The organism is Mycolicibacterium sp. CBM1 (assembly GCF_054073305.1).
The window spans coordinates 56,019-112,632 of record NZ_JBSXPP010000018.1; the positions used below are offsets into that span (position 1 = coordinate 56,019).

The window sequence follows — 56,614 nt, forward strand, 5'->3', positions numbered from 1 at the left end:
ACCAGATAGGCGCCGATGAAGCTCCCGAGGCCGATGCCCGTGGGCAGGTGGAAATCTGCGTGTCCACCAGTCTGGCTGAGCATGTTGACAGCGACCAGCAGTCGTGGGCCTGCGCTCGGCCCGTCGGCGACGGCTTCGCGCACACCGGTGTCGATCCCCATCAGGTCGCGGGCGGCGGTGACCCCGTTCTCCCGGCGGAGCCGGGCAGCCCGAAGTGGACGTGGCAGTCGAAGAAGCCGGGGCAAAGCGCGTGTCCGTCGAGGTCGACGCGCACCGCGCCGGGTGTCGGCGGGGCGCCCGCCGCAGGACCGGCCCACGAGATCCGATCGCGCTCGATCACGACGCCGGCGTCGTCGACCGGTGCGGCGCCGGTCGACGTCAAGCAACGTGGTGTCGTGCAGGACCTGCGTGATCATGGTGCTGCCCACTTCGCCAAATTCCCCACGCCAGGCACAATCGCCCGAGCTGCTGCGACTCCCGCACAACCGCACATCGCGCCCCGCTAGGCTTGCCGATATGCAGAGGATCATCGGGACCGAGGTCGAGTACGGCATCTCCTCGCCGTCCGACCCGACCGCCAATCCGATCCTCACTTCGACCCAAGCCGTGCTGGCCTACGCGGCGGCGGCAGGTATCCAGCGCGCCAAGCGCACCCGTTGGGATTACGAGGTGGAATCCCCGCTGCGCGACGCCCGCGGCTTCGACCTGAGCCGCGCGTCGGGACCGCCGCCGATCGTCGACGCCGATGAGGTCGGCGCCGCGAACATGATTCTCACCAACGGCGCTCGGCTCTACGTCGACCATGCGCACCCGGAGTACTCGGCCCCTGAGGTCACCGACCCGCTCGACGCGGTGATCTGGGACAAAGCCGGTGAGCGGGTGATGGAGGCCGCCGCACGGCACGTGGCCAGTGTTCCAGGCGCGGCGAAGCTGCAGCTGTACAAGAACAACGTCGACGGCAAGGGCGCCTCGTACGGCTCGCACGAGAACTATCTGATGAGCCGGCACACGCCGTTCTCCGCGGTAATCGCCGGCCTGACGCCGTTCATGGTGTCCCGGCAGGTCGTCACCGGCTCCGGACGCGTCGGCATCGGCCCGTCCGGGGACGAACCCGGTTTCCAGCTGTCGCAGCGCGCCGACTACATCGAGGTCGAGGTCGGTCTGGAGACCACCCTCAAGCGCGGCATCATCAACACCCGGGACGAACCCCACGCCGACGCCGACAAGTACCGCCGACTGCACTGCATCATCGGTGACGCCAATCTCGCCGAAACCTCGACCTACCTCAAGGTGGGCACGACCTCACTGGTGCTCGACCTCATCGAGGAAGGACCCCAGCACGGGCTGGACCTGTCCGACCTGGCGCTGGCCCGCCCGGTGCACGCCGTGCACGTGATCAGCCGTGACCCGTCGCTGCGGGCCGCGGTCGCACTCGCCGACGGTCGGGAGCTCACCGCGCTGGCCCTGCAGCGGATCTATCTGGACCGGGTGGCCAAGCTGGTCGACGCCCGCGATCCCGATCCGCGCGCCTCGCACGTCTTAGAGACCTGGGCCGACATCCTCGACCTGCTCGAACGCGATCCGATGGAGTGCGCCGAGCTGCTCGACTGGCCGGCCAAGCTCCGCCTTCTCGAGGGCTTCCGGCAGCGGGAGAACCTCGGCTGGTCGGCGCCGCGGCTGCATCTGGTCGACCTGCAGTACTCCGACGTGCGACTGGACAAGGGTCTCTACAACCGGCTGGTGGCCCGCGGGTCGATGAAGCGGCTGGTGACCGAGCAACAGGTGCTCGAAGCGGTGGACAACCCGCCGACGGACACCAGGGCCTACTTCCGCGGCGAGTGTCTGCGCCGGTTCGGCGCCGACATCGCGGCGGCGAGCTGGGATTCGGTGATCTTCGATCTGGGCGGCGATTCGCTGGTCCGGATTCCGACGCTGGAGCCGCTGCGCGGCAGTAAAGCCCACGTCGGGGCGTTGCTCGATTCGGTCGACAGCGCAGCAGAACTCGTGGAACAACTGACGACCTGAGGTTCGTTAGAGCAAGCAATACCGGCCCCGACCGGTAGGGTGGAAGAACCGGCGGCCCGTACCGGATGGCACGACTCGGTCGCCGATGACGAGCAGGAGGCAGCGATGGCTCAAGAGCAGACCAAGCGTGGCGGCGGTGGCGGCGAGGACGACGACCTCGGCGCTAACGGTGCCGGCGGCCAGGAGCGTCGTGACAAGCTCGCCGAGGAGACCGATGATCTGCTCGATGAGATCGATGACGTCCTCGAGGAGAACGCTGAGGACTTCGTGCGCGCATACGTTCAAAAGGGCGGACAGTGACCTGGCCTTTCCCCGATCGCCTGGCCAGTAGTTCCCCGACAACCGATTTGTCTTCGTTCTCCGAGTTCCTGCGGCGGCAGGCCCCGCAACTGTTACCGACTGCCACCGGAGTGAGCGCCGGCTTCGATCCGTCGCTGCCCGGCTCGGCACTTCCGCACGGCACCACGATCGTTGCGCTGCGTTACCCGGGCGGGGTTCTGATAGCCGGTGACCGCCGGTCGACGCAGGGCCACATGATCGCCGGTCGCGATGTCCAGAAGGTGTACATCACCGACGACTACACGGCCACCGGTATCGCGGGCACCGCGGCGATCGCCGTCGAGTTCGCTCGCCTTTACGCCGTCGAACTCGAGCATTACGAGAAGGTCGAGGGCGTGCCGTTGACCTTCCGCGGCAAGGTAAACCGGCTCTCGACAATGGTGCGCGGCAATCTCGGTGCGGCCCTGCAGGGCTTCGTCGCGCTGCCCCTGCTGGTGGGCTACGACCTTGACGATCCGGACCCGCAGGCTGCGGGTCGCATCGTCTCGTTTGACGCCGCCGGCGGGTGGAACATCGAAGAAGAGGGCTATCAGTCGGTAGGTTCGGGTTCGCTGTTCGCCAAGTCGTCGATCAAGAAGCTGTATTCCGCTGTCATGGATGCCGATTCGGCCCTGCGAGCTGCCGTCGAGGCGCTCTACGACGCCGCCGACGACGATTCCGCCACCGGTGGTCCCGACCTGGTCCGTGGGATCTTCCCGACCGCGGTGACCATCGAGGCCGACGGCGCGCTCGAGGTTGCCGAGGAGCGGATTTCCCGGCTGGCTCGTGAGGTGATCGAGAGCCGTTCGCACATCAACACATTCGGCCCCGGCAAGGGTCCGAGCAACGAAGCACCCCGGGTGGACTGAGTGAGCTTCCCTTATTTCATCTCGCCTGAGCAGGCGATGCGTGAGCGTTCGGAGCTCGCGCGCAAAGGTATTGCCCGCGGGCGCAGTGTCGTCGTGCTCGCCTACGACTCCGGCGTGCTGTTCGTCGCCGAGAACCCGTCGCGGTCTCTGCAGAAGGTCAGCGAGCTCTACGACCGGGTGGGCTTCGCCGCCGTCGGCCGGTTCAACGAGTTCGACAACCTGCGCCGCGGCGGTATCCAGTTCGCCGACACCCGCGGGTACGCCTACGACCGGCGCGACGTGACCGGGCGCCAGCTCGCCAACGTCTACGCGCAGACCCTCGGCACGATCTTCACCGAGCAGGCCAAGCCCTACGAGGTGGAGTTGTGCGTGGCCGAGGTGGCACACCACGGTGAGACCAAACCGCCTGAGCTGTACCGGATCACCTATGACGGCTCGATCGCCGACGAACCCCACTTCGTGGTGATGGGCGGCACTACCGAACCGATCATCACCGCCCTCAAAGAGACCTACTCCGAGAACGCCGAACTGTCCGAGGCGGTGCGGATCGCCGTGGAGGCGCTGCGCGCCGGTATCACCAGCAGCGCGGGCAACGCCACTCCGGCGGCCGAGCCGCGGGTGCTGGGTCCGGCGACGCTGGAAGTGGCCGTGCTCGACGTCGGCCGGCCCCGGCGTGCGTTCCGGCGAATCACCGGTGCGGCCCTGGAATCCCTTCTGCCCAAGGCGGTTGCGGTCGAACCTGCCGAAGACCCCGGCGAGGGCTGACGCTGCCGCGCCCACGTGCGGACCTCGGCGACCTCATTTGAGCCGGATGTGCTCGCGGTCGCCGGTGATCACGGCCAGGATGTTGTGCCAGGCGTCGGAGGGTTCGTTGATGACGTCGCTGTGTGCCGACAGTCCGGCCATCGGTTCACCCGTCAACCGCCGCCCCGCGGCAAGCTGCACGACCCCCGGCATCCGGTCGGGGTCGGCGCCGTGTGAGCCGAACAGGACGCCCTGGACCAGTCCGATCGGGTCGGCGGGGGCGGTCAGGGAGAAACGCAGCACCGCGGGATTGCGGTTGTGCCAGTCACCGGGATTGCGGACGCCTACCCCGGCGCCGGCCGCCTCGACGTAGATCACCCGGTCCGCGGTCAGCCCGAAGCGCTCGGCAGTGCCGACGATCGACCCGCCGTAGGAGTGGCCGATGTAGGTGACGGGGACCGATCCGGCGCGGCGCTCGACATCCTCGCTGAAGGCGACCAAGCGCGGCGCCATGTCCAGGGCGTAGCGGGCATCGGCCGCGTCGGCCACCCCTGCTGCCAGTGCTCCCGTCGGAAACGGACCGCCCAGGTAGCTGATCATCGCGACGTCACCCTCCGACCCGGCGACGAACCGTCGTGCGGTGGCCAGGTCGTCGGCCGAGTCGTCGAACCTCGTGTTCAGCCCCGGCACCAGCACGGCGATCGAGCGGGCCCGGTCCAGATCGCCGGAGACCTCGATCAGCGACTGCCGGTCCGGGTCGAACGCCAGGATCTGCCGCGGCACCCACCGGTCGCGGTTGCAGGGGTCGGGGACGTCGGCGAGCAGGCTTTCGTAGTAGTCGATACGACGACGCGCATCCCCGTCATGGGCGGCGATTGCCGCGGCGTGCATCGCCGGGTCCGCGTGCAGCGCCGCCCACAGTCGTTCGGCCGACGCCGGATCGAGCGCCGGGGAGACCGCTGCGCGAAGTTTCTCCTCCTCGGGGCGGTCTATCGTTCGGCGCTGGTCGAGGATCGCGTTGGCGAGGTTGATCCGGTTGGCCGCCATCCGCATCTCCCACGGGACGCCGTCGGTGTTGCCGACCTGGTGCGGCGCGCGGGCGATCAGTCGCCGGCGGTCCTCCGGCGACATCGCGCCGATCTGCGCGGCGATGCGGTCCTGGCCCATCTGTGGCCACTGCGTTACCGGGTCGGTGGCCACTGCGGCCGGCCGGACCGCCGCTGCGGCTGGTGAAGCGGCTCCCATGGCCGTGCGCATGGCGGTGTCGATCGCCCGGGCGGCCTCGGTATCGGTAGTCGAGAGCGCGTCCAGGGCGGCTTTGAGGGCGCGGCTCAGCTCCTGGGCGCGCACCTCGAGCATGGCCTTGGCCGCCGATTCCGACCCGCCACTGCAGGCGACGAGCAAAGCCGACGGGCTGGGCGGCGGTCCCACGGTGCCGACGTCGCCGACCAGGTAGCCTTCGTCGGCGGCATCGACCACGACGGCCAGCACCCGCTCGCGGGCGGCGCCGACGGCGACCGAGGCGTCGCGGGCCTCGGCAGCGGCCAGGACCAGGGCTCGGCACAGCTGACGCAACTCGGCTGTGGCGGGGCCGATGGCCGCACGCGCGGTATCTGCGCCCGCGCCCTGCAGGACGGCTGCACTTCCGGCGACGTCGTGGTCGATGGTGTCGGCACGGGCCTGCAACCTGCCGGCCGCCTCGTCCCACTGTTGGGCCAGGGCGACCAGCCCATCCGGGCGCCAGGCCCGCACCTGGGCGATGGTCAGCCCGCTCACGGCGACCGGAACCGGGTCGCGTTGGCGTTCTCGGTCCTGATCAGCGCATCGGCGCCGTGCCGGATCACCCGCACCCATTCGTGCACGGCCGCACCCAGGCGCGCCACCTCGGCGCCGAGGTGGCGCGGACAGTCGAGGGCGGCGAGCGCGGATCCGGGCAGCCCGTCGACGCCGGGAATCAGGGTGGTGGCGAGCTCATCGGCGGCATACGTCAACCGTTGTGCGAGGGCCCGCACGCCCCCGATATCCACGGTCACCGGCTCGGGCACGACTCATGCTGGCATCCGTCCGGCCGGGGCGTCTTCGGCAATCCACAGCGACCCGAGCACGTTTCGGTGTCGGCTTGAGACCCGCTACCGCACAGCAACAAGTAGGCTCGGTGTCGTGCAGCGACGAATCATGGGCATCGAAACAGAGTTCGGTGTCACCTGCACGTTCCACGGCCATCGCCGGCTCAGTCCCGACGAGGTAGCCCGGTATCTGTTCCGCCGGGTCGTGTCGTGGGGCCGCAGCTCGAACGTGTTCTTGCGCAACGGCGCGCGCCTGTACCTCGATGTGGGGAGCCACCCGGAGTACGCCACCGCCGAATGCGACAACCTGGTGCAACTGGTCACCCACGACCGCGCTGGTGAGCGGGTGCTCGAAGACCTGCTCATCGACGCCGAGCAGCGGCTGGCCGACGAGGGCATCGGCGGGGACATCTACCTGTTCAAGAACAACACCGATTCGGCGGGCAACTCCTACGGCTGCCACGAGAACTATCTGATAGTCCGCGCCGGTGAATTCTCTCGGATATCGGATGTGTTGCTGCCGTTTCTGGTGACGCGGCAGCTGATCTGCGGTGCCGGCAAGGTGTTGCAGACGCCCAAGGCGGCGACGTTCTGCCTCTCGCAGCGTGCCGAACACATCTGGGAGGGCGTGTCCAGCGCCACCACGCGGTCGCGGCCGATCATCAACACGCGCGACGAACCGCACGCCGACGCCGAGAAGTACCGCCGGCTGCATGTCATCGTCGGCGACTCCAACATGTGCGAGGCCACGACCATGCTCAAGGTCGGCACCGCGTCGCTGGTGCTGGAGATGATCGAGGCCGGTGTCGCATTCCGGGATTTCTCGCTGGACAACCCGATCCGCGCCATCCGCGAGGTCAGCCACGATCTGACCGGCCGCCGGCCGGTCCGGCTCGCCGGCGGCCGGCAGGCCAGTGCCCTGGACATCCAGCGGGAGTACTACGCCCGCGCCGTCGAATACCTGCAGACCCGCGAACCCAATACCCAGATCGACCAGGTGGTCGACCTATGGGGTCGCCAACTCGACGCCGTGGAGAGCCAGGACTTCGCCAAGGTGGACACCGAGATCGACTGGGTGATCAAGCGCAAGCTGTTCCAGCGTTATCAGGACCGCTACAACATGGAGCTGTCCGACCCGAAGATCAGCCAACTCGACCTCGCCTATCACGACATCAAACGTGGCCGCGGGGTGTTCGACCTGCTCCAGCGCAAAGGTCTGGCGACCAGGATCACCACGGACGAGGAGATCGAGGCCGCCGTCGACACCCCGCCGCAGACCACCCGCGCCAAGTTGCGCGGCGAGTTCATCAGCGCGGCGCAGGAGGCCGGACGCGACTTCACCGTCGACTGGGTGCATCTCAAGCTCAACGACCAGGCGCAGCGCACGGTGCTGTGCAAGGACCCGTTCCGTTCGGTCGACGAACGCGTCAAGCGGCTCATCGCCAGCATGTGACCTGCGCGCCGCACGAGCGGAGCGCCCATCCCGGCTAAGGTCTATCCAGTGGCGACATCCAAGGTCGAGCGGTTGATGAACCTCGTCATTGCGCTGCTGTCCACCCATGGCTACATCACCGCCGAACGCATCCGTACCAGCGTGGCGGGCTACGCCGACAGCCCCAGCGACGAGGCATTCTCACGGATGTTCGAGCGCGACAAGAACGAACTGCGCGACCTGGGCATCCCGCTGGAAACCGGCCGCGTCTCGTCTTTCGACCCGTCCGAGGGATACCGGATCAATCGGGACGCCTACGCGCTGCCCGACATCGAGCTGACCCCGGAAGAGGCGGCCGCGGTCGCGGTGGCCACCCAGCTGTGGGAGTCACCCGAGCTGATCACCGCCACCCAGGGTGCTCTGCTGAAACTGCGCGCGGCCGGTGTTGACGTCGACCCGGACGCGGCGGTTGCCATCACCACCGCCTCCGGTCCGCCCGGACTGCGCGGCTCCGAGGATGTACTCGGAAACCTGTTGTCCGCCATCGATACCGGCCAGCCGGTGCAGTTCCGGCACCGATCGTTGCCCACCGACCCCTACACCGTGCGGACCGTCGAACCCTGGGGTGTGGTCACCGCGCGCGGACGTTGGTATCTGGTCGGCCACGACCGGAATCGCAACGCCACCAGGACCTTCCGGATCTCGCGCATCGGCGCCGACGTCACGACCGTCGGCCCGCCCGGATCGGTGCGCCGGCCGGAGGGAATCGACCTGCGGGCGATCGTGGACCGCGCTATCGGCGAGGCACCCAGCGGTGTGAAGGCGGCCGTCTGGGTCGCCGAGGGCCGCGCGATGTCGTTGCGTCGCATCGGAACCGTCACGCAGGCGCGCACCGTGGGTGGCCGGGCCGGTGATGTCATCGAGGTCGACGTCGGCACCCGCGACCGGCTGGCCCGCGAGATCGCCGGGCACGCCGCCGACGCGCTGGTGCTGGAGCCGGCGTCGTTGCGCGACGACGTGATCGCTCGGTTGACCGCGCAGGCGGGGGAGCCGGCATGAGCCCTGTGTCCACCCGGCTGATCCGGCTGCTCAACATGGTCCCGTACCTGAAGGCCAACCCGAGCATCACCTATGACGAGGCCGCCGCCGATCTCGGCGTCAGCCGCAAGCAGCTCCAGCAGGATCTCGACCAGCTGTGGATGTGCGGTCTGCCCGGCTATGGCCCGGGCGACTTGATCGACTTCGAGTTCTCCGGCGACACCATCAAGGTGACGTTCTCGGCGGGTATCGACGAGCCGTTGCGGTTGACCTCGCCGGAGGCGACCGGATTGTTGGTGGCACTGCGAGCGCTGGTCGACATCCCCGGGGTCGTCGACCCACAGGCGGCGCTCGGGGCGATCGCCAAGATCGAGTCGGCGGCGGGCACGGTGGGCCACGACCACACCGGCGCGGCCGCCGCTGTCGAGGAGCCGGCGCCGATCGAAAGTGAGGCCGCCGCCGCGGTGCGTGCCGCGGTCCGGGGTGGCCGAGCGGTGTGCATCGAGTACTACTCGGCGTCGCGGGACATCCTGTCCAGCCGTGTGGTCGACCCGATCAGGGTGGTCCTGGTGGGCGACCACAGTTACCTGGAAGCCTGGTCGCGCGAGGCCGAGGGGGTCCGGTTGTTCCGTTTCGACCGGATCGTCGAGGCGACCGTCCTCGACGAGGCGGCGGCCGCCCCGGCGCCGGCCGTGCAGGCCGGCCCGGACACCTCGCTGTTCGATGCCGACCCGGCTTTACCCGCCGCGACGCTGGTGGTGGCGCCCACGGCGTCGTGGATGCTCGAGTACTACCCGATGCGGATCCTCGAGGAGTTGCCCGGCGGCTACCGCAAGGCCGCGATGACCTACGCCTCGGAGGAGTGGATGACCCGGGCGCTGCTGGGCTTCGGCCCCGACGTGCGGGTGCTCGGTCCCGACTCGCTGGTGGCCCGGGTGCGCCAGGGCGCCGCCGCGGCCCTGGCGGCCTACGCCGCGCTCGACGGCTGACCTGCATCCAGGCTCGTCACCGGGGTGGTGGGGTAGCATCGAGACAACTTCTGGAGGTGACCAAATTGGGTGCTCTACAACCGTGGCACTGGCTGATTCTCATCGCCGTGGTCGTGCTGCTCTTCGGGTCGAAGAGGTTGCCTGACGCTGCGCGTTCGCTGGGTAAGTCGATGCGGATCTTCAAGTCCGAGGTCAAGGAACTGCAGAACGACAACAAGGCGGAGACCCCGGTCGCGCCCGTGCAGCCGCCCACCCAGGTGCAGTCCGAGCGTGTCGAAGCCCCGGTGACCCCGCCGTCGGCGCAGAACCACTCCGACGCCAAACCGGCCTGAACCCGACGACGTTCCCGGCGCGCAGGCGCCGGTAGACACACGCTGCCGTGCGCACCCCTAAATTCTTGTCGCGGCTGGACCCCCGGAGCCGCCGCAGCCGCACCAACCCGGACGGGACGATGTCCCTCGTCGACCACCTCCGGGAACTGCGCTTCCGACTGCTGATCTCGTTGGGCGCCGTGGCGCTGACGACCATCGTCGGCTTCCTCTGGTACGGCCACAGCTTCCTGGGCGTGGAAAGTCTCGGCGAATGGCTTCGTGAGCCGTACTGCTCGCTGCCGCCGTCGGCGCGCGCCGACATCAGTGCCGACGGCGGTTGTCGCTTGCTCGCCACCGCACCGTTCGACCAGTTCATGTTGCGCCTGAAAGTCGGGATGACCGCCGGCATCGTGCTGGCCTGCCCGGTGTGGCTCTACCAGCTGTGGGCCTTCATCACGCCCGGGCTCTACCGCAACGAGCGGCGCTTCGCGATGGCGTTCGTGACGTGCGCGGCGATTCTGTTCGTCGCCGGCGCCGTGCTGGCCTACATCGTGTTGTCGAAGGCCTTGCACTTCCTGCTGACCGTGGGCAACGACGTCCAGGTGACAGCGCTCTCCGGCGACAAGTACTTCGGCTTCCTGATCAATCTGCTGCTCGTGTTCGGGGTCAGCTTCGAATTCCCGCTGCTGATCATCATGCTCAACATGATCGGCGTGCTGCACTACGAGAAGCTCAAGTCCTGGCGGCGGGGGCTGATCTTCGGGGTGTTCGTGTTCGCGGCCTTCGCCACACCAGGCTCGGACCCATTCTCGATGCTGGCGCTGGGGCTGGCACTGTCGTTGCTGATGGAACTCGCCATCCAGGTCACCCACCTGCACGACGCGCGCAAGGCCCGCCGCGAGGCGCGTGAGGCGCAGGCGCAGATCCCCGACGACCAGGCAGCGCCGATCGAGCCGCCGACCCCGGTGGCCACCCCCGCGCAGTATGCGGCACAGCATGACGACATCACCTGAGGACGGCGGTGACACGCACCGTGATTCGGGCCCGCAGCTCGCGCAGTTCGCCGAACTGCTGACCTTCCGGCTCGACCCGTTCCAAATTCAGGCGTGCGAGGCGCTCGAACGGGGCCACGGTGTCCTGGTGTGCGCACCGACCGGCGCCGGCAAGACGGTGGTCGGTGAGTTCGCCGTGCACCTCGCGCTGGCCGCCGGGCGGAAGTGCTTCTACACCACGCCGATCAAGGCGTTGAGCAACCAGAAACACAACGATCTGGTGCGCCGCTACGGCGCCGAACGCATCGGGCTGCTGACCGGTGACCAGTCGATCAACGGCGACGCGCCGGTGGTGGTGATGACCACCGAGGTGCTGCGCAACATGCTCTACGCCGGTTCAGATGCGCTGCAGGGACTTTCGCATGTGGTGATGGACGAGGTGCACTTCCTGGCCGACCGGATGCGCGGCGCGGTGTGGGAAGAGGTCATCCTGCACCTGCCCGAGGAGGTCCGGCTGGTCAGCCTGTCCGCCACGGTGAGCAACGCCGAGGAGTTCGGCGGCTGGATCCAGACCGTCCGCGGCGACACCACCGTCGTCGTCGACGAACACCGACCGGTTCCCCTGTGGCAGCACGTGCTGGTCGGCAAGCGGATGTTCGACCTGTTCGACTACTCGGCCGCCGCGGGCGCCTCGGGCAAGCAACACCTGGTCGACCCCGAGCTGATTCGCCACATCGCCCACCGCCGGGAGGCCGAGCGGCTGACCGACTGGCAGCCCCGCCGGCGCGGGCCAGGCCGGTCCGGCGGCGGTGGCGGTGGCGGCGGGTTCTACCGGCCGCCGGCGCGCCCCGACGTGATCGCCGCACTCGACCGCGAAGGGCTGCTGCCGGCGATCACGTTCATCTTCTCCCGCGCCGGCTGTGACGCCGCGGTCAAACAGTGCCTGCGCAGCTCGCTGCGGCTGACGACCGAGGCCGACCGCGGGCGGATCGCCGAGGTGATCGACCGCCGTTGCGGCGATCTCGCCGACGCCGACCTGGTGGTGCTGGACTACTACGAGTGGCGCGAAGGCCTGCTGCGGGGTCTGGCCGCGCACCACGCCGGCATGCTGCCCGTCTTCCGGCACACCGTCGAGGAGTTGTTCACCGCGGGTCTGGTCAAGGCCGTCTTCGCCACCGAAACGCTGGCACTGGGTATCAACATGCCGGCCCGCACCGTCGTCCTGGAGAAGTTGGTCAAGTTCAACGGCGAGCAGCACATGCCGCTGACGCCGGGGGAGTACACCCAGCTCACCGGGCGGGCCGGGCGCCGGGGAATCGACGTCGAAGGTCACGCCGTGGTGATCTGGAATCCCAACGACGACACCGCCGAGCCCACCGAGATCGCCGGTCTGGCTTCGACGCGCACCTTCCCGCTCAAGAGTTCCTTCGCGCCGTCGTACAACATGACCATCAACCTGGTCAATCAGATGGGACCCGAGCAGGCGCACCGGCTGTTGGAGCGTTCGTTCGCCCAGTATCAGGCGGATCGCTCGGTGGTGGGGCTGGTCCGCGGGGTGGAACGCGGTGAGAAGATGCTCGACGACATCGCCGCCGAACTCGGCTGGAACCGGCGCGCCCAGCCCGACCGCGAGCCGGCGATCCTGGACTACGTGCGGCTGCGGGCCAAGATCAGCGAGCGCGAGCGGGCACAGTCCCGGGCATCGCGGCTGCAGCGCAGGCAGGCCACCAACGACGCGCTGACCTCGCTGCGGCGCGGCGACATCATCAACATCACCCAGGGCCGGCGCGGCGGACTGGCCGTGGTGCTGGAAGCAGCCGGTGACGACGACGATCCGCGGCCGCTGGTGCTCAGTGAACACCGTTGGGCCGGAAGGATTTCCTCCGCCGACTACGCAGGGGCGGGCGGCCCGATCGGGTCGATGAATCTGCCCAAGCGGGTCGAGCACCGCCAACCCCGGGTGCGTCGCGATCTAGCCTCCGCGCTGCGCTCGGCGGCAGCTGGCTTGGCGGTGCCCGCGACCCGCAGGGGCCGCGGCGCCGGCGAGGACACGCCCGACGCGGACCCTGAGTTGGCGTCGCTGCGCGATGCGATGCGCAAGCACTCCGTGCACCGGATCGCCGACCGGGAGGCCAAAGTGCGCGTCGGCGAACGCTATCTGCGGGTGGAGCGCGACAACGAGGCGATCCGCAAGAAGGTCAGCGCGGCAACCAATTCGCTGGCACGCACGTTCGACCGGATCCTGGGACTGCTCACCGAACGCGGCTTCGTGGACTTCGGTGGCGGGCAGGCCGGCGAGCCGCGGGTCACCGCCGACGGGCGCCTGCTGGCACGGATCTACAGCGAGAGTGACCTCCTGGTCGCCGAATGCCTGCGCACCGGCATCTGGAAGGGGCTCGCGCCCGCCGAGCTGGCGGCCGTGCTGTCGGCGATGGTCTTCGAGACCCGTGGCAGTGACGGCCCCACCCCGGTGCACGCGATCGAAATGCCCACCGCGAACGTGCGGCGGGCGCTGGTCGAGACGCGCCGGCTGTCGGCCCAGCTGCGCGCCGACGAGAACCGCCACCGCATCACCCCGACTCGCGACCCTGACGAAGGCTTCGTCGTCGCCGTCTACCGCTGGGCGACCACCGGCGACCTCGCGGCTGCACTGGCCGCCTCCGATGTCACCGGAGCAGGTACCCCGCTGTCCGCGGGCGACTTCGTCCGGTGGTGCAGGCAGGTGCTCGACCTCCTCGACCAGGTTCGCAACGCGGGTCCGGAGGCCGGCCTGCGGGCCGTCGCGAAACGCGCCATCGACGACATCCGGCGCGGCGTCGTCGCTGTTGATGGCGGGTAGGGTGATGCAAACGCTACGGTGGGGAGCGGCGAATCGCTACCAGATCAAGGAGAGACGATGAGCGGACCGCAGGGATCTGACCCCAATCCCTGGCAGGCTCAGCAGCCCGCCCAGGGTCAGGATCAGCCTGCCCCCGGCACCGAGCCCACGACCGCGGCGCCGTCCTGGCAGCAACCCGAACATCCCGCGGGCGACACTCCCGCCTGGCAGCCCAGCGGCGGTGAGACCTGGCAGCAGCCGTCCACCGAGCCGCCGGCCTGGCAGCCCCCCGCCTACACCCAGCAGTACCCCCAGTACGGTCAGCAGCCGGCGCAGGGCTACCCGCAGCAGGGCTACCAGCCCGCCGAATACAACCCCGCCGCCTATGGCCAGCCGGGTCAGTACGGCCAGCCGCCCTACCCGCAGCCCGGACCGTACGGCCAGCCTTACGGGCAATACCCGCCGCAGGGTCAGCCGGGTCAGTACGCGCCGTACCCTCAACCCGGCGGCGAGGAAATGGCCAAGCGGTCGACGGCGGTGATCGGCACCGTCGCCGGCGTGCTCGCGGCGATCGTCATCGCCGTCGTCCTGGTTCTCGGTTTCTGGAAGCCCGGCTTCTTCGTGACCACCAAGCTGGACATCACCAAGGCGCAGCAAGGCGTGCAGCAAATCCTCACCGATGAGACCAACGGCTACGGTGCCAAGAACGTCAAGGACGTCAAGTGCAACAACGGCCAGAACCCGACGGTGAAGAAGGGCGACACCTTCAACTGCGAGGTCAGCATCGACGGCACCAAGCGTCAGGTGACGGTCACGTTCCAGGACAACAACGGCACTTATGAGGTCGGCCGCCCCAAGTAGGTCTCACGCTGGCGCGAGTGTGCATCAAATGCGCACTCGCGCGGCGTGTCACGGTACCGACTCGCACGCTCGCCGGCCGGGCTCAACCCGGCAGCGTGTCCAGGGCTTTCTGTAGCCGCGCGATCGAGGAGCCGACCCCGTACCGGGCCGCCAATTCCGCAACCCGCGCCGGGTTTTCGGCCGCCAACGGCAATCGGTCGTCGGTGGTGGATAGTTCCACGGGCGCATCCCGGGCCACCTGCACCACCGGGCCGGCTGCCGCGATGTAGTCGCCAGCGGCCAGCAGCTTTGTGCGAGAAGCCTTGGGCAGCTTGGATTTCGGGTCCGCTGCGGCGGCCAGGATCTCGTCGAGCGAGCCGTAGCGGGCCAGCAATGTCGCCGCGGTCTTCTCGCCGACGCCGGGAACCCCGGGTAGCCCGTCGGACGGATCGCCGCGCAGCAGAGCCAGTTCGGCGTAGGCAGGCCCGGCCCGATGCGCGGGTACGCCGTACTTCTCGGCGACCTCGGTCGGCCCGAACATCGTCGCGTTGGACAGCCCGCGTCCCAGATACAGCACCCGGATGGCGACGGGGTCGTCGGCCACCAGCTGCAACAGGTCGCGATCTCCGCTGACCACGACCACCGGATCACGCCGTTCGGCGACGGCCAGCGTCCCCAGCACGTCGTCGGCTTCGAAGCCCGCGGCTCCCGCGGTGGCGATGCCGAACGCGTCGAGCAACTCCATGATCATGTCGACCTGCGGGCTGAGCTCGTCGGGGACCTCTTCGACGTCCGGCTCGCCGCTGGGGTTCTGCTCGGCGACCCGGTGGGCCTTGTAGGACGGGATGGCGTCCACGCGGAACTGCGGGCGCCAATCCAAGTCGAGGCACACCGCCAGCCGAGCCGGGCGTTCCCGGGTGATCAACGTGGCCACGCTGTCGAGAAAGCCGCGCACCGCGTTGACCGGCCGCCCGTCGGGCGCGGTGATCGACGACGGCACCCCGAAGAAGGACCGGAACCACATGCTGGCGCCGTCGAGCAGCAACACCGGGGCGGACATGCCGTTCATCCTGCCAGGAGCGCTCCGCGCGGTCGCGCACCGTCGCGTCAGCGGATGACGGCGGCTAGCCTGGCTGGCATGAGCGCCAGCCGTTTCAGCAGCGATGTGTACTCCCGCCGGCTCGCCGCGGCGGCCGCCGCGACCGCCGGTGCCGGGCTGGCCGGCCTGGTCATCACGCCCGGCTACGACCTGCGCTACCTCGTCGGCTCGGCCGCCCAGACCTTCGAGCGGCTGACGGCCCTGGTGGTGCCGGCCACCGGCCGGCCGACGGTGGTCGTGCCGCGGTTGGAGTTGGCGTCGCTCAAGGAATCCGCGGTGCTTGACCTGGGACTGACCGTCAGCGACTGGGTGGACGGCGAGAATCCTTACGACGTGGTCGCCGACGCCCTCGGCGGGCACGCCCGGGTTGCGGTGACCGATTCGATGCCCGCACTGCATCTGCTTCCACTGGCGCAACGCCTCGGCGCGGTCCCGGTGTTGGCCACCGATGTGCTGCGCCAGTTGCGCATGGTCAAGGATCCGGCCGAGATCGACGCCCTACGCAAGGCCGGTGCGGCGATCGACCGGGTGCACGCCCGCGTTCCCGAGTTCCTGGTGCCTGGGCGCACCGAGGCCGACGTGGCCGCTGACATCGCGGAGGCCATTGTCGCCGAAGGGCATTCGGCGGTGGCGTTCATCATCGTCGGCTCCGGTCCGCACGGCGCCGACCCGCACCACGAGTGTTCGGACCGGGTGCTGCAGGCCGGCGACATCGTCGTCGTCGACATCGGCGGCCCTTACGATCCGGGCTACAACTCGGACTGCACCCGCACCTACAGTCTGGGGGAGCCGACCCCCGAGATCGCCGAACAGTATGCGGTGCTGCAGCGCGCGCAGGCGGCCGCCGTCGCCGCGGTGCGGCCCGGGGTCACCGCCGAACAGGTCGACGCCGCCGCCCGCGATGTGCTGGCCGACGCCGGGCTCGGCGACTGCTTCGTGCACCGCACCGGGCACGGGATTGGCCTGTCGGTGCACGAGGAGCCCTACATCGTCGCGGGCAACAGCCTGCCGCTGACCGAGGGTATGGCGTTCTCGGTAGAGCCGGGCATCTACTTCCCCGGCCGCTGGGGCGCTCGCATCGAGGACATCGTCATCGTCACCGCTGACGGTGCTCTGGCGGTCAACAACGGACCGCACGAGCTGACCGTGGTGCCGGTCTAGCCGGGATCAGACCGGGTCAGTCTTTGCGGTCCAGCAGCCCTGAGGAGCCCAGCACCCGCTCCACGTGGACCTCGATCACGACGCGCCGCGGGTTGACCCGGGGAGTGCGATACCGCTGGGCGTAGCGCAACTCCGCGTCGCGGATCGCTGCGGGATCCCGGTTCACACTGGCGCGGCCCTCGAGCGACAGCCAGCGGGCCCCGTCCACCTGGGACAGCACCCCGACCTCGGACCGTTCGGCGTTGACCGCCTTCTGCGAGCCGTCACTGGTGATGACTCGGGCGATGTGGGTCTTCGGGTCGAACGTGAAGCCGACCGCCACCACATGTGGTGAGTTGTCCGCGCGCAGCGTTGTCAGCATGGCGAGGTGGCGTTCGGTGAGGAATGCCAACGCATCGCCGGTCAGCCGGGTGGTTGAGTTCGCCATCGGGGTCCACGCTAGCGCAGTGAATAATCTCCAGCGTGAGTGACACGGGCCCTGGGCCGTTGGTGATCTTTGGCGGTCGCAGCGAAATCGGGACAGAACTGGCGGTGCGGCTGGCGCGCGGGGCCACCGTGGTGCTCGCCGCCCGGGGCGCCGACCGCCTCGACCAGCAGGTCGCCGCGGTGCGCGCAGCGGGTGCGACTGCCGTGCACACCGTCGAATTCGACGCCGACGACCTGGCCTCGCACGAGCCGCTTGTCGCACGTCTGGTCGCCGACTTCGGCCCGATCGGCACCGCGGTACTCGCGTTCGGCATCCTCGGTGACCAGGCCCGCGCCGAGACCGACGCCGCGCACGCGGTTGCGGTCGTACACACCGACTACGTCGCGCAGATCAGCCTTCTCACCCACCTGTCCTCGGCGATGCGATCGGCCGGCACCGGGACGCTGGTGGTGTTCTCGTCGGTGGCAGGAGTGCGGGTGCGGCGCGCCAACTACGTCTACGGTTCCGCCAAGGCCGGACTGGACGGCTTCGCTTCGGGGCTGGCCGACGCGCTGCACGGCAGCGGAGTTCGACTGCTGATCGTGCGGCCCGGTTTCGTCATCGGGCGTATGACGGAGGGCATGGCGCCCGCACCGATGTCGAGCACGCCCGCACAGGTCGCCGAGGCGACCGCGCGGGCACTGGCCAAGCGGCGGCGCGCGGTATGGGTGCCGTGGGCGCTGCAACCGGTGTTCTTCGGGATGAAACTGCTGCCGCAGTCGGTGTGGCGGAGGATGCCCCGATGACGATCGTGGTCGTGGGTATCGGCGCTGACGGGATGGCCGGGCTCGCCGAGGAGTCGAGACGCGAAATCCGCAGCGCCACCGTCGTCTACGGCTCGCCGCGCCAGCTCGATCTGCTCGACGACACCGTCGCCGCCCCCCGGCACTGCTGGCCCTCTCCGATGCTGCCGGCTCTGCAGACTCTGCTCGACGACAACCCGACCGGCGACATCCACGTGGTGGCCAGCGGTGACCCGTTGCTGCACGGTATCGGCGGCACCCTGATCCGGCTGCACGGCGCCGATCGAGTTCGGGTGCTGCCACATGTCTCTTCGGTGACCTTGGCGTGCGCGCGGATGGGCTGGGCGGTGCAGGACACCGAGGTCATCAGCCTGGTGACCGCACCGGTGCACACCGCGGTGCGACGCGGAGGCCAGGCCGTGGTGCTCTCCCGGGACAGCTCGAGCCCGGCCGAACTGGCCCGTCTGCTGACCGAAACCGGGCGGGGCGCATCCACATTCACGGTTCTCGAACACCTCGGTGGCGCACACGAGCGGGTGCGCGGCCGAGCAGCGGACGCGTGGGCCGCCGCCCCGCCCGGCGACGTCGACGATCTCAACGTCGTCGCGATCCGCTATCTGCCCGACGAACGGGTCGGCCAGGTGCAGCCCGATGCCGCGTTCGCCCACGACGGGCAGATCACTAAACAATCCATCCGCGCCGTCACGCTGACCGCATTGGCGCCGCGACCTGGTGAACTGCTGTGGGACGTCGGCGCCGGCTCGGGCAGCATCGCTGTGGAGTGGTGCCGCAGCGCGGCCGGCTGCCGCGCCGTCGCGTTCGAAAGTGACCCACAGCGCCGCGAGCGGATCGCCGCCAACGCCCGCACGTTCGGCGTTCTCGTCGACGTCCGCGGTGCGGCGCCCGAGGCGTTCACCGAGGCGCCACAGCCGGATGCGATCTTCGTCGGCGGCGGGGTGACCATGCCCGGCCTGGTGTCGGCCTGTGTCGATGCGCTGCGCCCCGGCGGACGGATTGTCGCCAACGCGGTGACCGCGGAGTCCGAAGCCCTTCTGGTGGAATGGTATTCACGCCTCGGCGGTGATCTTCGCCGGTTTCAGCATTATCACGGTGAGCCGCTCGGCGGGTTCACCGGCTGGCGTCCCGCGATGCCGATCACCCAGTGGACGGTGAGCACGCTGTGACCGTCTACTTCATCGGCGCCGGGCCCGGCGCGGCCGACCTGATCACCGTTCGTGGCCACCGACTGCTCCAGCGTTGCCCGGTATGCCTGTACGCAGGCTCGATCATGCCCGACGATCTGTTGGCGTTGTGCCCGCCGGACGCCACCGTGGTCGATACCGGCCCGCTGACCCTGGATCAGATTGTTGAGGAGATCGTCCGGGCTGACGCCGCCGGCCAGGACGTCGCGCGCCTGCACTCCGGCGACCCGTCGATCTACAGTGCCGTCGCCGAGCAGTGCCGTCGCCTCGACGGACTGGGCATCGGCTACGAAATCGTGCCCGGCGTGCCGGCGTTCGCCGCGGCCGCTGCCGTCCTCGGCCGGGAGCTGACGGTGCCGGGGGTGGCGCAGACCATCACCTTGACCCGGGTGGCGACGTTGTCGACCGCCATGCCCGACGGTGAGGACCTGGGCACGCTGGCCAAGACCGGCGGCACATTGGTGATCCACCTGGCGGCCCACCGCATCGACGCGATCGTCGAGGAACTTCTGCGCAGCGGCTACCGGCCGGACACCCCGGTGGCCGTCGTCGCCTTCGCGAGCTGGCCGCAGGAAGTCGTGCTGCGCGGCACCCTGGCCGACATCGCCGCACAGATGCACGACGCCGCGATCACCCGCACCGCGGTGATCATCATCGGGGATGTGCTTGCCGCCGAAGGGTTCACCGACAGCTACCTGTATTCCTCCGGCCGAACCCGGGGTAGCAGGCACTGATGCGGATCCTGCTGCTGGGCGGCACCGGGGAGGCGCGATCGCTGGCTGCGCGGCTGCACCCCGACCACGACATCGTCAGCTCGTTGGCGGGGCGGGTGCCCGACCCGGCATTGCCGGTGGGCCCGGTACGGGTCGGCGGTTTCGGCGGCGTCGCCGGTCTTCAGCAGTGGTTGCGCACCAACGACATCGGTGCCGTCGTCGATGCCACCCACCCGTTCGCGGCCACCATGACCACCCATGCCGCCCAAGCGTGCGCGGCGTTGCGGCTGCCGCACATGGTGCTCGCCCGCCCGGCGTGGGACCCGGGCGGGGCGATCCTGGTGCGCTCTGACGCCGAGGCCGCGCGCGTCGTCGCCGCCAACGAGTATGCGCGGGTCTTCCTGACCACCGGGCGTTCCGGCGTCGCACCGTTCGCCGGAAGCGACGCCTGGTTCCTGATCCGCGTGGTCACCCCGCCCGAGCCCGGCGTGCTGCCACACCGACACCGGGTGCTGCTCTCCCGCGGACCCTACGACTATGACGGCGAGGTTGCGCTGTTGCGGGACAACGCCATCGACGCGCTGGTGACCAAGAACAGCGGCGGAGAGCTGACCCGGGCCAAGCTCGCGGCCGCCGACGCGCTGGGCGTACCGGTGGTGATGATCGACCGGCCGCCGCTACCGCCCGGGGTGCACACCGTCGACACCGTCGAGGCGGCGCTGGACTGGGTTCGCCTGTTGCGCTAGGCGTCCGAGGTGACGCCGGTAGCGCGTCGGGTGCACTGGAACGCACGCTCGAGGTGAGGTCGTTTGCGCCGCAACACGATCCCGCCGATGGCACCGCGGTGAGGCTGGGGGAAAGTGTCTACGTTGATGCGCAAGCAAACCGATCGAGTTGTCAGCCCGGGTAACGGCGCGGGGTGAACACCGTGTCGCCGTACCACTGCGTCTGTGAGGAGCCGACGATCAGCAGGCAGCGCATGTCGACGTCGGCCGGGTCGAGATCGGCCAGTCGCACCACCGTCACCGATTCCTGTGAGCCGGCCACGTCACGGCCGATCACCACCGGCGTGCCCGGATCGCGGTGTTCGAGCAGCAGATCCCGCATGGCGCCGACCTGCCAGGTGCGGGTCTTCGAGGCCGGGTTGTAGATCGCCAACACCAGATCCGCCGCGGCGGCGGCTTTCAACCGCGCCGCGATGATGTCCCAAGGCTTGAGCCGATCGGACAGCGAAATCACTGCATAGTCATGGCCCAGCGGGGCGCCGACGCGGCTGGCGACCGCCTGCGCGGCCGTCATCGCCGGGATCACCCGCACCGACACGTCGGGCCACTGCTTGGCCTCTTCGAGCACTGCGGTGGCCATCGCGAACACCCCCGGGTCACCGGAGGACACCACAGCGACGGCACGACCCTGCTCGGCCAGTTCGCAGGCCAGCCGGGCGCGCGCCGGCTCGTCGGTGTTGTCGCTCGGGTGACGAATTTGCCCGGCGCGCAGCGGCACCCGGTCCAGATAGGGGCCGTACCCGATCAGGTCGGTGGCCGCCGCCAGTTCCTGCCGGCTCTGCGGTGTCGTCCACGCCACGTCGCCGGGACCGAGGCCGACGACGGCGACGCCGCCGGTTACCGATGTCGCCGCCTGCGCGGCTCGGGTGTCTGATGTCGCCGCCTGCGCGGCTCGGGTGTCTGATGTCGCCGCCTGCGCGGCTCGGGTGTCTGATGTCGCCGCCTGCGCGGCTCCGGGCAGGATCGCGATGGAGAAGTACGGCACCGTCTCGGCATCGACCTCGCTGGCGGGCAACACCCGCTGGGCATCGGTGCTGGCACGTTCGACATAGAATGCCTCGTCCAGCCGCCCCGCCATCGAAAGGGCTTCGCGCACTTGCGGATATGTGCGGCCGAGTTTCATCACCACGGCGGCGTCAGCGTCGGCGAGACGGCGGGCCAGCTCATGAACCGCCATGGTGCCCGGCAACACCGAGAGCACCTCGTCACCGGTCACCAGCGGTGTGGAGATGGCTGCGGACGCCGCGCTGACCGATGTCACGCCTGGGATGATCACCGCGTCGAACCGCGCGGTCAGCCGGGTGTGCATGTGCATGTAGGAGCTGTAGAACAGCGGGTCGCCCTCCGCCAGCAGCGCGACGTCGCGTCCGGCCTGCAAATGGGCGGCGATGCGCTCGGCCGCCTCCCGGTAGAAATCCTCCATCGCGCCGGCGTATCCGCCGGGGTGATCGACGGTCTCGGTGGTCACCGGGTAGACCAGATGCTCCTCGATCTGCCCGGCCCGCAGGTAGGGCTCAGCGATGCGGCGCGCGATGCTGCGGCCGTGCCGGGCGCTGTGGTAGGCCACCACAGCGGCTTCACCGATGATCCGAACGGCCTTGACCGTGACCAGTTCGGGGTCTCCCGGGCCCAGCCCGACGCCATAGAGGGTTCCGGTACCGCTGGTCATTCGCGTTCGCTCGCAATCGCATTCACCGCGGCCGCCGCCATCGCGCTGCCACCACGGCGGCCCCGCACCACCAGATACTCCATCCCGCGCGGGCGGGCGATCAATTCGTCCTTCGACTGCGCCGAGCCGACGAATCCCACCGGACCGCCCAGCACCGACACCGGCGCAGGCACACCGTCGTCGATCAACTCGAGCAGCCGGAACAACGCGGTGGGGGCGTTGCCGATCGCGAAGACCGCACCGGCGAACCGGTCGGCCCACAGTTCCACACCCGCGGCCGAACGGGTGGTCTCTCGGCGCCGGGCCAGGTCGGCGGCCCGCGGATCGGCGACCAGCGACACCACCTCGTTGCCGGCGGGCAGGCGGGCGGCGGTGATGCCGGCGGCGACCATCGAGGAGTCACACAGGATCGGTGCGCCGGCGACGAGCGCCGCATGTGTCGCGCTGACCACACCCGGGCTGAAAGCGACGTGCTCGGCCACGTCGACCTGTCCGCAGGTGTGGATCAGGCGCACGACCGCCCTGGCGACGTCCTCGGGAAATGCCGCCAGGTCCGCCTCGGCGCGGATCGTCGCGAACGACTGCCGGTAGATCTCGGCGGCGTCGCGAATGTAGTCGAGCACCCGATCACCCTACGACTCGCCCGCCTCGCCGCGGGGTGCGACCTCCGCCGGCGCTACCGGCGCTCGCGGAACCCGTCTGCGGTCGCGACGAACACCTGACCGACCGGTGGGCTCCCGCAGGCGCGCTCGCAACCCACGTAGTGGACGTGGCCACTGATCTGCTCGGAGTCCACCACCCGGATCGCCTCGGCGCGCACATCAGCACGGGACTTCTCGCATCCCGGACTGCCCACGCAGGCGCTGACGTCGAGCCATTGTGAGTTCTCGTCGAACACCAGGCCCATCGGGGCGAGCACCCGCAGCGAGGTGTCGGCCACCCCCTCGCCCAGGTCGCACACCAGCAGTGACCGCCACGGGGTGATAACCACCGGCGCGCCGATCGCCGCGACGAACTCGGCCTGCCTGGCCGTCAGCACGCCCAGCGGCACCGCCGCACCCAGGGCGACCAGATGGTCGTCCTGCTCGATCCAGCCGACTGGAGGGCGCACCGAGGGTGCCCACGTGGCGCCGGCCGGCCCGGTCGCCACGAGGTCCGCCAGCAAGGGCGAAGCATCGTCCAATTCGGCTACCCGCCAGGCCTTTCCGCGGATCTCGACAAAACGTCGAGCGATCCGGATCAGAGTGTCCACCACTTCGGCGGGAGCCAGCCGGACGCCGGTGTCGCGCCCGGCTAGCAGCAGCGCGGCATCGGTGCCCAGCACGTGGACACCCGCGTCGGCGCCCAGCCCGGAGATGTCCCCGCGGCCGTCGTCGATGCCGAACAGGAATCGGCCCGGTAGCCCGGCCAGCTGCGGGTCGGCCTGGATGGCGGCGTCGAGTTCGATGACCCAGGGCCGCACGTCCGCAAGACCGCCTACCCGCCCTGACAGCGGGGAGGCGACGATGTTGCGCACCCGCTCATGGGTGGGCGAGGGCAGCAGGCCCGCCGCGGCCGCGACATCGGCGACCGCCGCCGCGTCGGTCACGCCCCGCAGTTGCAGATTGGCGCGGACCGTCAATTCCAGGGTGCCGTTGCCGCATGTGATGGCCGCGTGCGCCAACGCCTCCAGCTGCGCCCCGGTGATCATCCCGGCCGGCAGCCGCAGGCGGGCCAGCGCACCGTCAGCGGCCTGATGTACCTGCAGGGCACCGGGGCAGGCGTCGTCCGCGCGCGATCTGCTCACCCGTCTACGGTACGGCCACCTCAGCGGTGCGCGTGGTCGTCAATCATCGCGGCGACCCGGCGCAGCGCGGGTTCCAGGACGTCGATGTCGACCGACCCGAGCGCCAGCCGCAACGCGTGCGGGACGTGGCCGGTGGTCGCGAACGGTCGGGCGGTGGTGACCGCGATGCCGTCCTCCAGAAGTTCGGCGGCCACCTGGTCCGGGCGCGCGTCCGGCGGCAGGGGCAGCCACACGATGTAGGACGAGGGATGACTGACCGGCCGGTGGCCGTCGAGGATCTGCCGGGCGATGCGATTGCGGTGGCGGGCGTCGAGACGCTTGGCGGCTTCCAGTCGGACAACGGTGCCGTCCTCGAGCCAGCCGGTGGCGATCGCGGTGATCAGCGCCGGGGTGTTCCACGTGGTGGCCCGCACAGCCCGCTCCAGCGGCTCGACCAAATCTTGTGGGGCGCTAAGGAATCCGAAGCGCAGACCGGTGGCGACGCTCTTGGACAACCCCGAGATGTAGATCGTCGCCTCTGGCAGCAGGGTCGCCAGTGGCGGAGGGGCGTCCTCGGCCAGGAACGCATAAGCGCCGTCTTCGATGACCAGGAGATCGTGACGGCGGGCGATCTCCACCAACCGCTCGCGCCACGACACTGGGCTGACCCAGCTCAGCGGGTTGTGCATGGTCGGCATCGTGTAGACGGCACGCACAGGTGCGGTGGCGCAAAGCTGCTCCAGCGCATCGAGATCCGGGCCGTCGACCGTCGCGGGCAGCGGCGCCAATTCGAGGTGGTGGGCCTGCGCGAGGATCTTGAACCCGGGATAGCTCAGCGCGTCGACGGCGACGATGTCGCCGGGGCGGAACGCGGCAAGGGCGGTGACCGCCAGCGCGTGCTGTGCTCCGCTGACGATCAGGACGTGCTCCGGTCGCACAGCCAACCCGCGAAGGCGGAGGTGTTCGGCGACGGCTGCGCGCTCGTGGGGGCGACCGGCATGGGGCTGGTAGCGCAGCAACGCGGCAAGGTCTCCCTGGGCGGCCACGTCGCGCAACGCCGTTCGCAGTAGGTCGGCCTGACCCGCCAACGCGGGGATGTTGAAGTTGAGGTCGACGACGTCGGCGGCGACGGCGAGTTGGTCGACGCCGTGGGCGGAGGGCAGGGTGGCATCCCGCACGAACGTGCCGCGGCCGGCTTCCCCGCTGACCAGGCCCAGTGCGGCGAGTTCGGCATAGACCCGAGACGCGGTCGCCAGGGCCAGGCCCTCGCGGCCGGCCAGTTCGCGATGGGTGGGCAGCCGCGTCCCGGGGGCCAGCCTGCCGGCGCGGATGTCGGCGGCCAGCGCATCGACGACCCTGCGATACCGCGCGCGTCCCATGCCGGGATTGTATCCATGACAATTTGTTGATTGTCCTGCTTTTGCCCTTCTAGGGTCAGCGCCAGACAGTTTTCGTGCACGACCGGAAAGGCGACCACATCATGCATATCGCGATCCTCACGTTCGAGGGCTTCAACGAACTGGACTCCTTGATCGCCCTGGGCGTGCTCAACCGGGTGCGTGAGCCGGGCTGGCAGGTGTCCATCGCCGGGCCGAGCCCGCGGGTTCGATCCATGAACGGTGTGGTGATCGAGTCCCACATCACGCTGGCCGAGGCCACTGGCGCCGATGCGGTGATCGTGGGCAGCGGCATCGCCACCCGCGAGGTCGTCGCCGACCCGAGCTTGATGGCACAGCTGCAGTTCGACCCGGCGCGCCAGCTGCTCGGGGCGCAGTGCTCGGGCACGTTGATCCTGGCCAAGCTCGGGCTCCTCGGCGGCGTGCCCGCGTGCACCGACCTGACCACCAAGCCGTGGGTGCAGGCCGCCGGTGTCGACGTCCTCGACCAGCCGTTGTTCGCCCGTGGAAATATCGCGACGGCGGGTGGCTGCTTGTCGTCGCCGTATCTGGCCGGGTGGATGATCGCGCGGCTGCGCGGTGTCGACGCCGCCGAAGAAGCGCTGCGCTACGTCGCCCCGGTAGGGGAGAAGGACAGCTACGTCGCGACGGCGATGGCCAACATTGCCGCGTACCTGCCAGTCGGACTGAGCAAGTGAGACGTCGTCACACGGTAACTGGCTGTGCGGCAACGATATCCGGCGCCACCGCCGCCGAGTAACCCGAGGCATCGCCGGCCACCGCTCGGCTGGGCCTGCCGTGGATGTCGACCGGGATGTCACCGGACAGGGTCACCCGGCGCAGGAACCGCGGCTGGTCGTCGTAGTCGGCCACGCCGTAGTGCTGGGTGGCGCGGTTGTCCCACAGCGCGAGATCACCTACCCGCCACGTCCAGCGGACGGTGTTCTCCAGTCGGGTGATCCGGTTCTGCAGCAGTGCGAACAGGCTCGCCGACTCGCTGGTGCCCAGGCCCACGAACCGTTTGACGAAATTGCCCAGCACCAGTACGCGCCGTCCCGTCTCGGGATGCACCCGCACCACCGGGTGCTCGGTCTCGTAGTAGTCCGACTGGAATTCGGCGCGATACTGGTGGGTCTCCTCGGTGGTTGCCTCGGCGTTCTCGGCCTGCCCGGTGGCGTAGTCGTAGAGGTTGGTGTGGGTGGCCCACAGGTTCTCGGCCAGTGCGCGCAACGCCGGCGGCAGCTGGTCGTAGGCGGCCTCGGTGGATGCCCACACGGTGCTGCCGCCGTAGGCGGGCAGGGTCACCGCACGCAGCAGCGACGCCTTGGGCACCCGGTCGACGAAGGTGACGTCGGAGTGCCAGGCATTGGCTTTGTCGCAGCGGGAATCGATGGGCAGCACGGTGGCGCCGCGCGAGGTGACGGTGGGGTGCGCGATGGTCGGCACTCCCAGCAGCTCGGAAAACGCGACCTGGCCGTCGTCGTCGAGATGGTGTTGGTCGCGGAAGAAGACGACCTTGTGTTCCAAGACTGCGGCGCGGATCGCGTCGATTGTGGCCGGGTCCAGATCGCCCCCGAGGCGGACCCCCGAGATCACCGCACCGAGGTGGGCGCCGAGCTTGGAGACGTCGAGTGAAGTGGGCATGACCTCGATGGTTACCGGGCCACACGCGCCGGTACACCGTTGCGCTTGGGCAGATCCGAATGGCGCCGGATCCGAATGGGTCCGAAGCGGCGCCGTACGGTACGAATGGGGGGTGCCTTCCACCGTGTTGTTGTTGTCGACCTCTGACACCGACCTGATCACCGCCCGCGCCAGCGAGGCGGGCTACCGGTGGGCCAATCCGGCGCGGCTGGCCGACGGCGAGCTGACGGAGCTGCTTGCCGACGCCGACGTGGTGGTAGTCCGGATTCTCGGCGGCTACCGCGCCTGGCAGCACGGTATCGACGCGGTCGTCGCCAGCGGGGTGCCGGCCGTCGTGGTCAGCGGCGAGCAGGCACCCGACGCCGATCTGATGGAGCGATCCACGGTGCCCGCGGGCATCGCGATGCAGACCCACATCTACCTCGCGCAGGGCGGGGTGGAGAACCTGCGTCAACTGCACGCATTCCTGACCGACACCCTGCTGATGACCGGCTTCGGCTTCAACCCGCCGGCGCCGACGCCGTCATGGGGGGTGTTGGACCCACCGTGCGAGGGATGCGAAGGCTGTGGGGTGGAGCGCGCAGCCGATATCCGTCCCACAATCGCGGTGCTGTACTACCGCGCCCAGCAATTGGCCGGCAACGTCGACTACATCCGCGCGATGTGTACGGCGATCAGGCGGGCCGGCGGTCGCCCGCTGCCGGTGTACTGCACCTCGCTGCGAACCCCCGAACCCGAACTCCTGGACCTGCTGGCCACCGCCGACGCCATGGTGGTCACCGTGCTGGCCGCGGGCGGGGCGCGGCCGGCGACGGCGACGGCAGGCAACGACGACGGCAGCTGGGACGTCAAACATCTTGCCGCCCTAGATGTTCCGATCTTGCAGGGGTTGTGTTTAACGAGTTCGCGGGCCACCTGGTCGGTCAGCGATGACGGGCTGAGCCCGCTCGACGTCGCCACCCAGGTTGCCGTGCCCGAGTTCGACGGCCGCATCATCACGGTGCCGTTCTCGTTCAAGGAGATCGATTCCGACGGGTTGATCTCCTATGTGCCCGACCCGGAGCGCTGTGCGCGGGTGGCCGGGCTGGCGGTCAACTACGCCACCCTGCGCCGCGTCGCGCCGTCCGACAAGCGCCTGGCGCTGGTGTTCTCGGCCTACCCGACCAAGCATTCGCGGATCGGCAACGCGGTCGGGCTCGACACCCCGGCCAGCGCCATCGCCTTGTTGCACGCGTTGGCTGCCGCCGGCTACGAGATTGGCGACATCCCCGGGGTGGCGGCAAGCGACGGCGACGCCCTGATGCACGGGCTGATCGAGCGGGGCGGCCAGGACCCCGACTGGCTCACCGAAGGCCAATTGGCCGGCAACCCGATCCGCATTCCGGCGGCCCGCTACCGGGAGTGGTTCGCGACGCTGCCCGCCGAGCTGACCGAGGCCATGGTCACGCACTGGGGGCCGCCGCCCGGCGAGTTGTTCGTCGACCGCAGCCGCGATCCCGACGGCGAGATCGTCGTCGCCGCAATCCAGTCTGGCAACGTCGTGATCCTGGTTCAGCCGCCGCGCGGATTCGGCGAGAACCCGGTGGCCATCTATCACGACCCCGACCTGCCGCCAAGCCACCACTACCTGGCCACCTACTTCTGGCTGCGCCACGAGTTCGGTGCGCACGCCGCCGTCCACCTCGGCAAGCACGGCAACCTCGAATGGTTGCCCGGCAAGAACGTCGGCATGTCCGCGTCCTGCGGCACCGACGCCGCGCTGGGCGACCTGCCGCTGATCTATCCGTTCCTGGTCAACGACCCGGGGGAGGGCACTCAGGCCAAACGCCGGGCGCACGCCACCCTGGTCGATCACCTCATCCCGCCGATGGCGCGTGCCGAGAGCTACGGGGACATCGCCCGACTCGAGCAGCTCCTCGACGAGCACGCCAACATCGCCGCACTGGACCCCGGCAAGCTGCCCGCGATCCGCCAGCAGATCTGGACCCTGATGCGGGCAGCCAAGATGGACCACGACCTGGGTTTGGCTGAACGGCCCGAGGACGACAACTTCGACGACATGCTGCTGCACGTAGATGGCTGGCTCTGTGAGATCAAGGACGTCCAGATCCGCGACGGACTGCACATCCTGGGCGCCGCTCCCGCCGGCGAAGCCGAGCTGGACCTGGTGCTGGCCATCCTGCGGGCCCGCCAGCTGTTCGCCGGCGATCAGCACCTGCCCGGACTTCGTCAGGCGCTCGGGTTGGCCGAGGACGGCACCGACGAGCGTGGCGCGGTCGACGTCGCCGAGCAGCAGGCTCGTGACCTGCTGGTCGCCCTGCAGGCGTCGGGCTGGGATGCCGGGCGCGTCGACGAACTCACCGACTCGCCCGCGGTCGCTGACATCCTGCGGTTCGCCGCCACTGAGGTGGTGCCGCGGCTGGCCGGCACCTCGGCCGAGATCGAACAGGTGCTGCGAGCCGTGGACGGGCGGTTCATCCCGGCCGGGCCGTCAGGGTCGCCGCTGCGCGGTCTGGTCAACGTGCTGCCCACCGGGCGCAACTTCTATTCGGTGGATCCCAAGGCCGTGCCGTCGCGGCTGGCGTGGGAAACCGGTGTGGCGATGGCGGATTCGCTGCTGGAGCGCTACCGAACCGACCACGGCGACTGGCCACGATCGGTCGGCCTGTCGGTGTGGGGCACTTCGGCGATGCGCACCTCCGGCGACGATATCGCCGAAGTCCTCGCCCTGCTCGGTGTCCGACCGGTATGGGACGACGCGTCGCGGCGGGTGGTCGACCTGGAGGCCATCGCTGCGGCCGAACTGGGCCGACCCCGCATCGACGTCACCGTGCGCATCTCCGGCTTCTTCCGCGACGCCTTCCCGCACGTAGTGACTATGCTCGACGACGCCGTGCGCCTGGTCGCCGATCTCGACGAACCCGTCGAGGAGAATTTCGTGCGCGCCCACGCTCTGGTCGACCTGGCCGAACACGGTGACCACCGGCGGGCCACCACCCGGATCTTCGGTTCAAAGCCGGGCACCTACGGTGCTGGTCTGCTGCAGCTGGTGGACAGCCGTAACTGGCGCGACGATGCCGACCTCGCCGAGGTCTACACCGCCTGGGGTGGCTTCGCCTACGGGCGCGAGCTCGACGGCAGGCCGGCCGCCGAGGACATGTCGACGCAGTATCGCCGAATTGTGGTGGCGGCCAAGAACATCGACTCCCGCGAACATGACATCGCCGACTCCGACGACTACTTCCAGTACCACGGCGGCATGGTCGCCACCGTGCGTGCGCTGACCGGCAAGGCGCCGGCGGCCTACATCGGCGACAACACCCGGCCCGACGCGGTTCGCACCCGCACCCTCTCGGAGGAGACCGCGCGGGTGTTCCGGTCCCGCGTGGTCAACCCGCGCTGGATGGCGGCCATGCGCAGGCACGGCTACAAGGGCGCCTTCGAAATGGCCGCAACGGTGGACTACCTGTTCGGCTACGACGCCACCGCCGGTGTGATGGCTGACTGGATGTATGAGCAGCTCACCGAGTCCTACGTCCTTGACCCGGAGAATCGCAAGTTCATGAACGAGTCCAATCCCTGGGCGCTGCACGGGATGTCGGAGCGGCTGCTGGAAGCGGTCGGTCGCGGCATGTGGGAGAACCCCGACCCGGCGATGCTGGACGGGCTTCGCCAGGTCCTGCTGGAGACCGAGGGCGACCTCGAGGCCCGGTAGAGGTTCGGCGGGCGGGAGCGTAGCGACTGGGGGATAGGTTCGGCGGGCGGGAGCGTAGCGACTGGGCGGCTAGATTGAACGCATGGCTCCCAGCTTCGCTGATGTGATCAAGTCCCAGTACGTTTCGCTGACCACGTTCACCAAGGACGGCCGGCCCAAGCCGACACCGATCTGGATCGCCCCGGACGGTGACCGTGCCCTGGTGATCACCGGTAAGGATTCCTGGAAGGTCAAGCGCATCCGCCACACCCCGCGGGTGACCCTGGCGCCCTGCGACCGCAGCGGCAACGTCAAGGGCGAAGCGGTCGAAGCGGTCGCCTCCATCCTCGACCCGGCGCATACCGATCAGGTCTACGACGCCATCGGTAAGCGCTACGGCCTGCTCGGTCAGGTCTTCAACTTCTTCTCCAAGCTGCGCGGCGGCGCCAAGCGCAACGTCGGCCTTGAGATCACCGCACCCTAGAACTCACAGACTCTTATAAGACTGACTCGGAACCCCACCGGTCGGCGGGCCGTTTCCCTTACATGGTGATGCGGACGTTCCTGCTCTACGTGCTGGTCGAACTCGCGGTTCTGGCCGGCTTGACCTGGTCTCTCGGTCTGGGTTGGACATTGCTGATCCTGCTGGCCACCTCGGTGGTCGGGGTGGCCCTGGCCGGTTCGCAGGTCAAGCGCCAGATCCTGCGGCTGCAACGCACCCGCACCAATGCGCAGGGCGCGGTCGCCGACAGCATGCTGGTGGCGCTTGGCACCGTGCTGGTCTTCATCCCGGGTCTGGTCACCACCGCGGTCGGCGCCCTGATGCTGCTGCCCCCGACCCGCATTGTGGTCCGCCCACTAGCCGCAGCGCTGCTCACCCGTGGCATCGCCCGCCGGGTCACGGTGGTGAATCTCGCCGCACCGGGTTACCCGGGCCGGCCGGACTACATCGACGGCGAGGTCATCGACGAGCAGGTTCCCGGTCGTGTGCACGACGCCGGCATCGTGCGCCGCTCGAGCGTGTATCCCGGTTTCTGACCCCGTGTAGCCGCCCCACCTAGCCGGGGCAGACTGACCACCGTGACCACACTGCTGCTCAACGGACGCGTGCACAGTCCGTCGCACCCGGACGCCACCGCGATGGCCGTCCGCGACGGTGTCGTCGGCTGGCTCGGTAGCGACGACGTGGGCCGGTCTCAGTTCCCGGACGCCAGGATCGTCGACCTCAGCGGCGCCTTCGTCGCCCCAGCCTTCGTCGACAGCCACGTCCACGTGACCTCCACCGGGCTGCTCATCACCGGACTGGATCTGACCGGCGCCACCTCCAAACAGCACTGCCTGGCGCTGCTCGCCGAGCACGTCGCCGCCCACCCCGGCCAGCCGGTGTGGGCACACGGCTGGGACGACACCTGCTGGGTGCGCGACGAGGCGCCGACTACCACCGAGATCGACGCCGTCCTCGGCGCCGTGCCGGCCTACCTCGCCCGTATCGACGTGCACTCGGCCGCGGCCTCGACGGCACTGCGACAGCTCGTCTCGGGCCTGCCGGCCGCCGCCGGCTACGAGCCGGACCGCCCGCTGTCCGCCGATGCCCACCACCTGGTCCGGGCGCAGGCCCGTCGGCTGCTGACCTGGCAACAGCGTGCCGACGCCCGCCGTGCAGCCCTGGATGCGGCAGCCGCCGCCGGCATCGTCGCGGTGCACGAATGCGCCGGCCCCGACATCGGCGGTGCCGAGGACTGGCAGGAGCTGCGGGGCACCAGCCATGGCGTGGAGGTGGTCGGCTATTGGGGGGAGGCGGTGTCCAGCGCCGCGCAGGCCCGCGCTCTGACCGAGCAGACCGGCGCACACGGGCTGGCCGGCGACCTCTTTGTCGACGGCGCCCTCGGCTCGCACACCGCGTGGTTGCGCGACCCCTATGACGACGCGCCACACAGCACCGGCACCTGCTACCTGGATACCGCCGCCGTCACCGACCACCTGATGGCCTGCACCGAGGCGAGAGTAACCGCCGGGTTCCACGTCATCGGCGACGCCGCCGTCACTGCGGTGGTCGAGGCGTTGGAGGCAGTCGTCGAACGGTTCGGTGCGCCGGCGGTCGCCCGCTGCGGGCACCGGCTCGAGCACCTGGAGATGGTGTCCGCCGAACAGGCCGCCAAGCTGGGCAGTTGGGGCGTGGTGGCCAGTATGCAACCGAATTTCGACGCGCTGTGGGGAGGCGGCGCCGGCATGTACGCCCGCCGGCTTGGGATCGACAGAGCCGCCCTGCTCAATCCCTTCGCGCTGTTAGCATCGGCAGGCGTGCCCTTGGCGTTCGGCTCCGATGCCCCCGTGACCAGCATTGATCCCTGGTCGACAGTGCGCGCCGCTAGCCACCATCGCACCGCAGGCAGCGCCATCTCGGTGCGCGCGGCCTTCGCGGCGGCCACCCGCGGCGCCTGGCGGGCGGCCGGGGTGCGTGACGGTGTCACCGGCACCCTGGTGCCGGGCGCGCCGGCTTCTTACTCGGTGTGGGAGGGCGGCTCGGGAGAACCGCTCGACCTGGATGTCAGCGCCCCCGCCGACGGGGTGCAGCGCTGGTCCACCGATCCACGCTCGCGCGTTCCCGTCCTGCCTTGCCTGGAGCCCGGCGAGCCGCTGCCACGCTGCCGGCAGACCGTGCACCGAGGTGTCGTGATCCATGGCTGACGCCGAACCCGCTCCCGTCGCCGAACCCGCTCCCGACGGTCGCGTCGCCGCCCTCCTGGCACGATGGCGCAGCGCGGCCGTGGTGGCGGTGCCGCCGCGCATCATGCGGCTGCTCGTCGCGGTGACGGCCGGGCTGCTGCTGTGCATCAGCTTCCCGCCGATCGGCTGGTGGTGGTCGGCTGTCATCAGCTTCGCGTTGCTGGGCTGGGTGCTGGTGCATCCCAGGACCACCATGGCCGGAGGCCTGGGCTACGGGTTCCTGTTCGGGCTGGCGTTCTACATTCCGCTGTTGCCGTGGATCAGTGGCCTGGTGGGACCGGTGCCCTGGTTGGCACTGGCCGCCATGGAAGCCGCCGGCCCGGCGATGTTCGGTCTGTTCGCGGTCGTCGTGCGCCGGATGCCGGGCTGGCCGCTGTGGCTTGCGCTGCTGTGGTCACTGCAGGAGTGGCTGAAGTCTACGGTGCCTTTCGGCGGATTCCCCTGGGGTGTGGTCGGTTTCGGGCAGACCAATGGGCCGTTCCTGCCGCTGGTCCATTTCGGCGGGGTACCGCTGCTGTCGTTCGGGATCGCGCTGCTCGGCATGTCGCTGGCCGCGCTAGCGCTCGAGATCGCCCGCTGGTGGCAACACACCGGCAGCGAGCGGCGCAGCGATCATCCCGAACTGTCCGCGTTGCTGCTGCCGGGGCTCTGCATCGTGGCGGTCATGCTGGGCACGGCGTTGGCAGCCCCGCAGGTGCGCCGTGCGGCGGGCGGGGCGGGCAATGAGCCGACGGTCACCGTCGCCGCCATCCAGGGCAACGTGCCGCGCCTCGGACTGGACTTCAACAGCCAGCGCCGCGCCGTCCTGGACAACCATGTGCGAGAGACCAGCCGGCTGGCCGAGGATGTCCGCGCCGGGACCGCGCCGCAACCGCAGTTCGTGATCTGGCCGGAGAACTCCTCGGACATCGACCCGATGAACAACCCCGATGCGGCTCAGCAGATCGGCGTCGCCGCGCAGGCTATCGGCGCACCGATCCTGGTCGGCACCGTCCTGGCCCGACCGGACTGGACCCCGCAGAATCCCGCCGCGTCCAACACGATCATCGTGTGGGATCCGGTCACCGGTCCCGGCGAGCGCCACGACAAACAGATCATCCAGCCGTTCGGCGAGTACCTGCCGTGGCGGGGCCTGTTCAAGCACCTGTCCTCCTACGCCGACCGCGCGGGATATTTCGTACCGGGTACCGGCACTGGCGTCGTGCACGCAGCGGGCGTGCCGGTCGGGGTGGCGACCTGTTGGGAGGTCATCTTCGACCGGGCGCTGCGCCAGTCGGTGCGCAACGGTGCCCAGATCCTCGCCGTTCCGACGAACAACGCCACGTTCGACCAGAACATGAGCGAGCAGCAGCTCGCCTTCGCCCGGGCCCGGGCCGTCGAGCACGACCGCTACGTGGTGGTCGCCGGCACTACCGGCATCAGCGCGGTCATCGCGCCCGACGGCCACGAGGTCGCCCGCACCCAGTTCTTCACCCCGGCCTACCTCGACGTGGCGGTTCGCCTCAAAACCAGCCTGACGCCGGCCACCCGGTGGGGGCCGCTGGTGCAGTGGGTTCTGGTCGGTGCCGCCGTTGCCGTCGTCATCGCGGCCATGCTGCACAATGGTTGGTTCACGCGCCCGTTACGCCGCAGGCGGCCGGAACGGGACGCGATGAGCAGGTCCGGGGGCCCAGACGACGGCGAGGACCCGCAGGAGCTGGGCGAATCACCCCCAGCCCTGGCCGGGCAGCACGACAAAGGAGAGTCATGAGCAACCAGGGCGAGAAGGGCGGCGAAAAGCGCCCTGAAAAGGGGCACGAACACCCCAGCCAGCGCACCCTGGTGATCATCCCCACGTTCAACGAGATCGAGAACCTGCCGCTGATCGTGGGCCGCGTGCACAAGGCATGCCCGGAGGTCCACGTGCTCGTGGTCGACGATGGCAGCCCGGACGGCACCGGTGAGCTCGCTGACGAACTGTCGCTGGCCGACCCCGATCGAGTGCACGTGATGCACCGCACCGCCAAGGACGGCCTCGGGGCCGCCTATCTAGCCGGCTTCGCGTGGGGGCTGAGCCGCCAATACAGCGTGCTCGTCGAGATGGATGCCGACGGCAGCCATGCGCCCGAACAGCTCTACCGGTTGCTCGACGCCATCGACAACGGCGCCGACCTGGCCATCGGTTCGCGCTACGTGGACGGCGGGACGGTCCGTAACTGGCCGTGGCGGCGGCTGGTGCTGTCGAAGACCGCCAACACCTATTCGCGCGTGCTGCTCGGCGTCGGAATCAACGACATCACCGCCGGCTACCGCGCCTACCGGCGCGAAGTGCTGGAGAAGATCGACCTGTCCGCCGTCGACTCCAAGGGGTACTGCTTCCAGATCGACCTGACCTGGCGGACGATCAACAACGGCTTCACCGTGGTCGAAGTGCCGATCACCTTCAGCGAGCGTGAACTCGGCGTGTCCAAGATGAGCGGATCCAACATCCGCGAAGCCATGGTCAAGGTCGCCCAATGGGGCGTCGGCGGGCGCTTCGACCGCGCCCGCGGAGTGGTCCGCTAGGGCCTGCGGACAAGCCCTAGCGGCAGCGCGGTCAGCTGCCCCGGCGCTTGGACTTGATCAGATCCAGCCGCTCCTTAAGCAGCTCGTCGAGTTCGTCGACCGAGCGGCGCTCGAGCAGCATGTCCCAGTGAGTGCGCGGCGGCTTGACCTTCTTGGGCTCCGGCAGGTCACCGTCGAGCAGGGTGCCTTCCAGTCCGTTGCGGCACAGCCAGGTGCCGGGGATCTCGGCATCGTCGGCGAAAGGAACGTCGAATTCCTCGCCGTTGTCGGTGCGGTACCGCGCCATCTGACGCGGCGCCAGGTCGTGGTTGCGGTCCGTCTCGTAGCTCACGGCTCCGAGCCGGCTGCCTCTCAAGACACGATCAGCCATCGTCAACTCTCCTCAAACGCGTTATGTAGTCGCACATAGTGAACGCCAGACCACTGCCAGCGGTTCCCGACTCGACCCCTAATGATACCGGGAGCACCAAGCATCGCCGTCTACAGTCTCAAGGCGTGACGCGTCGTTCCCGCCCGCAACCGTGCCGCTGGTGCGGTCGTGAGGTGGCCGACGCAGGTATGGGACGGCGCAGACAATACTGCCGCCAGTCCTGCCGGCAACGGGCCTACGAACAGCGCGCGCTGGTCAAGGGCAGCGCCATCCCCGACGATGCGGTCGTGCTCTCGGCCGACGAGGCCGCCGAACTGTCCGACCGGGTCTATCAGGTCCGCTGTGCCGCCGAGGACATCGCCACCGCGGTCGACGAGGGCGCTCCCGCCGACGAGTTGCGGCAGCTGTGCGACACGCTGATCCGCGCTGCCAAGGCCGCCGACGGCTGGCGCTGAGAGCGCAGATCGAGCCCCACGGGGCCGGTAGTGGCACCGTGATCAGCTGACGGACAGACCTGCCGAACACCGCCAGGACCGGGTTCGGTTGGCCGTGGTTGCAGGCCCGCCCGGGATTGATGCCCGGGCGGGCCTTTTCGTCATGGCGAATCAAACCCTTATCGGGCAGATGCGTGGTTCCTAGGGTGAAAAGCGCGGTCGACGCTCGAGACAGTCACCCCCATCACCCGCCATCGCCCGCCACATCCGAAGGATTCTCACCGTGACCACGCCCGCCGCGCCGGCCTCCGCGCCGGTACTGCCGGCGGGTTCCCGCACGTCCGCACAACGCCGCAACCGGCAATGGACGCTGGTGCGGTGGGCCTCGCCGGTGATCCTGCTGGCGCTGTGGCAAATCGGCAGCGCGCTTGGGCTCATCTCCCAGGAGGTGCTGCCCGCACCGTCGCTGATCGCCGAGGCCGGGGTGGAACTCGTCCGCAACGGCCAACTCGCCGACGCCCTGATGGTTTCCGGTCTGCGGGTCGTCGAGGGCCTCCTGCTCGGCGGGATCATCGGTGTCGGCCTTGGCGCCGCGGTGGGGCTGTCCCGCTGGACCGAGGCCACCGTCGATCCACCCATGCAGATGCTGCGGGCGCTGCCGCACTTAGGCCTGATTCCGCTGTTCATCCTGTGGTTCGGTATCGGCGAACTGCCCAAGGTACTGCTGGTGGCCCTCGGCGTCAGTTTCCCGCTCTACCTGAACACCTTCTCGGCCATCCGGCAGGTCGACCCTAAGCTGTTCGAAACCGCTGACGTCCTTGGCTTTTCATTCGGACAGCGGTTCACCCACATCATCATTGCGAGCGCGGCACCGCAGGTCCTCGTCGGGCTGCGCCAGTCGTTGGCGATCGCGTGGCTGACGCTGATCGTCGCCGAGCAGATCAACGCCGACAAGGGCATCGGCTTTCTGATCAACAACGCACGTGACTTCCTGCGCATCGACATCATCATCTTCGGTCTGATCGTCTACGCGCTGCTGGGCATCGCCACCGACGCCGTGGTTCGCGCCATGGAGCGCCGCGCCCTGAGGCATCGGTCATGACGGTGACCTCCGACCGCCAGACCCGCATCGCCGGCCAGCTGCGCCATGTCGACAAGTGGTACGGCGAGCAACGAGTGCTGCACGACATCTCGCTGACCGTCGGCGCCGGCGAGATCGTGGCGCTGGTGGGCCGCAGCGGTTCGGGCAAGTCCACGGTGCTGCGGGTGCTGGCCGGGCTCTCCGACGACCACACCGGCGAACGGGTAGTCGCCGGCGCGCCTGCGCTGGCCTTTCAGGAACCGCGGTTGTTCCCGTGGCGCACCGTATGCACCAATGTCGGCTACGGATTGACCCGCTTCCGGCTGCCCCGCGCCGCGGTGACGACGCGTGCGGAGCGGGCACTGGCCGACGTGGGCCTGGCCGACCGCGCCGACTCGTGGCCGCTCACCCTGTCCGGCGGCCAGGCGCAACGGGTGTCGCTGGCGCGGGCGCTGGTCGCCGAGCCGCAACTGCTTCTCCTTGACGAGCCGTTCGGTGCGCTGGATGCGCTGACCCGACTCAGCATGCACGCGCTTCTGCTGGATCTGTGGCGCAGGCACGGATTTGGCGTGCTGCTGGTCACCCATGACGTGAACGAGGCCGTCGCGCTGGCCGACCGGGTGCTGGTGCTGGAGGCGGGCCGGGTGGTGCATCAGACCGAGATCACCGATCCGCGGCGGCCGACCGGTGCCCCGCCCGGCCAGAACGAGAACCACCGCGTCGAGCTGCTCGAGCAGCTCGGCGTGCATATCTGACAGGAGCCGTCTTGCATCCCTTGACAATTCGACGACTGCTGGTCGGGCTGGCCGTGTTGGGCCTGCTGCTGACCGGGTGTGTGTCCCGGCAGGAGAACGCCGGCGCGGCCAAAGTGCCCGACACGGTGCCGCTGAGCGACCTCGCCGACCTCACCCTGCAGGTCGGCGACCAGAAGGGTGGGACCGAGGCGCTGTTGCGGGCCGCCGGCGCGTTGGACAACCTGCCTTACCGGATCGCGTTCTCCACCTTCACATCCGGGCCACCGCAGGTGGAGGCCGCGACGGCAGGCAAGATCGACTTCGCGATCACCGGCAACACCCCACCGATCTTCGGTGCAGCCTCCGGCGCCAAGATCAAGGTGGTCGCCGCGTACAACGGCGGCGGCATGGGCGACCAGATCCTGGTGCGCGCCGACTCGTCGATCAACTCCGTCGGCGACCTGCGCGGCAAGTCGATTCTGGTCGGCAAGGGCAGCTCCGCCCACGGAAACGTGTTGGGCCAGCTGAACAAGGCGGGCCTGTCGCCGGCCGACGTCAAGCTGATCTTCCTGCAGCCGGCCGATGCGCTGTCGGCATTTCAGGCCGGCCAGGCCGACGCGTGGGCGATCTGGGATCCCTACACCGCGCAGGCGCAGCAGCAGCTGCCGGTCCGGACCATCGCGCAGGCTAAGGGCGTGACCAACGGCTACTGGTTCGGGATCGCCTCCGATGCGGCGCTGGCTGATCCCAAGCGCAACACCGCGCTGTCCGACCTGCTCGTGCGCTTCGCGAAGGCTTGCAAGTGGGCTCAGGATCATTCGAAGGAGTGGGCCGAGAAGTATTCGGCTGCAGTCGGTCTCGACTTGACGGTCGCCGAAGTATCGCAGGGCCGCAGCCTGCGGTTGCCGACGGCACTGAGCGACGACGTGGTCGCCTCGGAGCAGAAGATCGCCGATCTGTTCGCTTCCTCGGGGCAGATCCAGAACGCCCCCGATTTCGCCAAGTGGGTCGACCGTCGCTACAGCGCCGTGCTCGAGCCGAACCTCATCAGCGCCAACTAAGGAGGACCACACCGTGCCTGCAAAATTCTTCTGGTTCTTGCCCACCAACGGAGACAGCCGCTCCATCGTCGGAGCGTCGCACGCGTCGGCGCACCACGCGATTCCAGCCGGCTACCGCGCACCCACCCGGCGTTACCTGGCGGAGGTGGCCCGCGCCGCGGACCGGCTGGGCTTCGAGGGCGTGCTGACCCCCACCGGAACCTGGTGCGAGGACGCCTGGCTGACGGCCTCGGCGCTGCTCGCCGAAACCGAGCGACTGAAGTTCCTGGTGGCGTTCCGGCCCGGTCTGGTGCCGCCGACGCTGGCAGCGCAACAGGCGGCGACGTTCCAGCGGTATTCCGAGGGCCGGCTGCTGCTGAACGTGGTCAGCGGCGGAGACGACGTGGAGCAACGCAGGTTCGGCGACTGGCTGAGTCACGACGAGCGGTACGCGCGCACCGGCGAGTTCCTGCACGTCGTCAAGTCGATCTGGGGACAGGAGTCGTTCGACTTCGAGGGCGAGTATTACCGGATCCGTGACGGGCGGGTGTCCCAGCCGCCGAACCCGTTGCCGGAGTTCTATTTCGGTGGTTCGTCTGCGGCGGCACTGCCGGTCGCCGCGGACCATGTCGACGTGTACCTGACGTGGGGTGAACCGCCCCAGGCAGCGGCGGCGAAGATCGACGAGGTGCGCCGGCTCGCCGCGGCGCGCGGTCGCACCCTGCGGTTCGGGATCCGGCTGCACACCATCACCCGCGACACCTCGGCTGCGGCGTGGGCCGTCGCCGAGGAATTGGTGAACGAGCTGACCCCCGAACAGATCGCGCAGGCGACCACGTTGCATTCGAGTTCCGAATCCGAAGGGCAGCGCCGGATGACCGCACTGCACGGCGGGCGGGTCGACAAGCTGGAGATCTACCCCAACCTGTGGGCCGGCGTCGGCCTCGTCCGCGGCGGTGCGGGCACCGCCCTGGTCGGTAGCCATCAAGAGGTGGCGAACCTGATCTGGGAGTACCACTCGGTCGGCTTCGACGAGTTCATCCTGTCCGGCTATCCGCATCTGGAGGAAGCGCACTGGTTCGCCGAGGGTGTCTTCCCGATCCTGCGGGACAAAGGGGTCCTGGCCACCTAGGGGCCTGCCGGCGCGACGCGCTGCTCAGGCAGCGCGGGCGGGTGCGAGGCTCAGCGCCGCGTAACGCTGCCCGGCCTCGGTCAGTTCGGCGTCCGACAGCTCGCGAACGCCATGCAGCACAAAGGGTTCGGCGAACTCCATCCCCAGTCGCCGGGCGGTTGCCTGCAGCGGCGCCAGTAATGCGGCATACTCGATGCCGTTGAGATGTCCGGGCTGGTAGGCCTCGACCGTCCCGCCCGTGGTTGTGGCGATCCGCAGGGTTTTGCCGGCCAGAGCTCCAGGCCGGCCCGGTCCGTAGGCCCACCCCGGCGCCATCACCTGGTCGAGCCAGTTCTTCATCAGCCCCGGCACCGAGTACCAGTACGTGGGATATTGCAGGACCACATGGTCGGCCGCCTCCAGCGCGCGTTGCTCGGCGGCGACGTCGATGGCGCCATCGGGGTACAGCGTTGTCAAATCGCGGATCTCGACGTCGGGATACCTCCGGATCGCCCGTAGCAGCGCGCTATTGGCCCGCGACTCGAGGCCGCGCGGATTGGCGTAGACCACAAGGGTGTGTTCGCTCACCCCACGCGCAACTTCGCCGGAGATGCAAATGTTCCCACCCGCAAGATCCAGTGGCGTTGGGTGTTCCCGGCGCAGACCCGATTGTCGGGCCGCGGATCGCGGCGGCAATCCCGGCCGTCAGCCGGGAGTTGTTGTTGTGCAACGTGTCCAAAGTGCCAGGGTGAGGCTCATCACCGGCGGGGGCGAGCGTGGCTGACCCACGCCATCGCGACGCGCGACACCGTCGGCGCACCGGCACTAACAGACGTACTGGACCCCGATACCCGCCGGCGGCGTCGCCTGGCGGGCGCAGGCGTAGGTGTCCACGCCGTCCGCGGCCATCCGGATCGCGGACTGGTGGGCATAGTTCACACAGAGCAGCGCGGTGGCGTCGGTGCGGCAGCGATAGTCACCGAAGGACAGTGAGGTCTCGTAGGGCAGTTCGGTGCCCTGGCCATATGCGAACCGGCCGGGGTCGCCGTGCGCGGAGCCGACCTGGACGGCGGCGCCGTCGAAGTCGACCCAGCCGCCCTTCCACTGGCCGTAGGTGTCCGGCGGTTGCTGTGGTGGGTCGGTCAGGTCCACCAGGCAGGCCAGCGCGGGCGCGCCGTGCTTGGCGTCGGTCATACAGGTCGTGCCCGCCGGCGTCGTGAAGGCGACGTCGTCACCCAGCTCAGTGGTCACGCCACCGCGAAGCGCAATGTGGTACTGGGCGGCGTCGATCGGCGGGGCGGCCTCGACCCAGGTGATGGCCTCGGCCACCGGCACCCCGGATGCCGGCGCGAGGGTCGCCGACGTGGCCGACGTGGGCGCCGAGGACGACGTCGCGGTGCGCGACGGAGCGATCGGGGTCAGCTCCGTCTGACGTGCCTGACCGCCGGTCGAACTCGAACATCCCGCAACCAGCAACGACGCGGCGAGCAACACGGCGATCCGCATTCCGACAGGCTAGCGGTCGCCGGCCGGGGGAGCCGACAGGCACGTCGGAACGCGAATTGTTCGCTACCGTCGAGCGATGCATGAACACACCGTCCGTGCCACCACTATCAGCGGCGTCGTCGAAGGCTTCACCCGCAACGGTGTGAACAGGTGGCGCTCGATTCCCTACGCTCGTCCGCCCGTGGGTGCGCTGCGTTTCCGCGCCCCGCAGCCGCCTCAGCCGTGGCGCGGCGTGCGGTACTGCCACGGCTTCGCCAACTGCGCTCCTCAACAGCGTCGCTACACGATGCTTGGGGTGGGCAAGTATCAACCGATGGGGGAGGACTGCCTGACGCTCAACGTGGTCACGCCGCAATGGCCGAGCGGCGAACCGGACCACGAGCCGCTGCCGGTGATGTTCTTCATCCACGGCGGCGGCTACATCATGGGAAGTTCGGCCACACCCCTCTACGACGGTGCCGCCCTGGCCCGCCGCGGATGCGTCTACGTATCGGTCAACTACCGGCTGGGTGCGCTCGGTTGCCTGGACCTGTCGTCGTTGTCGACCGCGGACACTCCGATCGACAGCAACCTGTTCCTGCGCGACCTGGTGATGGCGTTGCGCTGGGTGCGCGACAACGTGGTCGCCTTCGGCGGCGACCCGGCCAACGTGACCATCTTCGGGGAGAGCGCGGGTGCTCACGCCGTGGCGACGCTGCTGGCGGTACCGGATGCTGAAGGGCTTTTTGCCCAGGCGATTTCGGAGAGTCCGGCCTCCGGGTTGGTTAGCTCTGGGGAAACCGCGGCGGTGATCGCCCGCAAGTTCGCCGAAGAGCTCGGCGCCGACACAGATGATGCCGCCGAGACCCTGATGCGGGCCCGGCCCCATGACCTCGTCACGACGATGGATGTTCTCCTCGAGCGCAGCCTGCACGAGATGGACGGTGCTTTCGCCGTCGGGCCCACCCACGGCGACGACGTCCTGCCGGAGGATCCGATTGCGGCGATGAAGACCGGCCGGGCGCACCGCGTCCCACTGATCGTCGGCACCAACGCCGACGAGGGAAAGCTGTTCACCCGGTTCATGAAGCTGCTACCTACGACCGAGCATGCGATCGAACGGCTGCTGGCCTACGCCGAGCCGGAGACCCGCGAACGCATCACTGCCGCCTACCCGGGGTACCCGCGCCCGGAGGCCTGCGTCCAGCTCGGCGGCGACTTCGCCTTCGGGACGGCGGCCTGGCAGATCGCCGAGGCGCACGGCGCACACGCGCCCACCTACATGTATCGCTACGACTATGCGCCACGGACGCTGCACTGGTCGGGGCTGGGTGCGACCCACGCGATGGAACTCCTGGCGGTCTTCGACGTCTACCGCACCCCGCTCGGCGCGGCCCTGACCGCCGGGATCGATCGGCGCTCAGCGGTGACGGTGAGCCGTCAGGTGCAGCGCCGCTGGCGCAGTTTCAGCCGGACCGGAGTGCCCGGCGACGATTGGCCGACCTACACCCACCCCGAGCGCCCCGTGCTGGTCTTCGACCGGAGTACCCGCCTCGAATACGACCCGCATCCGCATCGCCGGCTGGCGTGGGAAGGGTTCTCGCTGGCCAGCCGCTAAGCGACTTGACAGCTGTCAACAAGCTGCCCGGAAATGCCCTCACCGCGCCCCGCGGTGGCCTACGTTGGTCGAGTGCAGACCAATGACATCGTCATCGAACGGCCCAGCGATCTGACTGCCGAATGGCTCACCGCCACGCTCGGGTGCGGAGCGGTCAGCGCCTTTGCCACCGATCGCATCGGCACCGGTCAGATGAGTGAGTGCTACCGGGTGCGGCTCACCTACGCCCAGGGTGCTGACGGCCCCGCTTCGGTGATCCTGAAGGTGGCCGCCAGTGATCCGGTGAGTCGGCAGACCGGTGTCGTGATGGGCCTCTACGAGCGCGAGGTCAAGTTCTACACCGACATCGCGCCACTCCTGGGCGGACCGATCGCCGAGTGCTTCCACGCCGCCTACGATCCGCAGAGCGGTGTCTTCGCCCTCCTGATCGACGACGCCGCGCCTGCCGAAGTCGGCGACGAGATCCGCGGCGCCGCAATCGAAGACGCGAAACTGGCACTCGGCGAACTCGGCCGGCTGCACGCTCCGGTACTCGGCAGCGACACGCTGGCCCACGCCCAGTGGCTGAACCGGGATGCCCCGCTGAACCAGGAACTGATCGGTCAGCTCTTCGCCGCGTTCGTCGACCGGTACGGCGAGGCGATCTCCGCCGACCAGCGGCAGGTGTGTGAGCGTTTCGTCGCCAGTTTCGACGCTCACCTGGCCGAGGAGGCGGCATCGGACCGCATCAACGGCCTCGTGCACGGCGACTACCGGTTGGACAACATGCTCTTCGGTCGACCCGGTTCGCGCCGCGACCTGACGGTGGTGGACTGGCAGACCGTCACCTGGGGTCCGGCGATGACCGACGTGGCGTACTTCATCGGATGCGCGCTGACCGTCGAGGACCGGCGGGCCCACTACGACGAGCTGCTGCGCGCGTATCACGAAGGGCTGGGGCCGAATCCGCCGATCAGCCTCGAGGAGGTGCGCGACGGGGTTCGGCGCCAGAGCTTCGCCGGGGTGATGATGGCGGTGGTGTCGGCGATGCTCGTCGAACGCACCGAACGCGGGGACCAGATGTTCTTGACGATGCTCGACCGGCACAGCAGCCACGTCCTGGACACCCGCGCCCTCGACGTCCTGCCCGCCCCCGCCGCGCTGACACCCGACCCGGCAGAGGAAGGCCCGCACCAACCCGGTGACGAGCCCCTGTGGAACGAGAGCTGGTACTGGGATTTCGCCGATCCTGCGCAGGGCATCGGCGGCTGGATCCGCCTCGGGCTGGTGCCCAACCAGAAGGTCGCCTGGATCAACGCACTGGTGTGCGGGCCCGACATCCCGACCGTCGCACTGCTCGACTTCCACGCACCGTTGCCGACCGATCCTGCGGTGGCCAACGGCGACGGCGCCGAACTGCGCCACGGCCCCACCATCCCGTTGCAGTCCTACCGTGTCGATGTCGCCGGCTCGGCACTGGAGTACGACGACCCGTCGGCGCTGCTGCGCGGCGAGCCCGGCCGACCCGTCGAACTGGCCATGCACCTCACCTGGACGACCGCGGGGACCCCGTACGCCTACCGCATCACCTCCCGCTACGAGATCCCGTGCACGGTCACCGGCACCGTCACCATCGCCGGGCGCAGCTACGAGATCGAGGCCGTGCCCGGCCAGCGCGACCACTCCTACGGAGTGCGTGATTGGTGGAGCATGGACTGGATCTGGAGTGCGCTGCATCTCGATGACGGCACCCACCTGCACGGCGTCGACCTCCGGATCCCCGGTATGTCGCCGGTCAGCGTCGGCTACGTCCAGCGCGCGGGTGAACCGGTTGCCGAGACGACGTCGGTGACCGGCGAAGCGACCTTCGCCGACAACGGATTGCCCCTGACCACCACCATCGACTACGAGCCGGCCGCAATCGCGGCGAAAGTCGAGATCCAGGGCCACGCACCGGTCCGACTGGTCGGCCCCGACGGCCGGGTCAGCCTGTTTCCCCGGGCGTGGGTCGCCGTCGACACCGCCGACGGGCGCCGAGGGGTCGGCTGGGTGGAGTGGAACCGCAACGTCGCCGGTTAGCCGTTGGGCCGGACCCGACACGGTCGGTGAATCCCAGCGCCGCATCGGAAGACCAGGTGGCTACAGCCCCGATGAGTCGTCGTCGAGGTCGTCGCGGCGCAGCGCCATCGGTGTTGTCGCCGGGATGTCCCCACCCGCGATGACCTGGCGGGTGATCGGCGTCAACGCCGAAAAGAGCCGCTCCACCGCGGCGTCGTCGAGGCTGTCGAGTGCGCTTAGAGCCAGGGTGTCGGTCCGCAGCTCGACGTGGTCCTTGAGAGCCCGACCCGCCTCGGTGAGTGTGCAGTCGGGCCTGACCAGCCCCCGCTGCGACAGCGCGGCGACGCACGCATCCCACTCCTCGTCGGAGTAGTCGCGGCTGCGTTTGATGAAATCGGCGGGCACGGCGCCGGCCGCGACGTGCAGCACGTTGGACTCCCGGCCCGTCACACCCTCGCTGACGAGTGTCGCCACATGCGCGTCACCGCGATGCTCGCGCAGCAGGGTCGCAGCGTGCCAGAGCGCGGCCAACGGTGTTTCCGGCCAGGGCAGCGCCAGATTCGCCGCGAACAGCGGTCGCCCGTCCAGAGGAGCGTTCCTGGCGGCGACCCCAGCAAGCTCGGCGGCCTGCGCCACCTCCGGAGTGTCGTCGCTGAGGCCGTAGCCGCGCAGTGCCGCCACCGCGGTGTCCTGACGTACCCGTACCATCTCAGCCGGCGTCGCGACCGCCCAGACCGCGGGGATGGCCTTGTGTACCCGCTCGGTGGAGAAGTTGTAGAAGATCGCTGTCACGACCTGTGCGGGAACCTGGCCCAGCGGAGCCGAACGTGCGGCGAAGTAGCCGCGCCAGAACCCGGTGAACCCCATGGCGTCCAACGCGGTACGCACACCCGGTGCGAAGTAGGTGATGGCGTGCACCGGCTCGTAACGATCGAAGAAGCGGCGCGCCAGGATCGGTGTTCTAGCCATCTCTGCAGTCAACCACCACCGGGGTAACACCGGTGCGCCTCCCAGGCTTGGTATCGTCCTCGCGAACTCGGCCGCCGTCGCGGCCGTACTCGTTCTGCGGAGGTCATGATGCTGGGCGCTGTTGTGCTGTCACGGCTGGGTGTCGGGCTGGCGCTGGCGGGCCTGATCGGTGCCGCGGCGACGGGCTGTTCGGTCAGCGTCAACGGCGGCGACGCGCCCGCGGTCTCGAAGACCGACCTGGAGAAGGACATCTCCGCGCGGCTGGTGCAGAAAACCGGTCACCGGCCCCAAACCGTGACCTGCAAAAGCGATCTGCCCGGGCAGGTCGGCAAGACCACCCGCTGCGAGGTGATGCTTAGCAGCACCAACAGCTTCGAACCCGTCGTGACGGTCACCAAGGTCGAGGGTTCCACCGTCAGCTACGACATGACCCCGGCGGTGAACAAGGAGCAGCTCGAGAAGTCGGTGGCCAACCTGGTGTCGCAGGCGTCCGGCGCCACCGTCGACTCGGTCAGCTGTGCCGGCGGATTGGACGGCGAGCAGGGCGCTGAGACCCACTGCGAGGTGACGGCAGGCGGTGTGACGCTCAACCGCACCGTCGAGGTGACAAAGGTCGACGGCCTGATGATGAACTTCACCGTCATCCCGGTGCTACCCAAACAGCAGGCAGAGAGCTCGCTACTGGATCAGCTTGCAGCACAACTGAATCGGCGCCCGGATTCGGCAGATTGCGCGGGCGACCTCGAGGGCAAGACTGGCAACACCCTCGACTGCACGGTCGTGGCCGGTGACGAGAAGCAGGTCTTCACCCTGACCGTTACCACCGTCGACGGCAACCGGATCAACTACAACTACGCGCCGAAGGCCTGACGTCAGGACGCCGGGTCCGACAGGTCCCCGGCGAGCGCGGCCGCCGATTCGTCGATGATTGCCCGCATGGCACGCTCGGCGGCCGATTCGTCGCGTAGGCGGACGGCGCGGGCCACCTCGTCGTGGAGCTCTATGGCTGCCGGGTTCGGGCGTGCGGGCATCATGCCGTGGTGGGTGCGTCCCGCCAGCACCTCGGCGACGACGTCGTAGAGCGCACGGAACATCTCATTGCCGCTGGCTTCCAGCAGGGTGCGATGGAAGACTTTGTCCGCCAACAGGTATGACTCCAGATCGCCCGAACGTCCATGGACCACCATGTCGGAGACGGCCGCCGCCAGGATCCGGCAGTGATGCGGGTCGGCGCGACGGGCCGCCAACGCCGCCGCCGTAGGCTCGAAGCCGCGTCGCAATTCCGACAGCGAAAGTAGTTGCGCAGCACGATCACCGGCGTCCAGCCGCCAGCGAATCACCCGTGGGTCGAAGACATTCCAGTTCGTGGCCGGTTGAATCGTGATCCCGACCCGTCGGCGCGGCGCCACCATGCCCATGGATTCCAGCACTCGGATCGCCTCGCGAGCGACCGAGCGTGACACCCCGTACTGAGTGCTGACGCCGTCGAGGGTCAGCACGTGGCCGGCTTCATAGCGACCCGAAACGATGGCTTCACCCAGTCCGGTCAGGACATTGCTGTGCAACTCGCTGACCATTTGCTCGGCTGCCACACATACATGCTGTCATAGGGAAAGCAGATGCCTTTAAAACTGATCCAAGTTGTTATGAAGTTGAAAAAATCAGATCTTTCGGGCAGCCTGTGTGACACGCTGCACAGGAGGGTGGACGCAGGCATGGCTCAGCTCATCGTCGTCATGGGGGTGTCGGGATCGGGGAAGTCGACCGTGGGTGCCGCCCTGGCGCAACGGCTGCGTGTCCCGTTCGCCGATGCCGACGACTTCCACCCGCCCGCCAACATCGAGAAGATGACCGCGGGGCACGCCTTGAACGACGACGACCGCGGACCGTGGTTGGAGGCGATCGGCGACTGGCTTGCCGCACACCCGGACGGGGGCGTGATGAGCTGCTCGGCGCTTAAACGCGCTTACCGCGACCAACTTCGCCGCCACTGCCCGGCCGTCACGTTCCTACACCTGAGCGGCTCGGCGGACGTCATCGCCCGCCGGCAGGCGAGCAGGCCCGGGCACTTCATGCCCGCGTCGCTGCTCGCCTCGCAATTCGACACCCTCGAACCGCTCGACGCCGACGAGGCCGGAATCAGCATCGATGTCGACCAGAGCATCGATTCGATCGTGGACGGCTACGCGTCTCGCTCGACAGGAGTGAACGGATGAACTTGACCAGTACCCTGCTCGCCGATGCGCCGGAGTTGGCCATACCGGTGGCATCGGGCTGGCAGCTCATCCTGGCGTTCCTAGCCGGTATCGCGGTGATCGTCGTGCTCATCACGGTGCTGCACCTTCATCCGTTCCTCGCGTTGATCTTCGGTGCGCTGACCGTCGGCGTCGTGGCGGGGGAGAACCTGGAGAAGGTGCTCAAGTCGTTCTCCGACGGCTTCGGTTCCACCGCAGCCGGCGTCGGCATCCTGATCGCTCTCGGTGCCATGTTCGCCAAATTGCTCGCCGATTCCGGCGGTGCGGACGAGATCGTCGACACGATCATTGGACACGCCTCACCTCGTGCCCTGCCGTGGGCGATGGCGCTGGTCGGCGCGATCATCGGGCTGCCGATGTTCTTCGAGATCGGCCTGGTGCTGCTGATGCCCGTCATCTACCTGGTGTCGCGGCGCTCGCAACTGTCCCTGGTGACCGTTGGAATCCCAGCGCTGGCGGGCCTTTCGGCGATGCACGGCTTCGTTCCGCCGCACCCTGGGCCGCTGACGGCCATCAATCTGCTCGACGCCGACCTCGGCGTGACGCTCGCCCTCGGCGTGGCCGTTGCGATCCCGACGATCATCGTCGCCGGCCCGCTGTTCGGCAAGCTCGCCGGCAAGTGGGTGGTGGTCGAGGCCCCGGACACCTTCGCACGCGACGATTTCGCGGCACGCGGCGAAGGCCCCGGCGCGGCGATCGCGACGGATCAGGACCGCCAACTACACCGGCCTTCGTTCTCCATGACCATGCTCAGCGTGCTGCTACCGGTGGTTCTGATGCTGGGCAAGGCCCTGGTGGACATTTTCATCGACGACGAAAATCAGTGGTTCCGAGTCACTTTCGACGTGCTGGGCACTCCACTGGTGGCGCTGCTGCTCGCTGTCATCGTCGGCCTGTTCACCCTGGGCCTGGGCGCGGGGATGTCTCGCGCGCAAGTGACGAAGTGTGTGGAGTCTGGGCTGCCGCCGGTGGCCGGCATCATCCTCATCGTTGCCGCGGGCGGCGGCTTCAAACAGGTGCTCGTCGACAGTGGGATCGGCACCTTGTTGGCCGACTGGGCCAAGGGTGCGAACGTCTCGGTGATCCTGCTGGCTTGGGTGCTCGCCGTGCTCATCCGCCTGGCGACCGGGTCGGCGACGGTCGCCACCATCACCGCCTCCGCCTTGATGCTCGGACTGGCCGAGGATCTCAGCAGCGGTCAGGTGTCGCTGGTGGTGCTTGCCGTGGGCGCCGGCTCGCTGTTCTTCTCCCACGTCAACGATGCCGGCTTCTGGTTGGTCAACCAGTATTTCCGGATCAGCGTCGGCCAGACCATCAAGACCTGGTCGCTGATGGAGACGGTGCTCTCGGTTACCGGGCTCGTCGTGGTGATGCTGCTCAGCCTGGTGATCTGAGCGATCAGCTCTTGACGACCTGGGTGCCGCCGGCCAGTTCGTCGTGCTTGCCCTGCTTGGTCGGGCTGCTGTTGATCGTCACCGCGATCACGATGTAGGCGATGACGGCCAGCAATCCGCCGATGTAGGGGATCACCGAGAGCAGGGTGAAGGAGTTGCGGATTGCCGACTGTTGCACGGTCGGCTTCGGCGCCCCACCGGGGCCGTGCACGCTGAGCCCGAGTAGTTTCTTGGCCGGCGTCCAGCCCTGAGTGACCTCGAAGGCGACGAAGTAGATGAAGGTCAGCAGACCCGAAAACAGACCGGTGACAAGGATGTTGCTCGTCGCGTGGACGACGAGTGCGAGCAGGAATGCCACGATCGCGACGAAAATGCCGTCGATCAGTCGCGCGGCGAACCGCAATCCCAGCCCGCCGGGCTGACCGCCGGGTGCCGGCGGCGGGTAGGCGCCGTAGCCGGGCTGGGCGTACGGATTCGGCGGGGGTGGTGGGGGATAACCGCCAGGTGGCGGACCGTAAGCATTGGGATCGTAATCACCTGTGGTCATCTGATCGCTCCTCCCGCGTGCTCAGTCCGGCCCAATCTACCTTGCGGGCCGGACCGAGCAGGGGCTTAGCGCCAGCACGATCCGAAGGCGTTCAGCGCTTGGCCAGCTTCTTGGCCTTCCTGTCGGCCTTCTTGTTCACCTGCTGTGCCCGCGATCGCGCGGTGTCCACCAGATCGCCGCTATGGTCGCGGGCCACCTCGGCGAATTCGGCTCCGCGGTCTCGGGCCACCTCGGCGAACTCGGCCCCGCGCTCCCGAGCGACCTCGGCCAGTTCGGCCCCGCGCTCGCGGGCTATGTCGGCGATCACCGCGCCACGCTTGCGGGCGGTCTCGAGCAGCGGAGCGGTGCGGTCACCGGCCGCCAGTGCCAGTTCCCGTCCGCGCTCGGCGCCAACGTGCAGGCCATGTCCCACTTTGGGGCCGACCTTGTCGATGATGTCGTGGTCTAACAGTGTCGAACTCGACCCGGGCAGGTTCGAGGACACGGCTTCACCGACCTTGCGGGCCGCACGCCGGCCGCGCCACCCCAGCGACGGTTTGCCGGCGGTGTCGGCCGACGCGATGATCAGCCCGCCGAGCAAGCTCATGTCGGTGAGGAAGTCGCGCCGCTTCTGGGCTTTGAGTTGCTGATCGGTTTCGGCCCAGAACATGTGCGCGCCCAGGTTGGCCGGAATCACGGTGAACGCCAGTGCCGCCGATGCCAGCCGCGGCAACCGCCCCGATGCCAGCAGCAATCCGCCGCCGACCTGAACGGCGGCGGTGATCTTTGCGAACGTCTCGGGGTCCCTCGGTACGCCCGAGCCGACGGGCTCCGGCAGCTTCTGTAAACCCTCGAGTGCCGGGCGGGCGGCTTCGGCGGCCGGTTTGGGACTCCTCAGCGCCTCGAACCCCTGACCGATGAACACTGCTGCCAGCATGGGCCGCGCCACTCTGCGAATCAACATGGCGGCGGTGTTCCCGGCCGCGCGCACGATCAAACCCGCGGCTATTAGGACCGGAGATGGCGCAGCCAGAGCTAGGACCGGAGGTGGCGCAGCCAGAGCGGAAAGGCTACCCAGGCGGCCAGCATCGCCGCCGCCGTCGCGATCGCCGCGAGTCCTCCGGCCGAGTCGCCGAGCACGGTCCCGAACACCACGGCGACTACTCCGGTGAGCGCGGCGCCCAGTAGCAGAAGCCCGGCGATGGCGAACCGGTGTGCGGCCGACATCAGTGGCCGCAGCTTTGTGTTGTCGAAACAGCAGTCGGTGCGCACCCGCAACCCCTGCAGCAGGCTGGACCAGTTACGGTCCAGTCGCTCGGCCTCGGTCTCTGAGCGGGCCGCGGCGTTCCAGCGCTGGTCGGCTTCCGGATGATCGACATCCACCTTGTGAAGATTCCCCGGCCCGCCCCAGCGAAACCCGCATCGACGCGGTTGTCGCAGACCGCCGGTCAGGTCAAGAGCATGCGCGCCGAGGCTTCCAGCCGGGTGGCGATCTCGGCGTAGGACGCGTATCCCATGCCAGCCCGCACCAGCGCACCGGCGTAGAGCTGTTCGAGTGACTCGATGATGTCCGAATCCATCTGTGCGCCAAGGGCCGAACACAGCCGCTGGTGAATCTCGCGGCCGATGCGGAAGCGTAGGTGCTCGACGTCGGGGTCCTTGCCGAGTAGTGCGGTGGTGACCGCACCGGCCAGCTCCGGTTCGTCGGCGACCAGCAGTGCGATGTTGCGTAGCACGCCCACCACCCGCTCGACCGGGTCGGCGGAGTCGACCGGGGGAGCGGGAGTCGAGGCCAGCCGGCGCCAGAACACCTCGGCGACCAGATGCTCCTTGGATGAGAAGTAGGTGTAGGCCGTGGCTGCACCGACGCCGGCCTCGGCGGCGACCATCCGGATCGTCAGTCCCGAGAATCCCTCTCGGCTCAGCACGTCGACCGCGGCGCGGCCCAAGCGGTCCACCGTAGCGGCCTGCTTGGCTGTCAACCGGCGGCGCGTCGCCTCCCGAGCTACCGGTTCAGACACATGTCCGGACGCTACTACAACAGACCTGCACCGACAAGGCGCGCGCTGGCCATCGACCACGGCAACGGGCTAGGTTCGTACCATGAGCCGCACCGACACTGCGCATGCCGCGCAAACTTCTAGACTGTTCGCCCTCGCTGACGAGGTGGTCGGTTTCATGCCCGCCGACGAAGGCCGGGCGCTCTACGACGCGGCACTGCGCTTCCTGGACCGCGGGGTGGCGGTCGAGATCGGCACGTACTGCGGCAAGTCGACCGTGCTGCTCGGCGCCGCCGCGGCCGCCCGCGACAGCGTGCTCTACACCGTCGACCACCACCACGGGTCTGAGGAGCACCAGCAGGGCTGGGAGTTCCACGACACCACGATGGTGGACCCGGTCAGTGGCCGGTTCGATACGCTGCCGACGTTCCGCAGGACGCTCGACGCGGCCGATCTCGACGACACCATCGTCGCTGTGGTGGGCAAATCTCCGGTCGTCGCCCGGGGCTGGCGTACGCCGTTGCAACTGCTGTTCATCGACGGCGGCCACAGCGAGACGGCTGCTCAACAGGATTACGACGGCTGGGCGCGGTGGGTATCGGTGGGCGGAGCGCTCGTCATCCACGACGTCTTCCCCGACCCCCGCGATGGTGGCCGGCCGCCCTTCAACATCTATTGCCGCGCAATAGATTCCGGTCAGTTCGCCGAAGTGGGCTGCCTGGGCTCGCTCCGCGTGCTGGAGCGCACCTCCGGTGTTGCCGGAGAAGAACCCGTCAGCTCCTGACGCATTCACAGTCGTAGTCGCCCTCCAGGCCGCGGGGCAGTTCGGCGGCGCGGAAGATGCCGCTGCCGCCGGTGGTCGCCGACAGTGCGTCGGCGGCCAGGATGACCGCGGCACCGGTCCACGTGGTTCGCTCGACCGGCCAGCGCTTGCCGTCGGCGAAGACCAGGCCTGTCCAATAGGATCCGTCTTCTTCACGCAGGTGCTGCATCGCGGCGAATTGGGTCAGTGCCCGGTGCCGGTCACCCATGGCGTCGAGGGCCATAACCAACTCGCACGTCTCGGCACCGGTCACCCACGGCCGGTCGTTGACACAGCGGATGCCGAGGCCGTCGACCACGAATTCGTCCCAGCGCGCGGCGATCCGCGCCGATGCTGCGGGTCCGCGCAGCGCTCCGCCGAGGATCGGGTAGTACCAGTCCATCGAATGGTGCGGCTTCTCGGTGAAGGCATCGGGGTGCTCGGCGATGGCGTGGCCGAGGCGTCCCAGCGCGATCTCCCATTCGGGTTGCGGGTCATCGAGCCGATCAGCCAGCGCGAGAGCACAGCGGATGCTGTGGTAGACACTCGCGGATCCGGTGAGCAGTGCCTCCTCGAGAACTCCGGACGGCCCGTGCGCCCAATAGATTTCACCGGTGCCGGCCTGCAGGCCCAGCACGAAGTCGACGGCCGCGCGGACAGTCGGCCACATGTGCTCGGCGAACCGGCGGTCGCCGGTCACCAGGGTGTGGTGCCAGACGCCGGTGGCGATGTAGGCGCAGAAGTTGCTGTCGCTGTTCGGGTCCTCGATCACCCCGCGTCGGTATTGGATCGGCCAGGAGCCGTCGGAGCGTTGTTCGCGGCGGCACCAGTCGTAGGCGGCACGGGCTGCCTCGATCAGGCCGGCGGCGGTCAGCGCCATGGCGCACTCGATGTGATCCCAGACATCGGTGTGCCCGGTCTCCGACCAGGGGATCTCACCGGATGATTCCTGCACGGCGACAATGGATTCGGCCGTCTGACGGCACTGTTGCGGGGTGAGCACGCCGGCGATGCCCGGCACGCCCGCCAGGTCAGACGGCCGCTGCATCCGTGATCGGCTTCTCGAAGTAGAGTGCCACGCTCTTACCGACCAGCGGGTTGAGCGCGGATTCGGCCACCCGGGTCAGCGCCGGCCGCGACATCATGTCCCACACCAGCAGCTTGTGATAGGCCTTAACCGCTGGGTGGTCCGGCTTTTCGACCCCGACCGCGCACTTGAGCCACCAGAACGGGGAATGAAGGGCGTGGGCATGATGGGCATGGGTGAAGGTGAGTCCGCCGCGCACGAGCTTGGCGCGCAACTCGTCGGCCTTGTAGATCCGGATGTGACCGCCCTCGTTGGCATGGTATTCGTCCGACAGCAGCCAGCAGATACGTTCGGGTAGCCACCGGGGCACCGTCACCGCCAGCTTGCCGCCGGGCTTGAGCACCCGGATCAGCTCGGCGATCGCGCTGTCGTCGTCGGGGATGTGTTCGAGGATCTCCGAGGCGATCACGCAGTCGAACGTCGCGTCGGGGTAGGGCAGGGCCAGCGCGTCGCCGACGACGACCTGCGCCTTGGCCGAAGCCGGCGCCTCACCGGCCTGCCCCATGGCCTGCAGGAGGGTGTCGACGTTGGCCAGTTCGGTGGCGTCCTGGTCGAAAGCGATCACATTGGCGCCGCGCCGGTAGGCCTCATAGCTGTGCCTGCCCGCGCCGCAGCCGACGTCGATGACTTTCTTGCCGGGCCCCACGTCGAGCCGGTCGTAATCCACGGTCAGCATGATTCGTCAACCGCCTCCACGGTGTCGGCGACCCGGCGACCGGATCGCGCGATGGCCTGCTCGTAGACGCGCACCGTCTGGGCGGCTACCGATTCCCAGCTGAACACCTCCAGAGCCCGCCGGCGGCCGGCCGCACCCAGCCACTGGCGGCGTGCCGGCGAGTCCAGCAGTTCGCCGAGCGCGCCGATGAGTTCGGTGACGTCACCCGGGGTCACCAGGTCGGCACATTCACCGGAGGGGCCGAGCACCTCGGGCAGTGCGCCCGCCCGGCTGGCGACGATCGGCGTACCGCTCGCCATCGCTTCGACCGCAGGCAGTGAGAAGCCTTCGTACATCGAAGGAATGCAAGCGATTTCAGCGGAAGCAAACAAGCGGGCCAGTTCGTCGTCGGACAGGCCGCTGGAGGTGTGCACGATGTCGCTGATGCCGAGCTCGGCGATGAGCTTTTCCGTGGGGCCGTTGGGCTCGAGCTTGGCGACGAGCTGCAGCTCCAGTTCGTGCTCGGCACGAAGCTTTGCCACCGCGTGCAGCAGGTGGCCGATGCCCTTGAGGGGCCGGTCGGCGCTGGAGATCGCGATGATCCGGCCGGGCACCCGGGGCTGGTCGGACGGCTTGAACAGTTCGGTGTCGACGCCGAGCGGCACCACCCGCAGCTGATCCGGACTGACCCCGAAGTCGTCGGCGATGTCGGTGGCCGACGACGACGACACAGTCAGTAGGTCGGGGATGTTGCGGGCGACCCTCTTCTGCATCTGGGCAAAGCCGTACCACCTGTGCACCAACGGCTTTCGCCACCATTGGGCGGCCGCCAGATCCAACTCGCGATCGCGGGTGATGGGGTGGTGCACGGTTGCCACCACGGGAAGGCCCGTTCGGGCCAACTTGAGCAGCCCGGTGCCCAGGCATTGGTTGTCGTGCACCACGTCGAACTCGCCGCGCCGAGC

At 68.9% G+C, this 56,614-nt stretch carries 55 protein-coding genes and 1 pseudogene (2 of these 56 only partly in view); 33 read left to right on the top strand and 23 right to left on the bottom strand.

Annotated features, from left to right (window positions below):
• Positions 1–161 carry the start of an amidohydrolase family protein gene (locus ACXDF8_RS21575; protein WP_457225318.1) on the bottom strand. It extends 478 nt beyond the left edge of the window, so only the first 161 of its 639 coding nucleotides appear in the window; its start codon is at positions 159–161; the stop codon falls past the left edge of the window.
• Positions 161–382, bottom strand: a complete 222-nt coding sequence (locus ACXDF8_RS21580) for a hypothetical protein (protein ID WP_457225319.1) — start codon at positions 380–382, stop codon at positions 161–163. The genes ACXDF8_RS21575 and ACXDF8_RS21580 overlap by 1 nt, the downstream gene beginning before the upstream one ends.
• A 134-nt stretch (positions 383–516) precedes the next feature.
• Here ACXDF8_RS21580 and dop point away from each other — a divergent pair, with 134 nt between their 5' ends.
• The 4 genes from dop (at position 517) to prcA (ending at position 3,977) form a co-directional block, all read left to right on the top strand.
• A complete protein-coding gene (gene dop, locus ACXDF8_RS21585) occupies positions 517–2,025 on the top strand; it encodes a depupylase/deamidase Dop (protein WP_457225320.1) in 1,509 nt (502 codons plus the stop codon).
• A 105-nt stretch (positions 2,026–2,130) separates the two neighbouring features.
• Positions 2,131–2,325, top strand: coding sequence for a ubiquitin-like protein Pup (locus ACXDF8_RS21590; RefSeq protein ID WP_457225321.1), 195 nt, complete (start codon positions 2,131–2,133; stop codon positions 2,323–2,325).
• A complete protein-coding gene (gene prcB / locus ACXDF8_RS21595; RefSeq protein WP_457225322.1) occupies positions 2,322–3,212 on the top strand; it encodes a proteasome subunit beta in 891 nt (296 codons plus the stop codon). Before ACXDF8_RS21590 ends, prcB begins: the two co-directional genes overlap by 4 nt.
• Positions 3,213–3,977 carry a proteasome subunit alpha gene (gene prcA / locus ACXDF8_RS21600; protein WP_457225323.1) on the top strand — a complete coding sequence of 255 codons (765 nt, stop codon included), beginning with the start codon at positions 3,213–3,215 and terminating at the stop codon, positions 3,975–3,977.
• Positions 3,978–4,010: 33 nt separating this feature from the next.
• On the opposite strand, the gene ACXDF8_RS21605 is transcribed toward prcA, so the two are convergent.
• Together ACXDF8_RS21605 and ACXDF8_RS21610 are read right to left on the bottom strand one after the other, a co-directional pair.
• Entirely contained in the window at positions 4,011–5,732 is a 1,722-nt protein-coding gene (locus ACXDF8_RS21605; protein ID WP_457225324.1) for an alpha/beta hydrolase, read from the bottom strand.
• Positions 5,729–6,001 (bottom strand): DUF7162 family protein, encoded by a 273-nt coding sequence (locus tag ACXDF8_RS21610; RefSeq protein WP_457225325.1) that lies wholly within the window; start codon positions 5,999–6,001, stop codon positions 5,729–5,731. The genes ACXDF8_RS21605 and ACXDF8_RS21610 overlap by 4 nt, the downstream gene beginning before the upstream one ends.
• Before the next feature lie 115 nt (positions 6,002–6,116).
• On the opposite strand from ACXDF8_RS21610, the gene pafA reads away from it, so the two are divergent.
• From pafA to ACXDF8_RS21645, 7 genes are all read left to right on the top strand, one after another.
• Positions 6,117–7,475, top strand: coding sequence for a Pup--protein ligase (gene pafA, locus ACXDF8_RS21615; RefSeq protein WP_099247298.1), 1,359 nt, complete (start codon positions 6,117–6,119; stop codon positions 7,473–7,475).
• Positions 7,476–7,523: 48 nt separating this feature from the next.
• Positions 7,524–8,513, top strand: a complete 990-nt coding sequence (locus tag ACXDF8_RS21620; RefSeq protein WP_457225326.1) for a helix-turn-helix transcriptional regulator — start codon at positions 7,524–7,526, stop codon at positions 8,511–8,513.
• The gene (locus ACXDF8_RS21625; RefSeq protein ID WP_457225327.1) at positions 8,510–9,481 is read left to right on the top strand and encodes a helix-turn-helix transcriptional regulator; all 972 of its coding nucleotides are present in this window, start codon (positions 8,510–8,512) and stop codon (positions 9,479–9,481) included. The genes ACXDF8_RS21620 and ACXDF8_RS21625 overlap by 4 nt, the downstream gene beginning before the upstream one ends.
• A 65-nt stretch (positions 9,482–9,546) precedes the next feature.
• Positions 9,547–9,813 carry a Sec-independent protein translocase subunit TatA gene (tatA, locus tag ACXDF8_RS21630; RefSeq protein ID WP_457225386.1) on the top strand — a complete coding sequence of 89 codons (267 nt, stop codon included), beginning with the start codon at positions 9,547–9,549 and terminating at the stop codon, positions 9,811–9,813.
• Between the two features lie 47 nt (positions 9,814–9,860).
• The gene (gene tatC / locus ACXDF8_RS21635; protein WP_457225328.1) at positions 9,861–10,805 is read left to right on the top strand and encodes a twin-arginine translocase subunit TatC; all 945 of its coding nucleotides are present in this window, start codon (positions 9,861–9,863) and stop codon (positions 10,803–10,805) included.
• On the top strand, positions 10,789–13,623 hold the full coding sequence (locus tag ACXDF8_RS21640; protein WP_457225329.1) for a DEAD/DEAH box helicase: 2,835 nt from the start codon (positions 10,789–10,791) through the stop codon (positions 13,621–13,623). The genes tatC and ACXDF8_RS21640 overlap by 17 nt, the downstream gene beginning before the upstream one ends.
• A gap of 57 nt (positions 13,624–13,680) precedes the next feature.
• Complete coding sequence (locus tag ACXDF8_RS21645; protein ID WP_457225330.1) at positions 13,681–14,463, top strand: DUF4333 domain-containing protein; 783 nt, start codon at positions 13,681–13,683, stop codon at positions 14,461–14,463.
• 82 nt (positions 14,464–14,545) lie between these two features.
• Here ACXDF8_RS21645 and ACXDF8_RS21650 read toward each other — a convergent pair whose 3' ends face one another.
• Positions 14,546–15,502: a 5'-3' exonuclease gene (locus ACXDF8_RS21650; protein ID WP_457225331.1), complete on the bottom strand. Its 957-nt coding sequence runs from the start codon at positions 15,500–15,502 to the stop codon at positions 14,546–14,548.
• A 78-nt stretch (positions 15,503–15,580) separates the two neighbouring features.
• On the opposite strand from ACXDF8_RS21650, the gene ACXDF8_RS21655 reads away from it, so the two are divergent.
• Complete coding sequence (locus ACXDF8_RS21655; RefSeq protein ID WP_457225332.1) at positions 15,581–16,702, top strand: M24 family metallopeptidase; 1,122 nt, start codon at positions 15,581–15,583, stop codon at positions 16,700–16,702.
• Between the two features lie 16 nt (positions 16,703–16,718).
• Here the strand turns inward: ACXDF8_RS21655 and ACXDF8_RS21660 are convergent, their stop codons facing one another.
• Positions 16,719–17,129: a F420-dependent biliverdin reductase gene (locus ACXDF8_RS21660; protein ID WP_457225333.1), complete on the bottom strand. Its 411-nt coding sequence runs from the start codon at positions 17,127–17,129 to the stop codon at positions 16,719–16,721.
• A 35-nt stretch (positions 17,130–17,164) separates the two neighbouring features.
• On the opposite strand from ACXDF8_RS21660, the gene ACXDF8_RS21665 reads away from it, so the two are divergent.
• The 4 genes from ACXDF8_RS21665 to ACXDF8_RS21680 are packed head-to-tail and all read left to right on the top strand — an operon-like array spanning position 17,165 to position 20,572.
• A complete protein-coding gene (locus ACXDF8_RS21665) occupies positions 17,165–17,914 on the top strand; it encodes a decaprenylphospho-beta-D-erythro-pentofuranosid-2-ulose 2-reductase (protein ID WP_457225334.1) in 750 nt (249 codons plus the stop codon).
• Positions 17,911–19,095 (top strand): precorrin-6y C5,15-methyltransferase (decarboxylating) subunit CbiE, encoded by a 1,185-nt coding sequence (cbiE, locus tag ACXDF8_RS21670; RefSeq protein WP_457225335.1) that lies wholly within the window; start codon positions 17,911–17,913, stop codon positions 19,093–19,095. Before ACXDF8_RS21665 ends, cbiE begins: the two co-directional genes overlap by 4 nt.
• Complete coding sequence (gene cobM, locus ACXDF8_RS21675) at positions 19,092–19,847, top strand: precorrin-4 C(11)-methyltransferase (protein ID WP_457225336.1); 756 nt, start codon at positions 19,092–19,094, stop codon at positions 19,845–19,847. Before cbiE ends, cobM begins: the two co-directional genes overlap by 4 nt.
• Positions 19,847–20,572 carry a cobalt-precorrin-6A reductase gene (locus tag ACXDF8_RS21680; protein ID WP_457225337.1) on the top strand — a complete coding sequence of 242 codons (726 nt, stop codon included), beginning with the start codon at positions 19,847–19,849 and terminating at the stop codon, positions 20,570–20,572. Before cobM ends, ACXDF8_RS21680 begins: the two co-directional genes overlap by 1 nt.
• A 151-nt stretch (positions 20,573–20,723) precedes the next feature.
• Here ACXDF8_RS21680 and ACXDF8_RS21685 read toward each other — a convergent pair whose 3' ends face one another.
• Genes ACXDF8_RS21685 through ACXDF8_RS21700 form a run of 4 tightly spaced genes read right to left on the bottom strand, consistent with a single transcriptional unit; the run spans position 20,724 to position 25,424 of the window.
• Entirely contained in the window at positions 20,724–22,280 is a 1,557-nt protein-coding gene (locus tag ACXDF8_RS21685; RefSeq protein ID WP_457225338.1) for a precorrin-2 C(20)-methyltransferase, read from the bottom strand.
• Positions 22,277–22,903, bottom strand: coding sequence for a precorrin-8X methylmutase (locus ACXDF8_RS21690; protein WP_457225339.1), 627 nt, complete (start codon positions 22,901–22,903; stop codon positions 22,277–22,279). Before ACXDF8_RS21690 ends, ACXDF8_RS21685 begins: the two co-directional genes overlap by 4 nt.
• 53 nt (positions 22,904–22,956) lie before the next feature.
• On the bottom strand, positions 22,957–24,066 hold the full coding sequence (cobG, locus tag ACXDF8_RS21695) for a precorrin-3B synthase (protein WP_457225340.1): 1,110 nt from the start codon (positions 24,064–24,066) through the stop codon (positions 22,957–22,959).
• A gap of 20 nt (positions 24,067–24,086) precedes the next feature.
• On the bottom strand, positions 24,087–25,424 hold the full coding sequence (locus ACXDF8_RS21700) for an aminotransferase-like domain-containing protein (protein ID WP_457225341.1): 1,338 nt from the start codon (positions 25,422–25,424) through the stop codon (positions 24,087–24,089).
• A gap of 101 nt (positions 25,425–25,525) precedes the next feature.
• On the opposite strand from ACXDF8_RS21700, the gene ACXDF8_RS21705 reads away from it, so the two are divergent.
• Positions 25,526–26,140 carry a DJ-1/PfpI family protein gene (locus ACXDF8_RS21705; protein WP_457225342.1) on the top strand — a complete coding sequence of 205 codons (615 nt, stop codon included), beginning with the start codon at positions 25,526–25,528 and terminating at the stop codon, positions 26,138–26,140.
• 7 nt (positions 26,141–26,147) lie between these two features.
• Here ACXDF8_RS21705 and ACXDF8_RS21710 read toward each other — a convergent pair whose 3' ends face one another.
• Entirely contained in the window at positions 26,148–27,086 is a 939-nt protein-coding gene (locus ACXDF8_RS21710; RefSeq protein WP_457225343.1) for a TauD/TfdA dioxygenase family protein, read from the bottom strand.
• 112 nt (positions 27,087–27,198) lie between these two features.
• On the opposite strand from ACXDF8_RS21710, the gene cobN reads away from it, so the two are divergent.
• The 5 genes and pseudogenes from cobN (at position 27,199) to lnt (ending at position 36,051) form a co-directional block, all read left to right on the top strand.
• A complete protein-coding gene (gene cobN, locus ACXDF8_RS21715) occupies positions 27,199–30,801 on the top strand; it encodes a cobaltochelatase subunit CobN (protein ID WP_457225344.1) in 3,603 nt (1,200 codons plus the stop codon).
• 82 nt (positions 30,802–30,883) lie between these two features.
• The gene (locus ACXDF8_RS21720; RefSeq protein ID WP_457225345.1) at positions 30,884–31,264 is read left to right on the top strand and encodes a PPOX class F420-dependent oxidoreductase; all 381 of its coding nucleotides are present in this window, start codon (positions 30,884–30,886) and stop codon (positions 31,262–31,264) included.
• 68 nt (positions 31,265–31,332) lie between these two features.
• Entirely contained in the window at positions 31,333–31,818 is a 486-nt protein-coding gene (locus tag ACXDF8_RS21725; RefSeq protein WP_457225346.1) for an FxsA family protein, read from the top strand.
• 42 nt (positions 31,819–31,860) lie between these two features.
• The gene (locus ACXDF8_RS21730; RefSeq protein ID WP_457225347.1) at positions 31,861–33,468 is read left to right on the top strand and encodes an amidohydrolase; all 1,608 of its coding nucleotides are present in this window, start codon (positions 31,861–31,863) and stop codon (positions 33,466–33,468) included.
• Positions 33,469–33,571: 103 nt separating this feature from the next.
• Positions 33,572–36,051, top strand: a pseudogene (gene lnt, locus ACXDF8_RS21735) (apolipoprotein N-acyltransferase).
• Positions 36,052–36,082: 31 nt separating this feature from the next.
• Here the strand turns inward: lnt and ACXDF8_RS21740 are convergent.
• Complete coding sequence (locus tag ACXDF8_RS21740) at positions 36,083–36,421, bottom strand: RNA polymerase-binding protein RbpA (RefSeq protein WP_457225348.1); 339 nt, start codon at positions 36,419–36,421, stop codon at positions 36,083–36,085.
• A gap of 125 nt (positions 36,422–36,546) precedes the next feature.
• On the opposite strand from ACXDF8_RS21740, the gene ACXDF8_RS21745 reads away from it, so the two are divergent.
• The 5 genes from ACXDF8_RS21745 to ACXDF8_RS21765 all read left to right on the top strand — a co-directional run bounded on the left by ACXDF8_RS21745 (position 36,547) and on the right by ACXDF8_RS21765 (position 40,842).
• Complete coding sequence (locus ACXDF8_RS21745) at positions 36,547–36,876, top strand: hypothetical protein (protein WP_457225349.1); 330 nt, start codon at positions 36,547–36,549, stop codon at positions 36,874–36,876.
• Between the two features lie 298 nt (positions 36,877–37,174).
• On the top strand, positions 37,175–37,957 hold the full coding sequence (locus tag ACXDF8_RS21750) for an ABC transporter permease (protein ID WP_457225387.1): 783 nt from the start codon (positions 37,175–37,177) through the stop codon (positions 37,955–37,957).
• Positions 37,954–38,691 (top strand): ABC transporter ATP-binding protein, encoded by a 738-nt coding sequence (locus tag ACXDF8_RS21755; protein WP_457225350.1) that lies wholly within the window; start codon positions 37,954–37,956, stop codon positions 38,689–38,691. The genes ACXDF8_RS21750 and ACXDF8_RS21755 overlap by 4 nt, the downstream gene beginning before the upstream one ends.
• Positions 38,692–38,717: 26 nt before the next feature.
• Positions 38,718–39,731, top strand: coding sequence for an ABC transporter substrate-binding protein (locus tag ACXDF8_RS21760; RefSeq protein WP_457225388.1), 1,014 nt, complete (start codon positions 38,718–38,720; stop codon positions 39,729–39,731).
• 13 nt (positions 39,732–39,744) lie between these two features.
• Entirely contained in the window at positions 39,745–40,842 is a 1,098-nt protein-coding gene (locus tag ACXDF8_RS21765) for an LLM class flavin-dependent oxidoreductase (RefSeq protein WP_457225351.1), read from the top strand.
• Positions 40,843–40,866: 24 nt separating this feature from the next.
• Here the strand turns inward: ACXDF8_RS21765 and ACXDF8_RS21770 are convergent, their stop codons facing one another.
• Entirely contained in the window at positions 40,867–41,409 is a 543-nt protein-coding gene (locus tag ACXDF8_RS21770) for an NAD(P)H-dependent oxidoreductase (protein WP_457225352.1), read from the bottom strand.
• A gap of 237 nt (positions 41,410–41,646) precedes the next feature.
• Positions 41,647–42,327: a hypothetical protein gene (locus ACXDF8_RS21775; protein ID WP_457225353.1), complete on the bottom strand. Its 681-nt coding sequence runs from the start codon at positions 42,325–42,327 to the stop codon at positions 41,647–41,649.
• Between the two features lie 76 nt (positions 42,328–42,403).
• Here ACXDF8_RS21775 and ACXDF8_RS21780 point away from each other — a divergent pair, with 76 nt between their 5' ends.
• Positions 42,404–43,924 carry a carboxylesterase/lipase family protein gene (locus ACXDF8_RS21780; RefSeq protein ID WP_457225354.1) on the top strand — a complete coding sequence of 507 codons (1,521 nt, stop codon included), beginning with the start codon at positions 42,404–42,406 and terminating at the stop codon, positions 43,922–43,924.
• A 33-nt stretch (positions 43,925–43,957) separates the two neighbouring features.
• Positions 43,958–45,982, top strand: a complete 2,025-nt coding sequence (locus tag ACXDF8_RS21785; protein WP_457225355.1) for a DUF7064 domain-containing protein — start codon at positions 43,958–43,960, stop codon at positions 45,980–45,982.
• Between the two features lie 60 nt (positions 45,983–46,042).
• On the opposite strand, the gene ACXDF8_RS21790 is transcribed toward ACXDF8_RS21785, so the two are convergent.
• Complete coding sequence (locus ACXDF8_RS21790) at positions 46,043–46,930, bottom strand: SCO6745 family protein (protein WP_457225356.1); 888 nt, start codon at positions 46,928–46,930, stop codon at positions 46,043–46,045.
• A 108-nt stretch (positions 46,931–47,038) separates the two neighbouring features.
• Between ACXDF8_RS21790 and ACXDF8_RS21795 the strand changes: the two genes are divergently transcribed.
• Positions 47,039–47,800, top strand: coding sequence for a DUF4333 domain-containing protein (locus ACXDF8_RS21795; protein ID WP_457225357.1), 762 nt, complete (start codon positions 47,039–47,041; stop codon positions 47,798–47,800).
• 2 nt (positions 47,801–47,802) lie between these two features.
• On the opposite strand, the gene ACXDF8_RS21800 is transcribed toward ACXDF8_RS21795, so the two are convergent.
• Positions 47,803–48,507 (bottom strand): FadR/GntR family transcriptional regulator, encoded by a 705-nt coding sequence (locus ACXDF8_RS21800; RefSeq protein WP_457225389.1) that lies wholly within the window; start codon positions 48,505–48,507, stop codon positions 47,803–47,805.
• Between the two features lie 138 nt (positions 48,508–48,645).
• On the opposite strand from ACXDF8_RS21800, the gene ACXDF8_RS21805 reads away from it, so the two are divergent.
• Positions 48,646–49,146 (top strand): gluconokinase, encoded by a 501-nt coding sequence (locus tag ACXDF8_RS21805; protein ID WP_457225358.1) that lies wholly within the window; start codon positions 48,646–48,648, stop codon positions 49,144–49,146.
• Positions 49,143–50,579 carry a GntP family permease gene (locus ACXDF8_RS21810; protein WP_457225359.1) on the top strand — a complete coding sequence of 479 codons (1,437 nt, stop codon included), beginning with the start codon at positions 49,143–49,145 and terminating at the stop codon, positions 50,577–50,579. The genes ACXDF8_RS21805 and ACXDF8_RS21810 overlap by 4 nt, the downstream gene beginning before the upstream one ends.
• Positions 50,580–50,583: 4 nt before the next feature.
• On the opposite strand, the gene ACXDF8_RS21815 is transcribed toward ACXDF8_RS21810, so the two are convergent.
• From ACXDF8_RS21815 to ACXDF8_RS21830, 4 genes are all read right to left on the bottom strand, one after another.
• Positions 50,584–51,126 (bottom strand): RDD family protein, encoded by a 543-nt coding sequence (locus ACXDF8_RS21815; RefSeq protein ID WP_457225360.1) that lies wholly within the window; start codon positions 51,124–51,126, stop codon positions 50,584–50,586.
• A 91-nt stretch (positions 51,127–51,217) separates the two neighbouring features.
• Positions 51,218–52,069: a DoxX family membrane protein gene (locus ACXDF8_RS21820; RefSeq protein WP_457225361.1), complete on the bottom strand. Its 852-nt coding sequence runs from the start codon at positions 52,067–52,069 to the stop codon at positions 51,218–51,220.
• Positions 52,070–52,140: 71 nt separating this feature from the next.
• Positions 52,141–52,488, bottom strand: a complete 348-nt coding sequence (locus tag ACXDF8_RS21825) for a DUF6328 family protein (protein ID WP_457225362.1) — start codon at positions 52,486–52,488, stop codon at positions 52,141–52,143.
• A 65-nt stretch (positions 52,489–52,553) separates the two neighbouring features.
• Entirely contained in the window at positions 52,554–53,126 is a 573-nt protein-coding gene (locus tag ACXDF8_RS21830; protein WP_457225363.1) for a TetR/AcrR family transcriptional regulator, read from the bottom strand.
• An 82-nt stretch (positions 53,127–53,208) separates the two neighbouring features.
• On the opposite strand from ACXDF8_RS21830, the gene ACXDF8_RS21835 reads away from it, so the two are divergent.
• Positions 53,209–53,889 (top strand): class I SAM-dependent methyltransferase, encoded by a 681-nt coding sequence (locus ACXDF8_RS21835; protein ID WP_457225364.1) that lies wholly within the window; start codon positions 53,209–53,211, stop codon positions 53,887–53,889.
• On the opposite strand, the gene ACXDF8_RS21840 is transcribed toward ACXDF8_RS21835, so the two are convergent.
• The 3 genes in view from ACXDF8_RS21840 to ACXDF8_RS21850 are tightly spaced (each overlapping or abutting the next) and all read right to left on the bottom strand, a layout consistent with a single transcriptional unit that may run on beyond the window.
• Positions 53,879–54,955 carry an MMP endo-(1,4)-3-O-methyl-alpha-D-mannosidase gene (locus tag ACXDF8_RS21840; RefSeq protein ID WP_457225365.1) on the bottom strand — a complete coding sequence of 359 codons (1,077 nt, stop codon included), beginning with the start codon at positions 54,953–54,955 and terminating at the stop codon, positions 53,879–53,881. The two genes, ACXDF8_RS21835 and ACXDF8_RS21840, sit on opposite strands and share 11 nt — an antisense overlap.
• Positions 54,939–55,670, bottom strand: a complete 732-nt coding sequence (locus ACXDF8_RS21845; protein WP_457225366.1) for a class I SAM-dependent methyltransferase — start codon at positions 55,668–55,670, stop codon at positions 54,939–54,941. The genes ACXDF8_RS21840 and ACXDF8_RS21845 overlap by 17 nt, the downstream gene beginning before the upstream one ends.
• A protein-coding gene (locus ACXDF8_RS21850) for an MMP alpha-(1->4)-mannosyltransferase (RefSeq protein WP_457225367.1) crosses the window boundary here: on the bottom strand, positions 55,664–56,614 show its 3' portion. It continues 324 nt past the right edge of the window; only the last 951 of its 1,275 coding nucleotides appear in the window; its start codon lies beyond the right edge, outside the window — the gene reads right to left on this strand; the stop codon is at positions 55,664–55,666. The genes ACXDF8_RS21845 and ACXDF8_RS21850 overlap by 7 nt, the downstream gene beginning before the upstream one ends.

What these genes read in the sequence shown, in the direction of transcription:
- ACXDF8_RS21775 (WP_457225353.1), bottom strand. Translation starts at nt 42,327, where the DNA reads ATGCGGATCGCCGTGTTGCTCGCCGCGTCGTTGCTGGTTGCGGGATGT.
- ACXDF8_RS21725 (WP_457225346.1), top strand. Translation starts at nt 31,333, where the DNA reads ATGCGGACGTTCCTGCTCTACGTGCTGGTCGAACTCGCGGTTCTGGCC.
- ACXDF8_RS21625 (WP_457225327.1), top strand. Translation starts at nt 8,510, where the DNA reads ATGAGCCCTGTGTCCACCCGGCTGATCCGGCTGCTCAACATGGTCCCG.
- ACXDF8_RS21800 (WP_457225389.1), bottom strand. Translation starts at nt 48,507, where the DNA reads ATGGTCAGCGAGTTGCACAGCAATGTCCTGACCGGACTGGGTGAAGCC.
- ACXDF8_RS21845 (WP_457225366.1), bottom strand. Translation starts at nt 55,670, where the DNA reads ATGCTGACCGTGGATTACGACCGGCTCGACGTGGGGCCCGGCAAGAAA.
- ACXDF8_RS21685 (WP_457225338.1), bottom strand. Translation starts at nt 22,280, where the DNA reads ATGACCAGCGGTACCGGAACCCTCTATGGCGTCGGGCTGGGCCCGGGA.
- ACXDF8_RS21655 (WP_457225332.1), top strand. Translation starts at nt 15,581, where the DNA reads ATGAGCGCCAGCCGTTTCAGCAGCGATGTGTACTCCCGCCGGCTCGCC.
- ACXDF8_RS21700 (WP_457225341.1), bottom strand. Translation starts at nt 25,424, where the DNA reads ATGGGACGCGCGCGGTATCGCAGGGTCGTCGATGCGCTGGCCGCCGAC.
- ACXDF8_RS21710 (WP_457225343.1), bottom strand. Translation starts at nt 27,086, where the DNA reads ATGCCCACTTCACTCGACGTCTCCAAGCTCGGCGCCCACCTCGGTGCG.
- ACXDF8_RS21785 (WP_457225355.1), top strand. Translation starts at nt 43,958, where the DNA reads ATGCCCTCACCGCGCCCCGCGGTGGCCTACGTTGGTCGAGTGCAGACC.
- dop (WP_457225320.1), top strand. Translation starts at nt 517, where the DNA reads ATGCAGAGGATCATCGGGACCGAGGTCGAGTACGGCATCTCCTCGCCG.
- ACXDF8_RS21795 (WP_457225357.1), top strand. Translation starts at nt 47,039, where the DNA reads ATGCTGGGCGCTGTTGTGCTGTCACGGCTGGGTGTCGGGCTGGCGCTG.
- ACXDF8_RS21840 (WP_457225365.1), bottom strand. Translation starts at nt 54,955, where the DNA reads ATGCAGCGGCCGTCTGACCTGGCGGGCGTGCCGGGCATCGCCGGCGTG.
- ACXDF8_RS21645 (WP_457225330.1), top strand. Translation starts at nt 13,681, where the DNA reads ATGAGCGGACCGCAGGGATCTGACCCCAATCCCTGGCAGGCTCAGCAG.
- ACXDF8_RS21815 (WP_457225360.1), bottom strand. Translation starts at nt 51,126, where the DNA reads ATGACCACAGGTGATTACGATCCCAATGCTTACGGTCCGCCACCTGGC.
- ACXDF8_RS21720 (WP_457225345.1), top strand. Translation starts at nt 30,884, where the DNA reads ATGGCTCCCAGCTTCGCTGATGTGATCAAGTCCCAGTACGTTTCGCTG.
- ACXDF8_RS21755 (WP_457225350.1), top strand. Translation starts at nt 37,954, where the DNA reads ATGACGGTGACCTCCGACCGCCAGACCCGCATCGCCGGCCAGCTGCGC.
- ACXDF8_RS21590 (WP_457225321.1), top strand. Translation starts at nt 2,131, where the DNA reads ATGGCTCAAGAGCAGACCAAGCGTGGCGGCGGTGGCGGCGAGGACGAC.
- ACXDF8_RS21740 (WP_457225348.1), bottom strand. Translation starts at nt 36,421, where the DNA reads ATGGCTGATCGTGTCTTGAGAGGCAGCCGGCTCGGAGCCGTGAGCTAC.
- ACXDF8_RS21835 (WP_457225364.1), top strand. Translation starts at nt 53,209, where the DNA reads ATGAGCCGCACCGACACTGCGCATGCCGCGCAAACTTCTAGACTGTTC.
- ACXDF8_RS21790 (WP_457225356.1), bottom strand. Translation starts at nt 46,930, where the DNA reads ATGGCTAGAACACCGATCCTGGCGCGCCGCTTCTTCGATCGTTACGAG.
- ACXDF8_RS21680 (WP_457225337.1), top strand. Translation starts at nt 19,847, where the DNA reads ATGCGGATCCTGCTGCTGGGCGGCACCGGGGAGGCGCGATCGCTGGCT.
- ACXDF8_RS21810 (WP_457225359.1), top strand. Translation starts at nt 49,143, where the DNA reads ATGAACTTGACCAGTACCCTGCTCGCCGATGCGCCGGAGTTGGCCATA.
- ACXDF8_RS21660 (WP_457225333.1), bottom strand. Translation starts at nt 17,129, where the DNA reads ATGGCGAACTCAACCACCCGGCTGACCGGCGATGCGTTGGCATTCCTC.
- ACXDF8_RS21650 (WP_457225331.1), bottom strand. Translation starts at nt 15,502, where the DNA reads ATGTCCGCCCCGGTGTTGCTGCTCGACGGCGCCAGCATGTGGTTCCGG.
- ACXDF8_RS21805 (WP_457225358.1), top strand. Translation starts at nt 48,646, where the DNA reads ATGGCTCAGCTCATCGTCGTCATGGGGGTGTCGGGATCGGGGAAGTCG.
- ACXDF8_RS21780 (WP_457225354.1), top strand. Translation starts at nt 42,404, where the DNA reads ATGCATGAACACACCGTCCGTGCCACCACTATCAGCGGCGTCGTCGAA.
- ACXDF8_RS21820 (WP_457225361.1), bottom strand. Translation starts at nt 52,069, where the DNA reads ATGTTGATTCGCAGAGTGGCGCGGCCCATGCTGGCAGCAGTGTTCATC.
- ACXDF8_RS21705 (WP_457225342.1), top strand. Translation starts at nt 25,526, where the DNA reads ATGCATATCGCGATCCTCACGTTCGAGGGCTTCAACGAACTGGACTCC.
- ACXDF8_RS21640 (WP_457225329.1), top strand. Translation starts at nt 10,789, where the DNA reads ATGACGACATCACCTGAGGACGGCGGTGACACGCACCGTGATTCGGGC.
- cbiE (WP_457225335.1), top strand. Translation starts at nt 17,911, where the DNA reads ATGACGATCGTGGTCGTGGGTATCGGCGCTGACGGGATGGCCGGGCTC.